This window comes from Nocardioides caricicola (assembly GCF_039541135.1).
Lineage (GTDB): Bacteria > Actinomycetota > Actinomycetes > Propionibacteriales > Nocardioidaceae > Nocardioides > Nocardioides caricicola.
Genome location: NZ_BAABFQ010000010.1, coordinates 111,916 through 166,918 on the forward strand (window position 1 = coordinate 111,916; position 55,003 = coordinate 166,918).

Sequence of the window (55,003 nt, forward strand, 5' to 3'; positions counted from 1 at the left end):
GCCTCGAGCGGGTCCGCGCGATCGTCGGCGCCGGCCAGGCGCTGACCGAGGCGGACGAGCAGCTGCTCGACACGCTCGCGCTCCAGCGCTCGATCGCCGACGAGCGCGCCGAGCTGTTCCGGCACACCACCGCCATCTCGGAGGAGCTGCAGCACAGCCTGGCCGCGAGCCCCCTGCCGGAGCTCGACCGGTTCGAGATCGAGGCGTACTACGCCCCCGGCGGCGCCGACCTGGAGCACGTGGGCGGCGACTGGTACGACGCGGTCGCCACCTGGGGTGGCGGGCTGGCGCTGGTCGTCGGGGACGTGATGGGGCGCGGGGTCAGCGCGGCGACCGCCATGATCCACGTGCGCGCCGGCATCCGTGGGCTGCTGACCGTCGAGCCGGACCCGGCCGCGCTGTTCGAGGCCGCCGACGAGCTGATCGCGCGCGATGCTCCGGAGCAGTTCGTGACGGCCGCCGCGGTCCTCATCGACCCCGACGGCCGCACACTCACCGTCTGCAACGCCGGCCACGTGCCTCTCGTGCTGGTGCGGCCCGACGGCACCGCGGAGCTCGTCGAGGTCGGCTCGTCGGGGCCGCTGGGCGTGCTGACCCGGCTGCACCGCGAGGCCGAGCACTTCACGCTCGAGCCCGGCACGGTGGTCGTCCTGGTCACCGACGGGGTCGTCGAGTCCCGCGACCACGACATCGACGAGGGCATCGAGCGCCTGCGCCGCCGCCTGGCCGAGCTCGCCGGACGGCCGCTTGCGGAGCTGGTCGCCGCGGCCGCCGCCCTGGCCGACGACCGGCACAGCGACGACGTCACGGTCGTCGCCACACGCCTTCGGTGAGCGCGGCGCACACCTCGTCGACAGCCGTGGGTGCGCCCGCGACGTACCACTCGACGCCGGCGGCGCGGACCCGCCGGGTTACTCCCCCGGCGCCGCAGATGATCGCGGCGCCCGGCAGCGCGTCCCAGGGCGGCACGGAGTGCTGGCAGATGACGTGCAGGCGCCCCTCGGCGACGGCGGTCGCGTCCATGGAGCCCGAGCCCAGCATCCGCATGGTGGCCGCGCGCCCGGCCATCCGGTCGAACGCCTCGCCGACCTCGTGGTCGAGGAACGGCGGGTGCAGGTAGGTCGCCAGGCAGGACTCCGCCAGCGGGCGGTCGGCGATCGGCTCGAGCGGGACGCCGTTCACCGTGCTCGCCAGGCCGGGTCCGCCCACGAAGGTGCGCCCGGACGCGGGGTGGTGGATCGCGCCGAGCAGGAGCTCGTCGCCGTCGGTCAGCGCGATCGCCGAGCACCACCAGTCCAGCCCGGCGAGGAAGTTGTAGGTGCCGTCGACCGGGTCGATCACCCAGATCCGACCGGTGCTGCCGCGATGGTCGGCGCCCTCCTCCCCGAGCACGCCGTCGTCGGGGCGCTCGGTCGCGAGCGTCTCGATGACCTGGCGCTCCGCGGCGTGGTCGGCCGCGGTGACCACGTCCGAGACCGACGTCTTCGTCTGTGCCTCCAGGCCCCCTGCGCGCATCCGGTCGGCGAGGGTCCCGGCCTCGCGGACCAGGCGTGCGGCGAGCTCGGCGTCGCTCACGACCAGGCCTCGGCGAGCAGCTGCCGGGTGTCGGACAGCAGCTGCGGGAGCGTCTTGGTGCCGGACAGCACCGTGATGAAGTTCGCGTCGCCCGACCAGCGGGGCACCACGTGCTGGTGCAGGTGCTGCGAGAGCGAGCCGCCGGCCACGCCGCCCAGGTTGATCCCGATGTTGAACGCGTGCGGCCCGCTGACCTGCCGGATCACGCGCACGGCCTGCTGCGTCATCGTCATCAGCTCCGCGGCCTCCTCGGTCGTGAGGTCCTCGATCTCGGCGACGTGCCGGAGCGGGAGCACCATCAGGTGGCCCGGGTTGTACGGGTGCAGGTTGAGCACCGCGAAGCACGTCTCGCCCCGGTGCACGACCAGGCTGTCCTCGGGCGCCAGGTGCTCCATCGTGCAGAACGGGCAGCCGTCGCCGACGGGCTGGGCCGGGGCGACGTACGCCATCCGGTGTGGTGTCCAGAGACGGTCGAACCCCTCGAAACCGTCGCGCTCCTGTCCCACGGGGTCGCTCATGGCATCACCCTAAAGTGAGGGCCATGACGCTGCGTCCGGCACGCCCCGAGGACATGGCCACCGTCGCCGAGATCTGGCACCGCGCGTGGCACGTCGCCCACCCCGGGCACGTCCCCGACGGCCTGACCGCGGGCCGCACGCTCGAGGCGTTCCGCGAGCGGACGCCCTCGCGCGTGGCCGACACGACGGTCGCCGAGGTGGACGGGCGCGTGGTCGGCTTCACGATGGTGGACGGCGACGAGCTCGAGCAGCTGTTCGTCGACCCCGACCTGCACGGCGGCGGGATCGCGGCGCCGCTGCTCGCCGCCGGCGAGCGCCGGATCGCTGCAGCCGGGCACGAGGTCGCCTGGCTCGCCGTCGTCGTCGGCAACGCCCGGGCGCGACGGTTCTACGAGAAGCAGGGCTGGTACGACGCCGGCGACCTGCCCTACGAGGTCACCGCGGGCGGCACGACGTACATCTCGCCGTGCCGCCGCTACGAGAAGCGGTTGACCTAGACCTGCTCGCGCGACGCCACGGCGTCGAGGACCCGCGTGATCGCCTCGTCGATCGGCACGCCGTTGTCCTGGCGGCCGTCGCGGTAGCGGAACGAGACGGCGTTCGCCGCCACGTCGTCCGCGCCGGCGATCATCATGAACGGGACCTTCTGCAGCTGCGCGTTGCGGATCTTCTTCTGCATGCGGTCGTCGGAGTCGTCGACCTCGACGCGGATCCCCTTGGTGCGCATCTGCTTGGCGACGTCGTGCAGGTAGTCCGAGAACGTGTCGGCGACCGGGATCGCCTGCACCTGGACCGGGGCGAGCCACGGAGGGAACGCGCCGGCGTAGTGCTCGACGAGCACGCCGAAGAACCGCTCCAGCGATCCGAACTTCGCGGAGTGGATCATCACCGGCTGCTGCCGCGAGCCGTCGGCGGCGGTGTAGTGCAGGTCGAAGCCCTTGGGCTGGTTGAAGTCGTACTGGATCGTCGACATCTGCCAGGTCCGGCCGATCGCGTCACGCGCCTGGACCGAGATCTTCGGGCCGTAGAACGCCGCGCCACCCGGGTCGGCGACCAGCTGGAGGCCCGACGCCACCGCGACGTCCTCGAGCACCTTGGTCGCGGTCGCCCAGTCCTCGTCGCTGCCGACGAACTTGTCGGGCTTGGAGTCGTCGCGGGTCGAGAGCTCGAGGTAGAAGTCGTCGATCCCGAAGTCGCGCAGCAGCCCGAGCACGAAGTCGAGCAGGTGCTTGATCTCCGCCGGGGCCTGCTCGGGGGTGACGTAGGAGTGGGAGTCGTCCTGGGTCAGGCCACGCACGCGGGTGAGGCCGTGGACGACCCCGGACTTCTCGTAGCGGTACACCGAGCCGAACTCGAAGAGCCGCAGCGGCAGCTCACGGTAGGACCGCCCGCGCGACCTGAAGATCAGGTTGTGCATCGGGCAGTTCATCGCCTTGAGGTAGTAGTTCGCGCCCTCGAACTCCATCGGCGGGAACATGGTGTCGGCGTAGTACGGCAGGTGCCCGGAGGTGTGGAACAGGCCCTCCTTGGTGATGTGGGGGGTGCCGACGTACTGGAAGCCCTCCTCGATGTGGCGCTGGCGGACGTAGTCCTCCATCTCGCGCTTGATCACACCGCCCTTGGGGTGGAAGACCGCCAGGCCGGAGCCGATCTCGTCGGGGAAGCTGAACAGGTCGAGCTCGCGGCCGAGCTTGCGGTGGTCGCGGCGCTCGGCCTCCTCGATCCGGTGCAGGTGCTCCTCGAGCGCCTCCTTCGACTCCCAGGCGGTGCCGTAGATGCGCTGGAGCTGCTTGTTCTTCTCGTCGCCGCGCCAGTACGCCGCCGCGGAGCGCATCAGCTTGAACGCCGGGATCCGCTTCGTGGTCGGCAGGTGCGGGCCGCGGCACAGGTCGCTCCAGGCGACCGCGCCGTCGCGGCGGACGTTGTCGTAGATCGTCAGCTCGCCGGCGCCGACCTCGACGCTCGCGCCCTCGGTGCTGTCGGCGCCCGAGCCGCCCTTGAGGCCGATCAGCTCGATCTTGTACGGCTCGTCCTTGAGCTCGTTGATCGCGTCGGCGTCGCTGGTGACCCGGCGCTCGAAGCGCTGGCCCTCCTTGATGATCTTCCGCATCGCGGTCTCGATCTTCGCGAGGTCCTCGGGCACGAACGGGGTCTCGACGTCGAAGTCGTAGTAGAAGCCGTTCTCGACCGGCGGGCCGATGCCGAGCTTGGCGTCCGGGAACAGCTGCTGCACGGCCTGCGCCATCACGTGCGCGGTCGAGTGCCGCAGGATGTCGCGACCGTCCGAGCTGTCGATCGCGACCCCCTCGACCACCTCACCGTCGGCCAGCACGTAGGACAGGTCCTTCAGCTCGCCGTTCACGCGCGCGGCGATCACCGCGGTGTCGTCGGCGAAGAGCTCCCAGGCCTTGGTGCCCGTCGTGACCGTCCGGTCCTCACGCGCGTCGGCGTGGGCGAGGACGATCTTCAAGTCGGACACGTTGGCTCCTTGGGTACGGCGTACGGACCCAGCGATCGTATCGGTGGGTCGCCGCGAGCCGCGCGGCGGTTTCTCCGGCGCTCCGCCGCCGAAGGTTGGAAGTCCTGGCCGATTCGGGACCATTGCCGCTGCCGCGGCGGGGTCCGCTGGACGAGGTTGGCCGCATGGGAGAAGCGGCGTGATCGCCGAGGCCGTCCTCGCCGACGGCACCGGCGCGCTCATCTGGCCCCTGAACCACGGGGACCGGGCAGCCCTGCGCGAGGGCTATGAACATCTCTCCGAGTCCGCGCGCTACCACCGGTTCCTCGCCTGGGTCCCGCATCTCAACGGCGCCCTGCTCGACCAGCTCGTCGACGGCGTCGACGGCGTCGACCACGTGGCGCTGGCACTGGTGGTCCTCGACGACGAGCACGACGGCGAGCCTGTGGGCGTCGCGCGGATGATCAGGTACGAGGACCAGCCGAACGCCGCCGACGTGGCTGTCACCGTCCTCGACGAGTGGCAGGGCCGCGGCGTCGCGACCGCCCTGCTGGACGAGCTGATGCGACAACGACCGGCCGGGGTCACCCGCGTGGTCACCACGGTCGCCTCCGACAACGCGGCCTCGCTGGCGATGCTGCGTCGGCTCGGCGAGATCACCGTGACTCCCGCCGGGATCAACCGGGTCGACGTCGTCGTCGACCTGCCCATCCCCGCCGCCACCGAAGTGGAGAACTCTGATGCCTGAGACCGCGCCTGACCCGCTCGTCCGACTTCCGGGTCAGGCGGTGTCGGTCCCCCGGATGTTCCTCGACCGGGTCGCTGCCACGCCGGATTCCGAGGCGTTCCGCTTCCCCGTCGGCCAGCACTGGAAGTCGATCAGCTGGCGCGAGACCAGCGATGTCGTGCGTGCCCTGGCCGCCGGCCTGCTCTCCCTCGGCATCCGCTCCGAGGAGCGGGTCGCGATCGTGAGCGGCACTCGTGTCGAGTGGCTGTACGCCGACCTCGCGGTCGCGTGCGCCGGCGCGGCGACCACCACGGTCTATCCGTCGACCCAGCCAGAGGACGTCGGCTTCATCCTGGCCGACAGCGGATCCCGGATCGCCTTCGTGGAGGACGACACCCAGGTGGAGAAGCTGCGCACCCAGCGCGGCGCGCTGCTCGCGCTCGACCGGGTGATCACCTTCGACGGGACCCCCGACGGCGACTGGGTGCTGGGGCTCGACGACCTACGAGACCTCGGGAACACGTATCTGGCCGACCACCCGGACGCAGTAGACCTGGCCGTGGACGCCGTACGGCCCGAAGACCTCGCCACGCTCATCTACACCTCGGGCACGACCGGTCGGCCCAAGGGAGTCGAGCTGCCGCACCGCTGCTGGACCTACATCGGCGTTGCCGCCGAAGCACTGGATCTCGTGCACCAGGACGACCTGCAGTACCTGTGGCTTCCGCTCTCGCACTCGTTCGGCAAGATGCTGCAGGCCGTTCAGCTCCAGGTCGGCTTCCCGACCGCGGTCGACGGCCGGATGGACCGGATCGTGCCCAACCTCGCCGAGATCCGGCCCACGTTCATGGCCGGGCCACCGCGGATCTTCGAGAAGGTGCACGCGAAGGTCGTGCAGAGCGTCGAGGAGGAGGGTGGCGTCAAGGGCGCGCTCTTCGGTTGGGCCTTCGGCGTCGGCAACCGGGTGGCGCAGGCGCGCGCGTCCGGCGACCCCGTGGGCCTCCTCACCCGGACGCAGCACCGCTTGGCCGACCGCCTCGTCCTGGCCAAGGTCCGGGACCGGCTCGGCGGCCGGATCCGGTTCCTGATCTCCGGGAGCGCGCCGCTCTCCCCCGACGTGGCCGAGTGGTTCCACGCTGCCGGGATGGTGGTCATCGAGGGCTACGGGTTGACGGAGACCAGCGCCGGCGCCTGCATCGTGCGCCTGGACGACCCGAAGTTCGGCACGGTGGGGCCCCCGGTGCCCGGGACCGAGGTCAGGATCGCCGAGGACGGTGAGATCCTGCTGCGCGGGCCCAGCGTGATGCGCGGCTACCACGACCGGCCCGGCTCCACGGCCGAGGTGCTCGACGCCGCGGGCTGGCTCGCCACCGGCGACGTGGGCGAGCTCGACGAGGAGGGCCGGCTCCGGATCACGGACCGCAAGAAGGATCTCGTCAAGACGTCCGGCGGCAAGTACATCGCTCCGCAGGCGATCGAGATGCTCTTCAAGGCGGTCTGCCCTCTGGCCAGCCAGATGGTCGTGCACGCCGAGGGCCGCAACTACGCGACCGCCCTGGTCACCCTGGACCCCGACGCGCTCGCCCAGTGGGCGGCCGCGAACGACGTGACCGAGACGGACTACGCCGCGCTGGTCGCGCTGCCGGCCGTCCGCGCCTACGTCCAGGCCTCGATCGACCGGATGAACGGTCGCCTGAACCGGTGGGAGACGATCAAGGACTTCCGGATCCTGGACCGCGACCTGATGATCGAGAACGGCGAGGTCACCCCCAGCCTGAAGGTTCGCCGCAAGGTCGTGGAGGCGAGGTACCGGCCGCTACTCGACTCGATGTACGACGTCACGACCTGACGAGGGCGTGCACCGACGCTCACATGTCGCGGTAGCGCTGCGCCTTCCCCAGCTGCTCCAGCAGGAACTCCCGGCTCACCGGGCGGTGCTGCTGCGGCGGCCAGGTGCCCGGCGGGTCGGCGCTGTAGAGCTGGGCGTACGCCGGGAGGTCGCGCTGGAAGCGCCAGCCCTCCGACAGCGGACCGGCGTCGTACGCGTCGTAGCCGATGTCGTCGAGGAACGCGGCGACCGCTGCCTTCGCGTCCGCGTCGTCACCGGCGAGCGCCAGGGTGCTGCGCTCGGGGTCGCCGGCGGGCCGGGGCAGCTCGCGCAGCGCGCCGTAGTTGATGTTGTTGAAGCCCTTCACGACCTTCGACTCCGGCAGGTGCGCCTGGACCAGCTCGGAGGTGGTGGTCGACTCGTCGTCGAGCTCGGCGATCTGGCCGTCTCGCTGCGGGTAGTAGTTGCCCGTGTCGATGACGACCTTGCCGCGCAGCGGCTCGACGGGCACGTCGACGTAGTTCTTGAGCGGGATGGTCACCACCACGAGGTCGCCGGCCGCGGCCGCCTCCTCGGGGGTGCCGGCTCGCGCGTGCTCCCCGAGCTCGGCGACCAGGTCGCTCAGCGTCTCCGGTCCGCGACTGTTGCTCAGCACCACGTCGTACCCCGCCTGCACCGCGAGGTGCGCGAGCGCGCTGCCGATGTTGCCTGCCCCGATGAGTCCGATCGTTGTCATGCCAGGTCGAACCAGGCGCGACCACGCAGAATTCCGTCCGCCTGGACGACAAGAGCCGCACGCTCTTGCGTGCGGCTCTCGCATCTCGGGTGGGCGATACTGGGTTCGAACCAGCGACCTCTTCGGTGCAAACGGCAGAGCCGCGCTGCCACCACCACGAACGACAAGAGCCGCACGCTGTCGCGTGCGGCTCTCGCATCTCGGGTGGGCGATACTGGGTTCGAACCAGTGACCTCTTCGGTGTGAACGAAGCGCGCTACCACTGCGCCAATCGCCCGGGAACTGCGGTCGCAGACTCTAGCCTACGGGCTCGGTGAGATCACATTCGAGGGGTCGCGTCACGGAACGCGCACTCGTCCGTCTCCCTGTCGTGAATCAGCAGCCGAAGGCCCACACCCTGTCCCAGGAGCTCATCCTCCAGTGCCTGGACGCGCGGGGACGCAGCGTGGACCTCCCCGCCTCGTTCGGGTACGACCCCGCCGACCCGTGGGCCGTGTGCATCACGTTCCGGGGACCGAAGGACGAGGTCTGCTGGCTGGTAGCACGCGACCTGCTGGTCCAGGGGCTGACCGACCCGGCCGGCGAAGGTGACATCCAGCTGTGGCCGAGCATCGACGAGGGCGGTCGGGCCGCGGTGGTCATGGAGCTGCACTCCCCCGACGGCCACCTGGTGACCCAGCTGAGCACCCACGACCTCTACCGGTTCCTGACCCGCACCCAGGCGCTGGTGCCGTCCGGGACCGAGATCATCGACCTGGACCTGCTCGTCGACGTGCTGACCCGCCAGTCAGAGCCCCAGTAGCTCCGGCTCCCGCCGGCGCCACACGTCCTGCACCTCGGCGGTGACCGGGCCCGGGACCGGCAGCTCGCGATCGTCCCAGCGCGATACCGGCTGCACGTCGCGGGTCGTCGAGGCCAGGAACACCTCGCTGGCCCGCTCGACGACCTCGATCGGCTCGTCGACCTCGCGACCGCCGTACCACTCGAGGATCAGGGCTCGGGTGACGCCGGCCAGGCAGCCGCTGGCCAGGGTGGGCGTCCGCAGCTCGCCGTCGACGACGTAGAAGACGTTCGAGCCCGTGCCCTCGCACAGGTGACCAGCGGTGTTCGCGAAGATCGCCTCCGTGGCGCCGCGCGACTTCGCCTCGGCCAGCGCGACGACGTTCTCGGCGTACGACGTGGTCTTGAGCCCGGCCAGCGCGCCGCGCTCGTTGCGCGGCCACGGCACCGTCGCCACCGGGGTCGACGCGGGCCAGGGCTGCATCGCGTCGGCGACCACGATCAGGGTCGGGCCGGCGTCCCCGCGGCCCGATCCGAGCGGGGCAGGCCCGCCGGTGACCGTGATCCGGATCCGGCCGAGCGGCAGCGGGTGGCCGTCGAGCACCGCAGCCAGGCCACGCCGTACCTCGCCCTCGTCGACGTCCGGGAGCCCGAGGCCCTTCGCGGACCGGTGGAGCCGGGCCAGGTGGAGGTCGAGAGCGAACGGGAGGCCGTCGACGACCTTGATCGCCTCGAACACCCCGTCCCCCACCGTCAGCCCGTGGTCGGTCACCGAGACCGCCGCCGCACTCGCATCGGACAGGAGCTCACCGTTCACCCACGCACGCATGCGGTCACTCTAGAAGTGCCTCCAGAAGCCCCGCGACGCGCCCGGAGGGGGGCGATTTTGCATGGTCTGGGGCATCGGCTACTGTTCTCACGCACGCCGACCGGGAGACCGGACGGAGTCGCAAGCGGACGTAGCTCAGTTGGTAGAGCGCAACCTTGCCAAGGTTGAGGTCGCGAGTTCGAGCCTCGTCGTCCGCTCTGAGAGGTCTCTCTCTGGTTTGGCCTCCAATGGTGGGTTGGCCGAGAGGCGAGGCAACGGACTGCAAATCCGTGTACACGGGTTCAAATCCCGTACCCACCTCTCCAACAAATCAAGACCCGGGCGATTGGCGCAGTGGTAGCGCGCTTCCTTGACACGGAAGAGGTCACTGGTTCAAACCCAGTATCGCCCACCAGCACCTCGCAGAAAGTCAGAGCCGCTCTCCCCCGAGAGCGGCTCTTTCGTTTGCCACCACGGTGGCAGCGCGGCTCAGCCGTTGCACGGAAGAGGTCACTGACTCAAACCCAGTACCCCCCCGCACCTCGCAGAAAGTCAGAGCCGCTCTCCCCCGAGAGCGGCTCTTTCGTTTGCCACCACGGTGGCAGCGCGGCTCAGCCGTTGCACGGAAGAGGTCACTGACTCAAACCCAGTACCGCCCGCACCTCACATCATTCAGAGGTGGTTCGCCGGGTGCGGATGCGCCGACTGGCTCAGGACAGGAGATTCCGTACCGTCGCCCGGCTGAAGCCGAGCTTGCGAAGGTGGTAGCGGGCGGGCATGTCCACACTGAACTCGTCGACGGTGTAGTAGCCCTCGGCTCCACGCTGCACGACGCCGACGTCGTCGCGGGCGCCGGCGACGCAGAGGTCTTGCTCGATGCACGAGGACCACGTAGGGAGTCCCAGGTCCCATTCGCCCACGCGCCAGGCTGCGCCGAACCAGATCATGAGCGGCGCTCCGGCCTCTTGCTGATCCGTGGGCCACTGACGGAGGCCGTGCCCGGGCTCGGGGATCCCGGGACCCACTCGACCCTGGGCAGGGTCGAGCCTTGCGGTCGCCGACTCTCCTCCGAAGGTCGCGACGTAGTCCAGGCTTCCGCCGGACCCGGCGGTGACGGTGATCGCGACCCCATCCGCACACACGCCGCCGTAGCGGATGTGCTCGGTGAACCGCAGCGTGTCTCCGGCCCGGTCCTCGAGGCTCCAGACGCCGCCGCAGAGGAGCTCCGGGTACCTGACGTTCGCGCGATACCCGCGGCCCTCGCGAATGATGGTGACCTTTGCCCGATAGCCAGGCGAACCCGCCTGCTCGACACTCCCGACCCACGTCCCGGCGAAACGATCGCTCCGCGCCTCCTCGGCACCTGCTCCACCCGCGAGGTACAACGTGAGTACCGACATCACCAGAGTCATCGCGGCTGCCAGGTGTCGCACTCGAGTGTGCTGAGTGCTCATGCATCCTCCGGGGGTCGCGTGGTCCGCCAGACACTAGGTGGGAGCCGAGGTAGCTGCTACCGAGACCGTGCGTTCGTCTAGACCGCAGGATCCGGCAGACGCACGATGCCTAACGCGCGCGCACCAAGAGCCGCACGCGTCGCGTGCGGCTCTTGTGGGTGGAGGTGGCGGCGGTGCGCCGTGCGCTCCGAGCCGGCGCACCGCCCGTCGGGGGCCTGCGGCTACCGCAGGGCTGGCCAGTGCTGCACGAACGAGGTCTTCGCCCAGGCCCGACCGGCACCCCAGGTGTCACCGGCGTAGGTGAGCGCCAGGACCACCATGGTGATCGCGCCGAGTACGTGCTCGTCGAGGACGGGGTTGTTCTCCGGTGGCAGGTAGACCGACCACATCAGCATGTAGAGCAGCGCGCCGGCAGCTCCGGCGATGCGCATCCCGATGCCGAACGTGAGGGCGGTGCCGATGCCGAGCAGACCGAGCATGAACAGCCAGTCCGCCCACCAGTCACCGGCGATCGAGTTGTAGAAGTCCTCGAACGGGCCCTTGGTGCCGTACGTCAGGAACCCCTCGGTCGGGCTACCGCCGTTGATCCAGGCGGCGTCGCCGAAGCGGTCCAGGTTGCCCTCCGCGTCGTAACCGGTGTGGTAGCCGAGCGCGAGGAGCTTGTCGAAGAAGGCCCATAGGAACGTGAGGCCGAAGGCGATCCGGAGCGCGGCGAGCGCTCGTGCTGCGGATACGGAGAGGCTCCGGGCGGCCGTGGTGGCCGGCGGGGTCGTGGTCGTCGCGTGCGTGCCGTGTGTGGTGCTCATGGTCGTCTCCTCCCGTTCGTGGCACGGTTGCTCGTCCACGTCCCAGTGGACTCCTCACAGCTCGCCACGAGCAGGGCCGGACCGCCCGATCGGCAGGGGTCGTTCGACCCGGGTCACTCCCACTTCTCGGCGTGCTGCCGGGTCGCGATGATCGCGGCCTGGGTGCGGCTCTCCACGCCGAGCTTCGCGAGCAGGGCGGAGACGTAGTTCTTGACCGTCTTCTCGGCGAGGCCGAGCCGGTGGGCGACCTGGCGGTTCGTGAGACCTTCGCCGATGAGGTCGAGCACCTGCTGCTCCTTCACCGTCAGGTGGTCTGCCGCCGGCTCCTCGGGCGGTCCCTGGCGCAGCCGATCCAGCACCTGCGCCGTCACCGCAGGGTCCAGCGTGGACTGGCCCGCCGCGACCCGGCGCACGGCGTCGAGGAAGTCCGCGCCCGTGACCTGCTTGAGCAGGTAGCCGGAGGCACCGGCCATGATCGCGGCGAAGAGCGCGTCGTCGTACGACGTGAGGATCAGGACGGCGATACCCGGGTCGTCCGAGCGGACCTGGCGGCAGACCTCGATGCCGGAGCCGTCCGGCAGCCGGCCGTCGAGGATCGCGACGTCCGGCCGGAGCAGCGGGATGCACTGCGCGGCCTCGTGCGCCAGCCCGGACTCCCCGACGACCTCGATGTCGCCGGCGGACTCGAGCAGCTCGCGGATGCCGCGTCGCACCAGCTCGTGGTCGTCGAGCAGATAGACCCTGATCGGCCTCTGCTCGTCTCCACCCTGCGCGACGGGTCCCGTCATGGGTACACCGTAGGACCGCTCGGCCCGCTCGGCCTCGGTCGTTGGCCCCGCAGGCATCGGGACCTTCGTCCCTCAGTCGCGGTCGACGACCAGCACCGGGCACTCGGCGTACCGGAGGACGGTCCTCGTCGTGGCGCCGAGGTGCGGCGCGAGGCCGCGCTCGTGCCTGCGGTTGAGCACCACGACCGCGGCTCGCCGGGTCGCCCCCGCGAGGGCGTCGACCGGGCGCCGCCACTGGACGTCGCGCGTCACCGGGACGGGCCCGCCGGCCACCTCGGCGAGCGCCTTGTCGAGCTCTCGCTCGGCCTCGCGGATCCACTGGGCGCGCGTGTCGTTGCCGAACGCGAGGTCCTGCCACGGCTCCGCGAGCCAGGTCGCGTGGAGGACCTCGAGGGGCAGGTGGGCGAGCTCGGCGTACGCGAGCGCCTCCCGCACCTGGCCGAGCGGGTCGGTCGAGGAGTCGACCCCGACGACGACCGGGCGCTCGAGCACGGGATGAGGCACCCAGCTCTGGGGTACGACGGCGACCGGCACGTGCGCGTGCGCCGCGACCCGGGTCGAGACCGACATGGTGAGCAGCCGTTCGACGGTCCCGACGTCGCGCCGTTCGAGCACGACGAGGTCACCGACCGCGGCCCGGTCGACGATGCTCGAGACCACCGGGCCGGACCGGATCTCCGTGGCGACCGGCACCTCGTCCTCGACGAGGTCACGCAGCCGCTCCGCCGCGGCGGTGAGCGCGCGCCGGCCGGACTCGGTCAGCGACGAGTCGAGTGCCTGCAGGTGCTCGAGACCGTCGCCACCGGTCACCCGGGTGCGTACGACGTGCAGGAGCTCGATGCCGGTCCCCCGGCGGGTCGCCTCCTCGGCAGCGAACGTGAGCGCGCCACCGTGGACGCCCTCCGGGCCGACGGCGACCAGGACGCGGTTCTCGGTGCCGGTCATGCTGACCACCCCCGCTCGGCGGTCGCGACGACGCGGACCGGGCTGTGGGCGGCGCGCAGCACGGCGCGGGCCGTCGTACCGAGGTGCGTGGCCGCCGGCACACCGCGGCCGCGGCGGCCGACGACCACCAGGTCGGCGTCCCGGGAGGCGGCGACGACGGCGTCGCTCGCCGGTTCGGGCACGACGCGGACGTCGACCTTGACGTCGGGGAACCGGGCCCGCCAGTCGCGCAGCACCGCCTCGATCCCGAGCGTCGCCGCCCGGCTGTCGGACTTCGTTGCGTGCAGCACGACCAACGTCGCCGCGCGCTGCGCGGCAAGCCCGAACGCGTCGGCGAGGAGCGTGGCGGCGCGGTCCGCGACCTTCACGGCCACCACCACGACGTGGTCGGCATCCGGTGGCCGGGGGCTCCAGTCCGCGGGCACCTCGACGACCGGCACGGCGGCACGAGCCGCGACTCCCGTCGCGGTGTCACCGCGCAGCAGCCGCTCGAGCAGCGGTCGCCCGTCCCGTCCGACGACCAGCACACGGGCGCCCTCCGCGCCGTGCGCCAGCTCCACCGGCCGCGTGCCGTGGTGCAGCCACCCCTCGACGGCCAGGTCGGGGTCGAGTGCGCGCACGGTCTCCGCCGCGTCCCGCAGGAACTGGTGACCGAGGTCGTCGAGCTCCTGGGGGGTCACCGGCACCAGCGCGGGTGTGGGCAGGTGGTCGGGGACCACGTGCACCAGCTTGAGGGCGGCCCCGGTGGACCGCGCCTCGGCGACGGCGTAGCGCAGCGCTCCGCGGTTGGCCTCGGAGCCGTCCACGCCGACGACCACGACGTTGCCCGGGGTGGCGGGCAGGATGGGCAGGCTGTTGGTCATCACTACCTCCTCGTCTCCATGCTCGGTCCGCGCAGGACCGGCGAGCAGGGGCCCCGGGCCCGCGCTCGGCGGGACCTTCGTCACCCGTCGTCGGGACCGTTCGGTCTGGGCCGAACGCACGTCACGGATGACGCTGGCCACATGAGCACGACCAACGTCGCCAACCTGCTGGCCTACGACTGCTGGCACCTGCTCGAAGGCGCCTACCTCGCCCGGGTGGCGTGGCAGGGCGCCGACGGGATCCGGCTGGTGCCGGTGAACTACGACGTCGCCGACGGCGCGGTGTGGTTCCGCATCGACCGCGACTCCGCCCTCGCCCGCGAGGCTCGGGACCAGTCGGTCGTCGTCGAGATCGACGACGTCGACGACGAGAGCGGGACCGCGTGGAGCGTGGTGGTCGTCGGGAAGGTCGAGATGTTCGACGCCGCCGACGCCCCCGACACGCTCGGCGAGCTGCGCGTGTGGGCCGACGGGCCGCACACCACCTATGTCCGGATCGAGCCGGTCGAGCTGACCGGTCGCCGGCTCTGGAAGCCCTGACCATCCCGATCCGAGGAGGCACCCCATGCTGGTCCGAGACCTGATGACCCCTGGTCCCGCCACCGTGCGCCCGAGCGCGCACCTCAAGGAGGCACTGACCACGCTCGCCCGGCTGGGCATCACCTCGCTCCCGGTCGTCGACGACCACGGGCGGGTGTGCGGCATCGTCAGTGAGGCCGACCTGATCCGGGAGGCGGTCGCCCGCGACCCCCGCGCTCCGGAGCACCCGGTGACCGTCGAGCCGCTCTTCCAGCCCCGGACCGTCGAGGACGTCTACACCCGCGTGGCCGCCTCGGTGCGCGTCGACGACGACGTCGCCGACGCCGTCGAGACCATGGTCGCGATCTCCGCGAAGAGCCTCCCGGTGCTCGACGAGCACGGCCGGCTCGTCGGCATCCTCAGCCGCAGCGACGTCGTCCGCGCCCTGGCTCGGGCCGACGAGGCGATCGCGGCCGACATCGACCAGCTGCTCGCGTCGCTCGGTCGCGCCGACTGGCTGGTCGAGGTCGACGAGGGCGTCGCGGAGATCAGCGGGCCTGACGGCCCCGCCGAGCGCTCACTCGCGTACGTCGCCGCCCGGACCGTCGCCGGCGTCGTCGAGGTGCGGGTCGACTGACACCCGGGCGGCCAGGGCTGCGACGTCCTCGGGACCGGTGCCGCAGCAGCCGCCGACCAGCCGCGCCCCGGCGGCGACCCAGCCCTCGACCAGGTCGAGGTCGACCGGGTCGCCGTACGCCCACGCCTTGGTCTCGGGATCCCAGCTGCCACCCCGGTTCGGGTAGGCGACCGCGGGCAGGCCGGTGGCGGCGACGGCCGCGGTCACCGCGCCGAGCACGTCGTCCTGCTCCGAGCAGTTGACCCCGGCGGCGACCACGGCCCGGCAGCCGGAGAGGACGGCGTAGGCGTCGGTGAGCGGCTGACCGGCGCACGTGGCGTCGCCGCGGACCGAGTAGCTGAACCAGGCGGGCACGCCGAGCTCGTCGAGCAGCGCGACGAGCACCTCGGCCTCGGCGGCGTCGGGGATCGTCTCCACTGCGAGCAGGTCGGGGCCGGCGGCGGCGAGCAGCTCCAGCCGGGGAGCGTGGAAGTCACGCAGCCGAGCGGCCGGTACGCCGTACTGCCCGCGGTACTCCGAACCGTCAGCCAGGAACGCGCCGTACGGCCCGACGGAGGCGGCCACCAGCAGGTCCGGGTCGTCGAACGAGTCGCGGACCTCGCGGGCGATCGTCACGCTGAGCGGGATCAACCGGGCGGCGTCGTCGCCGAGGCCCTCGACGCTCGCCTGGTAGCTCGCGGTCGTGGCGACCTGCGCCCCGGCCCGAAAGTAGGAGCGGTGGGCGGCGGCGATCCGCTGCGGCTCCTCCCCCAGCAGCCGCGCGGTCCACAGCGCCCCGGACAGGTCGGCGCCCTGCTGCTCGAGCACGGTCGAGAGCCCCCCGTCGAGGACGAGCGGACGGGTCAGGGCGGCGAGGTCGGGCACAGGGCCATCTTCTCCCGCACCCGGGACGAACGACCCTCGCCGTCCGCCCGAGGCCCGGAACACCCTGAGGCATGGCCTCCTACGTATGGGACTTCACCCACGGCACCAAGGACCAGAAGGACCTACTCGGCGGGAAGGGGGCCAACCTCGCCGAGATGACCAGGCTCGGGCTCCCGGTGCCACCCGGCTTCACCGTGACCACCGAGGCCTGCCGCGCCTTCCTCGCCGACGGCCGCGAGCCCGACGGGCTGGAGGAGGAGATCGACGAGCACCTCTGCGCGCTCGAGGCCCGGATCGGGCGCCGCCTCGGCGACGTGGCCGACCCGCTGCTGCTGTCGGTGCGCTCGGGGGCCAAGTTCTCGATGCCGGGGATGATGGAGACGGTCCTCGACATCGGCCTCAACGACCAGACGGTCGTCGGCCTGGCCACCCAGAGCGGCGACGAGCGGTTCGCGGCGGACTCCTACCGACGGCTGCTGCAGATGTTCGGCACCACCGTGCTCGGCATCGACGGCGCGGCGTTCTCCGACCGGATGGACGCCGCGGCCGACCTGGACGCCGACCGGCTGCGCGAGGTCGTCGCCGACTTCAAGGCGATCATCCGCGAACGGACCGGCAGCGAGTTCCCGCAGGATCCTCGCGAGCAGCTGCGGCAGGCGATCCGCGCGGTCTTCGCCTCGTGGAACACCCCGCGGGCGGTGCTCTACCGCCGCCACGAGCGGATCCCGGAGGACCTCGGCACCGCCGTCAACGTGCAGGTGATGGTCTTCGGCAACCGTGGCCCGACGTCCGGGTCGGGCGTCTGCTTCACTCGCGACCCCGCCACCGGGGAGCCCGGCGTGTACGGCGACTACCTGCAGAACGCGCAGGGTGAGGACGTCGTGGCGGGCATCCGCAACACCGTGTCGCTGGCCGACCTGGCCGACCTGGACCGCGCGTCGTACGACGAGCTGCTCCTGGCCATGTCGGTGCTCGAGCACCACTACGCCGACATGTGCGACATCGAGTTCACGATCGAGGACGGCACGCTCTGGATGCTGCAGACCCGCGTCGGCAAGCGCACCCCCGCCGCCGCGGTGCAGATCGCGGCCGACCTGGTGGCCGAGGAGCAGATCGACCCGGACGAGGCGCTGCGACGCGTGACCGGCACGCAGCTCGCCGCGCTGATGTTCCCCCAGTTCGCCCCGGACCTCACCCGCCGGGCGGTGGCGACCGGGCTGAACGCCTCGCCCGGCGCCGCCGTCGGCCGTGTGGTCCTCGACTCCGCTACGGCGGTGGAGTGGGCCGAGCGCGGGGAGGCGGTGATTCTGGTCCGCAAGGAGACGACGCCCGAGGACCTGGCCGGGATGATGGCGGCCCGGGGCATCCTGACCGCGCGCGGCGGGAAGACGTCCCACGCGGCCGTGGTCGCCCGCGGGATGGGTCGCACCTGCGTCTGCGGCGCCGAGTCGGTGACCATCGACCTCCCCGGCCGCCGGCTCCGGCTCGCGGACGGGTCGGAGGTCGCGGAGGGCGACGTCATCTCGATCGACGGCACCACCGGCGAGGTGTTCCTGGGCGAGGTGCCGGTCAGCGAGCCGGCCCTGGTCCGCCGCCTGGAGGGCGAGGTCGTCGACGACCGGCTCGCCGACGCGGCCCTCGGGCTGCTCGACCGGGCCGACCTCGTACGCCGGCTCGAGGTGCGCGCGAACGCCGACACCCCCGACGACGCCCGCCGGGCGCGCCGCCTGGGTGCCGGCGGCATCGGGCTGTGTCGGACCGAGCACATGTTCCTCGGGGAGCGGAGGGGGCTGGTCGAGCGGCTGATCGTGGCCGAGGACGACGCCGAACGCGAGATCGCGCTCGCCCGCCTCGAGCCCCTGCAGCGGCAGGACTTCGCCGAGATCCTGGAGGCCATGGACGGCCTGCCGGTGACCATCCGGCTCATCGACCCGCCCCTGCACGAGTTCCTGCCGGACCTCACCGACCTCGCGGTCCGGGTCGCGCTCGAGGACGAGCGGCACGAGGAGGACGAGCACGACCACGAGCTGCTCGCGGCCGTGCGCCGGCTGCACGAGCAGAACCCGATGCTCGGACTGCGGGGCGTCCGGCTGGGCATCGTCGTCCCGGGGCTGTTCGACATGCAGGCGACCGCGATCGCGGAGGCCACCGCGGACCGGATCGAGGCGGGCGGCGACCCGCGACCGGAGGTGATGGTCCCGCTGGTCGCCAGCGCCGGCGAGCTCGCGCTCGTGCGGACCCAGCTGGAGCAGGCCGTCGCCGCGGTCGCGACCCGCCGGGGCCTCGACCTCGCGATACCGATCGGCACGATGATCGAGCTGCCACGGGCGGCGGTCACGGCCGACCGCATCGCCGGCGTCGCCGACTTCTTCTCGTTCGGCACCAACGACCTGACCCAGACCACCTGGGGGTTCTCGCGCGACGACGTCGAGGCGGAGTTCTTCACGGCGTACCGCGACCGCGGGATCCTCCCGGTCTCGCCGTTCGAGTCGATCGACGTCGACGGCGTCGGGTCGCTGGTACAGCAGGCCGTCCGCCTCGGCCGGGGCGTCCGGCCGGACCTGCACCTCGGCGTGTGCGGCGAGCACGGCGGCGACCCGGACTCGATCCACTTCTTCGACCGGATCGGCCTCGACTACGTGTCCTGCTCGCCGTACCGGGTCCCGGTCGCGCGCTGGGAGGCCGCCCGGGCGCGGCTGGCCGTGCGATCGGTGTAGGAGAGACGAGGACAGGGAGGGCCCGAGGGCAGCGACGACCTCGGGCCACCTCCCCGTCAACGTTGCGCTTCCCCGGGTTTCCGTGGTCCCGGAGAAGAACCTCGCCGGGTTCTCAGGCGCCCGACGTGGTCTACAACGAGGGTAAGCACGCGACGGCCGGATCGGGTCGGCTTGCAAGAAACTGGAGGAAGCGCACTAAATCGGCACCGGGTTGGCGCCCGGCGGCCGCACCAGCGCCCCGGCCCCCGTGGACGGGGCGGACGCGGCCGCTCGGGCCGAGCCAGGATGCGCGCACCCGCACCCGCCCGGGCTCACCCCTTCGGATGAAGCCACCCTGCCGGCGGCCTACGCGCCGAGCTGGGCGGCCGCGGCGTCGTAGGCCGGGAGCGTGAACTCGAACAGCGATCCCCGGCCCGTGGGGTTGGCGCGGGCGACGATCGTGCCGTCGTGGCGGGTGATGATCCGGCGCACGATCGACAGCCCGAGCCCGCTGCCCTCGTAGTCGCGGTAGTGCGCGCGGTGGAACTCCTCGAAGACCCGCTCGCGCTCCGCGACCGGGATCCCGATGCCGTTGTCGACGACCTGGACGGTCACCAGGCGGGAGCCGGACCGGCGCCCGCGCACCGAGATCTCGGGCTCGACCCCGGGAGCGACGTACTTGAGCGCGTTGCCGATGAGGTTGTCGACGGCCTGCCGGATCAGCACCGGGTCGGCGAGGACCGGCGGGACGGGCTCGCAGACGACCCGGTCCTCGGCATGGCGGGCGGCGGCGATCTCCGCGACGAGCGCGCCGATGTCGACCGGGCAGAGGTCGAGGTCGCGCGAGCCGCTCGTGGCGTGGGCGAGCAGGTCGCGGATCAGCTCGCGCATCCGCCCCGACGACGACCGCACCCGCGCGACGAACTCGCGCGCGGTCTGCGGGTCCAGGTCACCGCCGTCGAGCTCGTCGGCGATCATCTCCGTCCACCCGTCGATCGCCGCCAGCGGGTTGCGCAGGTCGTGCGCGACGACACCGGCGAACGACGCGAGCTCCTGGCGGTGGGCGTGCTCCTCGGTCACGTCGCGGAAGATCATCAACGCCCGGCTCCGGTTCCGGATCTCGTCGCGCGGGAGCGGGATCCCGGAGATGCTCAGCACCCGCTCCGGCTGGCCGTCGATGCGGAGGACCACCTCGGCGCCGTGGACCGTCTCGCCGCGCAGCGCCCGCGCGGTCGGTCGCTGGGAGTCGTCGAGCTCCGCGCCGTCGATCGACCAGCTGCTCAGGGCGAACCGCGAGTCGGACGTCAGCGGACCGGTGCCGTCGCCCAGGAGCGCGCTCGCCGCGCCGTTCTGGATCAGCAGCTCCCCGGTCTGGTCGACCACGATCAGGCCCTCCGTGATCGACCCGATCACGGCGTCGCGGACGCTGGCCTCGTACAGCGCCTCCTCCTGGCTGCGGCGCAGCTCGGCCGACAGCGCCTGCCGCTCGTCGCGGCCGGTGGCGAGGATCATCCCGGTGACGGAGATCGCGGCGACGAAGAACTGGGCGACCAGGTAGCCGAGGTCCGTGCGCTCGACGGCCGCGAACGGACCGATCCCGTTCACGGTGAGACCCAGCGTCGCGAAGCCGACGAGGAGCGAGTGCAACGAGCTGAGCAGCGTCGAGAACCGCAGCGCGAACCAGACGGTCGCGGCCAGCAGCACGAACGCCAGCGGCTCGTCCACGAGGACGAACGCGAGCCCGTACATCACGACGGTGAACGCGGTCGCGGCCACCAGCTCGACCGGGCCCGCCTCGCCGAGCAGCCGCCGGCGAGGGCGCGGCGACGTCAGCCGCTGCCCGAGCAGCAGGCCGGCGGTGACCATCACGAGCGCGCTGCAGAGGTTGCGGCCGAACCAGAGGATCCCCTCGGCGGTCTGCTCCCCTCCCTCGATCGCGGCGACGCCGACCGCCGCGACCAGCGCGCCCAGGCCGAGCGCCACGACCAGCGCGGCACAGTACGGCGCGAGCACCCGCGGCCGGTCGAGTGGGCGGGTGCCACCGCAGCCCCAGAGCGACGGGCACCAGCGCCGCAGCAGCACGACCGCGAGCACCGACTGCCCGACGTTGGTGGCGGTGATGAGCGCGGCCACCCCGGGATCGGCGCCCGTGACGCTGTTGGCGACGTACGCCACCGTCGTCAGCAGTGCCGTGTCGAGCCCGGCGAGGCCCGGCTGCCGCAGCAGCAGCCAGAGGATCGCGATCCCGCCGGCCGGGCGCACCACCGAGTCGAAGCCGGCGCCGGGGGCCTCGCGGCTCAGGAGGGCGAACGCCAGGTACGCGACGGCGAATCCCACCGTCGCGACTGGATGCAGCCGCCCACCCGTCCGGTCTCCCGGCATCCCCAACTCCTTCAGGCCCCCGCCCGATGGGAAGCAGGCTAGTGCCCGAGCGCCCTGCAGCCCCGCAACCGGGCCGCTACGCGTCGTCGGTGGAAAGCTGCTCGTCGTGGGTGCCCGGGCGCGGCGCCCAGGGCAGCTCCTTGGCGGGGCGTACGACGATCAGCCGGTCGCCGCGCGCGAGCTGGGTGACCACCGGGTCGAAGTAGCGGTACACCTTCTCGTCGCGCACCACCGCGATCACCTGGTCGGGCAGCGTCTGCGGCTGCTTGCCGACCTCGGTCACCAGCAGGTCGCGCTCGGCCACCTCGAGACCCTCGCCGTACGTGAGGAGGTCCTCCATCACCGAGCCCAGGGTGGGCGACAGCGACGACAGGCCGAGCAGCCGGCCGACAGCATCGGAGGAGGTGATCACGGAGTTCGCGCCGGACTGACGCATCAGCGCGACGTTCTCCTGCTCGCGGACCGCGGCGACGATCCACACGTCGGGGTTGAGCTGGCGCACGGTCAGCGTCGCGAGCACGTTCGTGTCGTCGCGGTCGGTGGTGATGATGACCTGGCGCGCCTCGGCGACGCCGGCGCGCCGGAGCACGTCGCGGCGGGAGGCGTCGCCGCTGACGACCGCGAGGCCGTCGGCGTGGGCGTCCTGCAGCGCGACCGAACCCGGGTCGACCACCACGATCGCCTCGCGGTCCTCGCCGTTGTTGACCAAGGTGTCGACGGCCGCGCGCCCCTTGGTGCCGTAGCCGACGACGACGACGTGAGCGCCCATCTTCTTCCTCCACCGGGAGACCCGGATCATCTCGCGGCCCTGGGAGGCGAGCACCTCCAGGGTGGTCCCGATCAACAGCACCAGGAACGCGATGCGGAGCGGGGTGATGACGAATGCGTTGATCATCCTGGCGTGCGCCTCGACCGGGGCGATGTCGCCGTAGCCGGTCGTGCTCAGGGTGACCGTCGTGTAGTAGATCGAGTCGATCAGGTCGACGCCGTACCCCGGCGGGTCGTTGCCGTCGCGGTAGGCGCTCCGGTCGAGGTACACGATCAGGACGGTGCCGACGAGGATCGCGAGCGCGAGCAGCAGCCGGCGTCCGAGCTCCCACCACGGCGACCGGCCGGGATCGGGGAGAGCGACCTGACCGCGGACGTGACCCAACTTGGCGTCGCTGGATTCCTCGGGCACGGGGCGACCCTAGCCCCCCTCGGGACGCGACCCGATGCGACGCAGCCGTTGCACGAGCTCGAGTCGCGCGAGCACCGTCCGCTGCTGGGGGAAGACCGAGTCGAACGCGGCGTTCACGGCGGCTCCGATCAGCACCGCGATCGAGACCAGGTAGAGCCACAGCAGCACCGCGATCGGGGCCGCGAGCGGTCCGTAGATCGAGCGGGAGTCCGTCGACGTGACGGTGAGGAACCACCGGAGGGCGTAGGAGCCGACGATCCAGCAGAACAGGGAGAACGTGGCGCCCGGGAGGTTGAAGCTCCAGTTCGTCTTCACCGGCACCGACACGTGGTAGAGCGTCGCCAGGAAGCAGATGCAGATGACGACGACGATCGGCCAGTAGAACGCCATCAGGAGGTCGAGCCGCTCCGGCAGCCAGTCCTCGACGAGGCTGGGTCCGGCGACGACCAGCGGGATGGAGACCACGCCGCACACCATCGCGAGGACGTAGAGAGCGAACGACAGGGCCCGGGTCTTGACGATCCCGCGGTGCCCGCCGAGGCCGTGCATGATCGTGATGGTGTCGACGAACACGTTGAGCGCGCGCGAGCCGGACCAGAGCGCGAGGATGAAGCCGACCGAGACGATGTCGAACCGGCCGCCCGCGGGCCCGAGCACGTCGGAGATGGTCGGCGTGATGATCTGGTTGATGGCCTTGTCGGTCAGCGCCCGGCTGGACAGGTCGATCACGGCGCCGCGGACGTTCTCGACCTCGGCGGCCGAGAACTGGTCGGACACGTAGCCGATCCCGCCGGCCATCGCGAAGATCAGGGGCGGCACCGACAGGATCGCGAAGAACGCCGCCTCCGCGGCGAGGCCGGTGACGCGGTACCTCAGGCAGGACCCGACCGTGGTCACCACCAGCCGCCAGACCAGCGCGCGGGCGTTGCGGAGCCAGGCCGCGACCGGGGAGTCGGACTCGCGCGCCCTCTCCACCCCGTCCGCCCCGGCCATGGATCTACCGTAGGCGCATGCGTTCAGACATCCGGGTAGCCACGAACCAGGCGCCGCTCCTGGCAGGTCACAACATCGTCACGGGCGACCGGTCGCTCGTCGAGGCGGTGACCCGGCACGCGTCCGAGGAGGTCGTCGAGGACCTGGCCGCGATCGGCGCCGAGGCCGGAACCGCGGAGGCGCGCGAGCACGGCATGCTCGCCAACGAGAACCACCCCCGTCTCGTCAGCTACGACCGCTACGGCAACCGTGTCGACGAGGTGGAGTTCCACCCGTCCTGGCACTGGCTGATGGGCCGAGCGGTGGGGCACGGGCTCGCCGCGGCACCGTGGGAGCAGCAGGACGACGGCGCGGCCCACGCCCACGTGCGGCGCGCGGCCGGCTTCATGGCCTGGTCGCACACCGAGCCGGGTCACGGCTGCCCGATCTCCATGACGTACGCCGCGGTCCCGGCCCTGCGCGCCGACGACGCGCTGGCCAAGGAGTGGACGCCGCTGCTCGCGTCGACGACGTACGACCCGGGGCTGCGTGTCGCGTCGGGCAAGCTCGGCGCGCTCGCCGGCATGGGCATGACCGAGAAGCAGGGCGGCTCCGACGTCCGCGCCAACGTCACGCAGGCGCGGCCGACCGCGGTGGACGGCGAGTACACCCTGCACGGGCACAAGTGGTTCACGTCGGCGCCGATGAACGACGTGTTCCTGGTGCTGGCGCAGGCCGCCGGCGGGGTCACCTGCTTCGTGGTCCCGCGGGTCCTGCCCGACGGCAGCCGCAACCGGCTGGACGTCGTGCGCCTCAAGGACAAGCTCGGCAACCGGTCGAACGCGTCCTCGGAGCTCGAGCTCGACGGCACCCTGGCGCACCGGCTCGGCGACGAGGGCCGCGGCGTCCGCACGATCATCGAGATGGTCGCCGCGACGCGGCTGGACTGCGTGCTGGGCTCGACGTCGCTGATGCGCCGCGCCGTCAACGAGGCGACCTGGCACACCGCGCACCGCTCGGCCTTCGGGTCGGTGCTCGCCGACAAGCCGCTGATGCAGAACGTGCTGGCCGACCTCGCCGTCGAGGCCGAGGCGGCGACGGCGCTGGCGATCCGGCTCGCGGCGGCCGTCGACGGCCTCGCCGACCCGCACGAGGCGGCGCTGCGCCGGATCGCGCTGCCGCTGGCGAAGTTCTGGGTGTGCAAGCGCACGCCCGGCCACGTGGCCGAGGCGCTGGAGTGCCTCGGTGGCAACGGCTACGTCGAGGAGTCCGGGATGCCCCTGCTGTACCGGGAGGCGCCGCTGAACTCCGTGTGGGAGGGCTCGGGCAACGTCAACGCGCTCGACGTGCTGCGCGCGCTCGGCCGCGAGCCGGAGGTGCTCGACGCCTGGATCACCGAGGTGGGCCGCGCCCGCGGCGGCGACGTACGCCTCGACCGCGCGATCGAGGAGACCCTGGCGCTGATCGGCTCCCTGATGGGCGACCCCACCTCGCTCGAGGTCAACGCGCGGCGGCTGGCCGGCCGGATGGCCGCGTGCCTCCAGGGCTCGCTGCTCGTCCGCTTCGGCCCGCCCGAGGTGGCCGACGTGTTCTGTGCGTCGCGGCTCGGGACGTCGTACGACGGCGTGTACGGCGCCCTCGACGGCGGCGACCTGCGCGCGATCGTGGACCGCGCCACTCCCGTCGTCTGATCGGCCCTAGGGTCGCTCCATGACCAGCATCCGCGAGTGGGACGCCTCGTCGTACGACTCCCTGCCGCTCCCCCACGTCGCCTGGGGCCAGCGGGTCCTGGACCGGATGGGCCTCACCGGCGACGAGCTCGTGCTCGACGCCGGGTGTGGCACCGGTCGGGACGCGGCGGCGCTGCTCGAGCGGTGGCCGGGCGTGCGGATGGTCGGGATCGACGGCTCGCAGCAGATGCTCGACCAGGCCCGCGAGCGCCTCGGCGACCGCGCGACGCTGATCCGGGCCGACCTGCTGGAGCCGCTGCCGGTGCCCGAGCCCGTCGACGCGGTCATGAGCGTGGCGGCGTTCCACTGGATCCAGGACCACACCCTGCTCTTCACGCGGCTGCGCGCCTCGATGAGGACCGGGGCGACCCTCAGCACCGACTGCGGCGGCCGCGGCAACGTCGCGATCGTCAACGACGCTCTCGCACGGGTCACCGGCGACGAGCACGACGGCTGGGAGTTCGCCGGCGAGGACGACACCCGGGCGAAGCTGGAGGCGACCGGCTTCGAGGTGCGCTCGGTCCTCCTGCGACCCGACCCGTTCCGGATCGAGGATCCCGCCGTCCTCGAGCGCTACCTCGCGACCGTCATGCTCGGCTCCAAGCTCGACGCGATGCCCGAGGCCGACCGCGCCGGCTTCGTCACGGAGGTCCGGCTCGCGATGGCCGAGCCGGTCGTCGACTACGTGCGGCTGGAGATCGACGCCGTCGCGCGCTGAAACGACTCCGGCGACGGCGCTCGCGCCCTAGCCTGTCGACCCATGTCCCTCTCCCGGGCCCGCGTCGCGGGCATCGCCGTCGCCAGCCTCGCCCTCGTCGCCTCCGGCGCTGCCGCCGTCGCCGGCACCCGTGACGCCGAGTCCACCGTCACCGCCTGCGCCAAGGTGCGCACCGGCGCGCTGCGCCTCGAGACCGCGCAGAAGCCCTGCGTGACGACGGGTCCGGCCGCGAGGCGGGAACGCCGGGTGACGTGGGGCGAGACCGGTCCGCAGGGCCTGCCCGGCGCCGACGGCGCCGACGGCGCGGCTGGAGCTCCGGGTCCGGCAGGCGCCCCGGGCGCCCCGGGTGCACCGGGTGCACCGGGTTCGCCCGGACCCGCGGGACCGACCGGTCCGGCAGGAACCTCCGGGCTCCTCGCGACGAGCGGGGACGCACCGGTGACCCTCTTCGACGGCGACGCCGGGCCGTCGCAGCGAGTACGTGCGGCGATGCCGCTGTCGGGTCGGGGCGCGATCGCCGCGGCCTCGCTCCCGTTGGCCGACCCCGCCGAGCTCGCGACCGTCACGCAGGTCATGCCGTCGGCCATGACGATCACGTCGATGAACGCCACCTTCCACCTCACGTCAGCGCCCACCGCGCCCATGACGTTCACCATCGGCGTGTACACGGAGAACACCGTCGGCGGCCTGGCCCTGGGATCCTCGACCGTCTGCCAGATCGGCCTCACGACCGACGACCAGGCCGGAGACAGGCGGACCTGCCAGGCCGATCTCCGCGTCGAGCTCACCCGGGGCCAGCGCGCTGTCCTCCTGGTCACCGGCTACCGGCAGATCGAGGGCGACGCCACGGTCACTGGGGTCGTGTCGGTGGGTCTCGGCGTCTCCTGAGGACGGTCAGCGAGCTCCTGCCGGTTCAGGCTCGTGGACCGGGTCGTCGAGCATCGTCTGCTCGTCGAACGGCAGCTCGCCGGCGAGCACCTTGTCCAGCCGCTCGCGGTCGACGCCGTCGGTCCAGGTGCCGATGAGGACCGTGGCGACGGAGTTGCCGGCGAAGTTGGTGAGGGCGCGCGCCTCGGACATGAACCGGTCGATGCCGACGATGAGGCCGACGCCGTCGACCAGCTCGGGCCGGTGCGACTGCAGGCCGCCGGCCAGGGTGGCCAGTCCGGCACCGGTGACGCCGGCCGCGCCCTTGGACGCGATGACCATGAAGACCAGCAGCGAGATCTGCGAGCCGATCGACAGCGGGTCGCCCATCGCCTCGGCGATGAACAGCGTGGCCATGGTCAGGTAGATCGCGGTGCCGTCGAGGTTGAAGGAGTAGCCGGTCGGTACGACGATCCCGACGGTTGTCTTGTCCACGCCGGCGTGCTCCATCTTGGCGATCAGCCGCGGCAGCGCGGACTCGGAGGACGACGTCGCGAGGATCAGCAGGAACTCGCGGGCGAGGTAGCGGAACAGCGCGAAGATGTTGATGCCGGCGAAGACGCGCAGCACCGTGCCCAGCACGACGAACACGAACAGCACGCACGTGATGTAGAAGCCCAGCATCAGCACGAGGAGGCTCTTCAGCGCGTCGACGCCCGTCTCCCCCACGACAGCCGAGATCGCGCCGAACGCGCCGATCGGCGCGGCCCACATGATCATCGCGAGCACGCGGAAGACGAGCCGCTGCGCGTACTCGACCACGGTGAGGATCGGCTTGCCGGTGGAGCCCATCTGCTGCAGTGCGAAGCCGATGAGCAGCGCCACCAGCAGGGTCTGGAGCACGTCGCCGGACGTCAGCGACGAGAACAGCGAGTCCGGGATGATCCCGAGCAGGAACTCCGTGGTGCTGGCGTGGCCTTCCTCGGCCTGCGCCGCGCCGGCCGAGGCGAGGTCGTCGCTCAGCTCGAGACCCGAGCCCGGCTTCAGGATGTTGCCGACCACCAGGCCGATCGTCAGGGCGAACGTCGACATCACCAGGAAGTAGACGAGCGCGCCGAGGCCGACCTTGCCGACCTTGGCGGCACTGGCCACGGACCCGACGCCGAGCACGATCGTGCAGAAGATCACCGGCTGGATCATCATCGTGATCAGCCCGACGAAGCCGTCACCCAGCGGTTTCAGCTCCACGGCGAAGTCGGGGAACAGCAGCCCGACCACGATGCCGAGGCCGACCGCGACGATCACCGCGATGTAGAGCCAGTGGGTGCGGTTCTTCGGAGGCGGTGCGGCGTTGTCGCGTCGGCTTTCGGCCGTGGCAGTCATGAGGTCTCCCGAGACGAGGACGATGTGCTCTAGGCGATGTGCTCTAGGCGACGCGTACCCGGCACCGCGCACGGCAAACGGCGGCGCGCTGCTGGTGGTCTAGCTCCGCGCCGATTCGGCGACACTCCCGGTCCCGTGCCCCTAGCGTCGGAGCTCCACGTCCACCGGGAGCTGCCACGATGAGAAGTCAGACTCGAGCCCGTGTCCTCGGATCCACCGTCGCCGTCGTCGCGCTCACGGCGACGGTGGTGACCGGCTACGCCGCCAGCACCGATCGGCCGACCTCGACCGTCACCGCCTGCGTGAGCGTGAAGACCGGCGCAATGCGGCTGGAGCGACCGGGCGCGCCGTGCGTCACCGAGGGCCCGCGGGCTGAGCGGGAGCGCCGGGTGTCGTGGAACAAGCGCGGCGCCCGCGGCGTGGACGGCGTGGACGGCGCGAGCATCCTGACCGGCGAAGGGCCGCCGGCCGACGACGTGGGCGTGGCCGGCGACCTGTACTTCGACACGCAGGCCCGCGAGATCTACGGCCCGAAGGCCGAGGCGTGGCCCGAGGACGGCGTGAGCCTGCAGGGCGAGGCGGGCGCCGGAGCCGCGGGGCCGCCCGGACCCGCAGGACCCGCAGGACCCGCCGGCCCCGCCGGGTCGGTCGGACCGGCGGGCCCAGCAGGGTCGGCGGGACCGGCCGGGTCCCCGGGTGCTGACGGCACCGACGGGGCCGACGGCGCGGACGGGGCGGACGGGGCCGACGGGTCGGGCGTCACTGCGATGACCTCGGGAAGCGGTGGTCTGGCCACGCTCACCACGCCGCCCGGCGGTGGCACGGGAGCCGGCGTGGCGTTGCCGATCTCCGGCTCCGGCTTCGTCGGCAGCATCGACATGTCCAGCCCACTCAGCGCGAGCTCGCCCACCGGCCCGGCGGCGATGGCGCAGATCATCCCCACGAACCAGACCCTGTCGTCCTTCTCGGCGCGCGGGGTGCTGCTCAGCAACGTCGGCTTCTTCGGCACCGGGGCCGGCCTGTCGATCCAGGCCCAGCTCTACACCGCGCCGGCCTCCGGTGCCGCGCCGTTCACACCGGTACCGGGCGCCGGGTGCACGCTCTCACCGCCGTTCAACACGATCGCCGTCGCCGGCAGCGTCGGCCAGTGCCGGGTGACGGGTCTGAACGCCGCGCTCACGGCCGGCGACCTGGCGGTGATCGTGTTCAGCGCGACCTCCACCGCGAGCGTGGTGCCTCCGTCGACCACCGTGACGGCACTGTCGGAGCTGCTGAGCGCCGGGCTGACCCTGTCCTGAGATCGTCCTGGCCTCGGCCCTCGGGCCGGGTCAGGCCAGGTCGAGACCCGGGTAGAGCGGGTGCTTGTCGAGCATCTCGGCGGAGGCGTCCTTGACCTTGTCGGCCACGCCGTCGGCGAGGGTGTACGACGCCTTCGACGGCTCGCCCGCCTTCGTGGTGCCCGGCTGCGTGTTCTGCAGGACGTGCACGATCAGCTCGGCGACCCGGTCGAACTCGTCGTGGCCGAAGCCGCGGGTGGTGAGCGCCGGGGTGCCGAGGCGGATGCCGGAGGTGTACCAGGCGCCGTTGGGGTCGCGCGGGACGGAGTTGCGGTTGGTGACCACGCCGGCGTCGAGCAGCGCGGACTCGGCCTGGCGGCCGGTGAGGCCGAACGACGAGACGTCGAGCAGCACCAGGTGGTTGTCGGTGCCGCCGGTGACCAGCTGCGCGCCGCGCGACAGGAAGCCGTCGGCGAGCGACTTCGCGTTGTCGGCGATGCTCTGCGCGTAGGTCTGGAACGAGGGCTGGCGGGCCTCCGCGAACGCCACCGCCTTCGCGGCCATCACGTGCGACAGCGGGCCGCCGAGCACCATCGGGCAGCCCCGGTCGACGCTGGGGGCGTACTCCTCGGTCGCCAGGATGAAGCCGCCGCGCGGGCCGCGCAGGGACTTGTGCGACGTGCTGGTGACGACGTGCGCGTGCGGGACCGGGTCCTCGTCGCCGGTGAACACCTTGCCGGCCACCAGGCCCGCGAAGTGGGCCATGTCGACCATGAGGGTGGCGCCCACCTCGTCGGCGATCTCGCGCATCTTCGCGAAGTTCACGCGGCGGGGGTACGCCGAGTAGCCCGCCACGATTACCAGCGGCTTGAACTCGCGCGCCTTGGCGCGGAGCGCGTCGTAGTCGAGCAGCCCGGTCTCCGGGTCGGTGCCGTACTGCTGCTGGTGGAACATCTTGCCGCTGATGTTCGGGCGGAAGCCGTGGGTGAGGTGGCCGCCGGCGTCGAGGCTCATGCCCAGCAGCCGCTGGTTGCCGAGCTCGTGGCGCAGCTTCTCCCACTCCTCCTCGGAGAGGTCGTTCATGTTCTTGACGCCGGCCTTCTCGATCCACGGCCCCTCGACGCGGTGGGCGAGGATCGCCCAGTACGCCGTCAGGTTGGCGTCGATCCCGGAGTGCGGCTGGACGTAGGCGTACTCGGCGCCGAACAGCTCGCGCGCGTGCTCGGCGGCCAGCGCCTCGACGGTGTCGACGTTCTGGCAGCCGGCGTAGAAGCGGTGCCCGACCGTGCCCTCGGCGTACTTGTCGCTGAACCAGGTGCCCATGGTGAGCAGCACGGCCGGCGAGGCGTAGTTCTCGCTCGCGATCAGCTTGAGCGATCCGCGCTGGTCGGCCAGCTCCTGGCGGGTGGCGTCCGCGATCCGCGGCTCGACCGAGGCGATCACCTCGAGAGCCTGCTGGTAGGCGCTGCTGGTCAGGGAGTCGATGCGCTGGTCGCTCATGGCGCCCAGCCTATGACCGTGAGCGCCGCAGTGACGCACCGGGAATGTGACGTGGGCCGCAGGTGTTCCACGGTTGAGCGCGGCATCCCGGTCGCGTGTCTCAGATATTGAATGGCGGTCTCGCATCATGAGATTTCGCCTTGTGGGAACACCGTCCGACCCGTGAGACTCCTTGACATGATCAGCGCTGCAACGACGACGTACCTCGTGGCCCGACGCCACGTGGACTTCGGTCGTACCCGCAGCATGATGTGTTGGCATTCCTGACCAGCAGCCCTGCTCCTGGCCGATGACCTCCCGGCAACGTCGCCGGTCGAGCGTCGCGAGCCCCGCCGTCTCGTCAAGGAATCGACTGACATGTCCGACCCTCGCTTCACCGCCAAGCGTGCCGAGCGCACCGAGATCCCCCGCCCCAAGCGCGGCGAGGGCCAGTGGGCGCTGGGGTACACCGAGCCGCTGAACAAGAACGAGCAGTCCAAGAAGGACGACAGCCCGCTCAACGTCCGCGACCGGATCCTCTACACCTACTCCAAGCGCGGCTTCGACTCGATCGACCCCGCCGACCTGCGCGGCCGGTTCCGCTGGATGGGCCTCTACACGCAGCGCAAGCCCGGCATCGACGGCGGCAAGACCGCGATCCTCGACGAGGAGGAGCTGGACGACCGCTACTTCATGCTGCGGGTCCGCTCCGACGGCAAGCTCCTCTCCCCCGCGACCGTCCGCACGCTCGGCCAGATCGGCGTCGACTTCGCGCGCGACACCGCCGACGTGACCGACCGCGAGAACATCCAGTACCACTGGATCCGCATCGAGGACGTCCCCGCGATCTGGGAGCGGCTCGACGCCTCCGGGCTGCACAGCCTCGAGGCGTGCGGCGACTCGCCGCGGCCGTTCCTCGGCTCGCCGGTCGCCGGCGTCGCGGTCGACGAGATCATCGACGGCACCTCGGCGCTCGCCGAGATCGAGCGCCGCTACATCGGCAACCCGGACTTCGCGAACTTCCCCCGCAAGTTCAAGACCGCGCTCACCGGCCACCCGTCGCACGACGTGGCGCCGGAGATCAACGACATCGCGTTCGTCGGCACGGTGCACCCCGAGCACGGTCCGGGCTTCGACCTCTGGGTCGGCGGCGGCCTGTCCACCAACCCGATGCTCGCGCAGAAGATGGGCGTCTGGATCCCGCTCGACGAGGTGCCCGACGCCTGGGAGGCCGTCGCCTCGATCTTCCGCGACTACGGCTACCGCCGGCTCCGCTCGCGGGCTCGCCTGAAGTTCCTCGTCGCCGACTGGGGCATCGAGAAGTTCCGCGAGGTCATGGAGAACGAGTACCTCGACCGCCGGCTCGTCTCGAACCCGTCGCCGGAGTCGCCCGTCGGCCACCGCGACCACATCGGCGTGCACGACCAGAAGGACGGCAAGAAGTACGTCGGCATCGCGCCGACCGCCGGCCGGGTCTCGGGCACGCTGCTGGTGCAGCTCGCCGACCTGCTGGACAAGCACGGCGTCGCGGGCGCCCGGCTCACGCCGTACCAGAAGATCGTGCTGATCGGGGTCGAGCCGGACGCCGTCGACGCGCTCCTCGACGACCTGGACGAGATCGGCCTCTCGGGGCGCCCGTCGAACTGGCGGCGCAACACCATGGCCTGCACCGGCATCGAGTTCTGCAAGCTCGCGATCGTCGACACCAAGCACCGCGCCCGCGACCTGGTCGCCGAGCTCGAGAAGCGCTTCCCGGGCCTCGACACCCCGATCACGGTCAACGTGAACGGGTGCCCGAACGCCTGCGCGCGCACCCAGGTCGCCGACATCGGCCTCAAGGGCCAGCTCGTGATGCAGGACGGCCAGCAGGTGGAGGGCTTCCAGGTGCACCTCGGCGGCGCGACCGGCCTGCAGGCGAACTTCGGCCGCAAGCTGCGCGCCCACAAGGTCACCAGCGCCGGGCTGGACGACTACGTGTCCGCCCTCGTGACCAACTACCTGGCCGACCGCGAGGAAGGCGAGTCGTTCACCACCTGGGTGCTGCGAGCCGACGAGGAGCTGGTGCGCGGCGACAAGACCGTGGAGCCCGCTCTCGAGGGTGCGCTGTCATGAGCGAACGCGCGGTCCCCTTCCACTGCCCGTACTGCGGCGACGAGGACCTGCGCCCGCACGAGGGAGCCCACGGCTCCTGGGAGTGCCGTTCCTGCATGCGTGCCTTCAGCCTGAAGCTGATCGGGCTGCTCCGACCCTCTGCCAACGAAGGGAGAGGACCGTCATGACCGCCGCCACCACCCGCTCCGCCCGTGACTACCGCGGCACCGAGACCGAGGGCCGCTCCCCCGAGGAGCTGCGCGAGCTCGTGTCCCACTGGGGCGCCGAGCTCGAGCTGGCTCCCGCCGAGCACATCATCGAGTGGGCCGTCGCGACGTTCGGCGAGCGCTTCTGCGTGACGTCGTCCATGGGCGACGCCGTGCTCGCCGACCTGGCGTCGAAGGTCGCGCCCGGCCTCGACGTGGTCTTCCTGGACACCGGCTACCACTTCGTCGAGACCATCGGCACCCGCGACGCCGTCGAGGCGACGATGCCGGTCAACTTGATCACGATCACGCCCGTGCAGTCGGTCGCCGAGCAGGACGCGGCGTACGGCAAGGACCTGTACAAGACCGACCCGGACCTGTGCTGCAAGCTGCGCAAGGTCCAGCCGCTGGCGGACTCGCTCGACAACTACGACGCCTGGGCGACCGGCCTGCGCCGCGCGGAGACCCACAACCGGGTCATCGCGCCGGTCATCGGCTGGGACGCCAAGAAGGGCAAGGTCAAGGTCTCCCCGCTGGCCCGCTGGAGCGACGAGCAGGTCGAGCGCTACATCGCCGAGAACGGCGTGCTGGTCAACCCGCTCGTGTACGACGGCTACCCGTCGATCGGCTGCTGGCCGTGCACGCGCCGGGTCGCCCCGGGCGAGGACCCGCGCAGCGGGCGCTGGGCCGGCACCAACAAGACCGAGTGCGGGATCCACTCATGATCGCGCGCTACGAGCAGACCGGCAGCGTGGCCGACTCTGCAGCCCGCACCGGGCACACCCCCGAAGGAACACGCACCGCGAAGGAGGCAGTGTGATGGCTGCTCCCGCACTGGTGGCCCTGGCTCACGGAAGCCGTGACCCGAGGTCCTCCGCGACCATCAAGGCGCTCGTCGACGAGGTCCGGGCGATGCGTCCCGACCTGCGCGTCGAGGCGGCATTCCTGGAGCTGTCGAAGCCGTCGTTCACGACGGTCGTCGACAAGCTGGTCAAGGCCGGGTTCGACGAGATCGTGGTCGTGCCGCTGCTGCTGACCGACGCCTACCACGCGAAGGTCGACGTGCCCGAGGCCGTCGCGGACGCGCAGACGCGGCACCCGGGACTCAAGGTCCGGGCGACGTCGATCCTGGGCCTCGAGCCGCAGTTCCTCGAGATCCTCGACGTCCGGATGCGCGAGGCGCTGAAGGCCGCGCGGGTGCGCGAGCTCGACGCGCTGGTGCTGGCCGCAGCCGGCTCGAGCGACCCGCTCGCCAACCAGTCGGTCGCCCGGCTGGCCCGGGTCTGGTCGGCTCGGCACAAGCTGCCCGTCACCGCGGCGTTCGCGTCGTCCTCCCCGCCGGCCACCGGCGAGGCGGTGCGCGCGTTCCGCGCGGAGGGCCGGCGCAACATCGCGGTCGCGTCGCTGTTCCTGGCGCCCGGGTTCCTCCCGGACCGGGCCGCGGAGCTGGCCGTCGAGGCCGGCGCCATCGCGGTCTCCGACCCGCTGGGTGCGCACCCGGAGCTGGCCCGCACGGTCCTGGCGCGGTACGCCGTCGGCGCCGTGGAGCTCGTCCCCGTCTAGAGAACCTGGGTCTAGAACCTGGGTCTGATACCTGGGTCTGATACCTGGGGCCAGCCGCTCGGCACCTGAGGTGGAGGCGCGGGGGGTGTCGCCGTTCCTAGCGTGGACGGCATGACGATCCTCCTGTCCGACGCCCGGGTCCGGGCCCTGCCCGTGGTCGAGTGCGGGGAGCCGCTGGTGCGGCTCCCCGCCCCGCTCTCCCCCGCTGGCGCGCTGGTGCGCGCCGGCCTCGGCGACCGGCTCCTGGCCGCCGACGCCCAGCTGCCGCCGGGGATCGCGCTGCGCGTCGTCGAGGGACACCGGCCGGTCGAGCAGCAGCACGCGATCATCGCGTCGTACTCCGCCGAGCTGTGCGCCCGGCACCCCGGGATCGGCGCCGCCGAGCTGGAGCGGTTGACCAGCCGGTTCGTGTCCCCGGTCGACGTCGCACCGCACGTGGCGGGCGCCGCCGTCGACCTCACCCTGGTCGACGCCTGCGGCGAGGAGCTCGACCTCGGCACCCCGATCGACGCGACCCCCGAGGACAGCGACGGCCGCTGCTTCTTCGCGGCCGACGGCATCGGGGCGGACGCCCGAGCCCACCGCACGCTGCTCGCGGAGGTCCTCGAGGCGCAGGGGCTGGTGAACTACCCGACCGAGTGGTGGCACTGGAGCTTCGGCGACCGGTACTGGGCGCTGGTCACCGGCGCCCAGCACGCCGTCTACGGCCCGCTCGACGTCGCGGTCGCAGCATGACCGCCGTCGTCGCCACCCGGCCCCGCACCGGGTCCGGTCCCCGCCTCGAGGTCGACCTCGGCGCGGTCGCGGACAACACCCGGCTGCTCGCGCGCCGGGCCGCGGGCGAGCTGATGGCGGTCGTGAAGGCCGACGGCTTCGGGCACGGCGCGCTCGACGTGGCCCGGACGGCGCTCGCCCACGGCGCCACCCGGCTCGGGGTCACCTCGCTGGACGAGGCGTGGCCGCTGCTCGAGCTCGGCGCCCCGGTGCTGTCCTGGCTCAACGCCGTCGACGCCGACTTCGCCATGGCCACCGCGCGCGGCGTCGAGGTCGCCGTGCCGTCGATGCAGCACCTCGCCGCGGTCGCCGCGGCGCCGGGCCGCACCCGGGTGCACCTGCACGTCGACGCCGGCATGGCCCGCGACGGTGCGGACCCGTCGAGCTGGTCGCTGCTGTGCCGTACGGCCCGGCGGGCCGAGCAGCGCGGCGAGGTCGAGGTCGTCGGCGTCATGGGCCACCTGGGCTGCGCCGGGACGCCCGGAGACGAGTGCAACGCCCTCGGCCGCACCCGCTTCGTCTGGGCGCTCGAGCAGGCGCGCGCCGCAGGTCTGCGGCCCCGCGACCGCCACCTCGCGAGCACGGCCGCGACCCTGACCGACCCGCGGACCCACCACACGATGAGCCGGGTCGGTGCCGGCCTGGTCGGCATCGACCCGTCCGGGTCGACTGCGTTGCGGGGCGCGATGACGCTGACCGCGCCGGTCGTGTCGGTCCGGCGGGTGCGGGCCGGGACCCCGGTCGGGTACGGCCACGCCCACCGGACCACGAGCGCGACCCACCTCGGGCTGGTGCCCCTGGGGTACGCCGACGGGCTGCCCCGCGCCGCCTCGGGTCGCGCCGAGGTGCTGGTGCGCGGCCTCCGGCGCCCGGTCGTCGGCCTGGTCTCGATGGACCAGCTGGTCGTCGACCTGGGGCAGCGCGGCGTCGACCTCGGCGAGACCGTGACCGTCTTCGGGCCCGGCGACGCCGGCGAGCCGACCGTCGCGGACTGGGCGGCCGCAGCCGGCACCATCGAGCACGAGGTCGTCACCGGGATCGGCGCCCGCGTCGAGCGCCGGGTGCTCGGTGCCACCCACCTGAGGAGCCTGTCGTGAGGACCCGCGTGGCCGTGATCGGCGGCGGACAGAACTGCGAGCACGACGTGTCGCTCGCCTCGGCAGCCTCCGTCGTGGCCGGGCTCGACCCGGCGACGTACGACGTCGTGCCGCTCACGATCGGCCGGGACGGCACCTGGCGCGACCGCGGGATGCGCCCGATCGGGCTCAGCGGCGCGGCGGAGGTGCTGCGCGGCTGCGACGTGGTGTTCCCGGTCGTGCACGGCCCGCGCGGCGAGGACGGCGCGCTGGCGGCGCTCTGCGAGCTCGCGGGGCTGCCGTACGTCGGCTCCGGCATCCGGCCGGGCGCGCTCGCCATGGACAAGTGGGCGACCAAGCTGGTCGCCCAGGCGGTCGGGATCGCCACCGCGCCAGGGGGCCTGGTGACCGCGGCGACCGCCGCGCACCTGCGCTGGAGCCGGCCCGTCGTCGTGAAGCCCGTCGCCGCCGGGTCCAGCCTCGGCGTCAGCCTGGTGACCGCACCGGAGGCGCTGCGGCCGGCCCTGGACGCGGCGCTCGCGCTCGACGACCGCGTGCTCGTCGAGGACGTCGTCGCGGGTCGCGAGATCGACGTCGCCGTGCTGCGCCGTGCCGACGGCCGCGTGGTCGCGGCCCCGGCCCTCGAGATCGTGGCGCAGGGGCTGTTCGACTACGACGCCAAGTACGGCGGGCACGCGGACTTCCGCGTCCCGGCGGTGCTCGACGACGTGGACGCCAAGGCGCTCGAGGACGCCGCGCTGTCGGCGTACGACGCTCTCGGCTGTGCGGGCGTCGTGCGCGTCGACTTCTTCCTGACCGAGGCCGGTCCGGTGCTCAACGAGGTCAACACCACACCCGGCATGACCCAGCACTCGCAGGTACCACGGATGTTCGCGGCCGCGGGCCTGTCGTACGCCGACCTCCTGGACGAGCTCGTGCGGGGAGCGCATCGCTGAATGTGGAACGCTGACCCCATGAGCGACTGGCGGCGATTCATCCCGGACGCCGTCGCCGCCGGCTTCGTGCTGCTCGTCGGACTCCTCGAGATCCAGCGCAACTGGTACGTCGACCTCGCGCCCGACTCGCTCGTCATCGTCGTCGCCCTGGCTGCCGCAGTCGGGCTCTGCCGGGCCCTGCCCGCGGCCGCGCTCGCGCTCGCCTGGCTGATCGCGGCGGTCCAGGTCTCCAGCGACACCTACGTGCTGACCGTCGAGCTCGCCCTCGCGGTCGTGGCCTTCGGCTGCGCCCGGTGGGGGTCGACGCTGGTCGTCTGGCTGAGCGGGCTCTCGATCCCGCTCGGCGCGGTCATCGCCGTCCGCTGGCTCGACTCGGACCTGGTGCTGCGCCTGACCGAGCGAGCCGGGTTGGACACGCTGGCCGACGCGGCGTACCGCGGCGGCGACTGGCGGCTCACCATCGGCGTGATGCTGCTGGCGATCCTCATGGCGCCGTGGCTGCTCGGGCTGGCGCTGCGGTTCTCGACACGCGCCGACCAGTCGCGCGCGTCGCAGCAGGTCGCCGAGGCCGAGCGCGACCAGGCCGAGCAGATCGCCCGGCTGCGCGCCGAGCAGGCCCAGCTCGCGCGCGACGTCCACGACGTCGTCGGCCACTCCCTGGCGGTGATCCTGGCGCAGGCCGAGTCGGCGCAGTACCTCGACGACGTGGACACCCAGGGGCTCAAGCGCACGATGGCGAACATCGCCACCGCGGCGCGCACCTCCCTCGACGACGTCCGCCAGGTGCTCGCCTCGACGTCCGGCGCGCCCGCCGCGCCGGCCCGGCACGCCGACCTGGACAGCCTGATCGAGGGGGTCCGCGCCAGCGGACACGAGGTCGTCAGCAGCGAGGTCGGGGTGCCACACCCGCTGCCACCGGAGATCGAGGTGGTGGCGTTCCGGGTGCTGCAGGAGATGCTCACCAACGCGATCAAGCACGGCCGCCGCGACCAGCCGGTCCGTGTCGAGCGGCACTGGGAGGGCGACCTGCGCATCGAGGTCGCGAACACCGTCGATCATGCGACGGAGGAGACCCAGCCGATCCAGGCAGTGCCCGGCGGCCAGGGCCTCGACGGCATGCGCGGCCGGCTGGAGGCGGTCGGCGGCCGGCTCGACGTACGCCGCCGCATCGAGCCGCCGACCTTCACCGCGACGGCGTGGGTGCCGCTGAGGAGCAAGCCGTGACAGATCTCGGACCGGCCACGGAGCAGATCTCGGTGCTCCTCGTCGACGACCAGGACCTCTTCCGCGAGGGCGTCCGCGTCATCGTCGACGCCCAGGACGGCATGGGCGTCGTCGGCACCGCGGCCGACGGCCTCCAGGGGGTCGAGCTGGTCGACGAGCTCGAGCCGGACGTCGTGCTCATGGACATCCGGATGCCGGAGATGGACGGCGTCGAGGCGACCCGGCAGATCTTCCTGCCCGACCGGGCCGCGCGGCGCTCGAAGCCGGTGCGCGTCATCGTGCTCACGACGTTCAACCTCGACGACCGGGCGGCGACCGCGATCCGGTACGGCGCCAGCGGGTTCCTCCTCAAGAGCACGACGCCCGTGATGCTGCGCGACGCCATCCGCACGGTGCACGCCGGGAACGCCGTGCTCGCCCCCAGCGACCTGTCGACGCTCCTGGAGGGGCAGTTCCGCGACCGTGCCCCGGCGCCGGCGGCGTTCCTCGGCCTCACCGACAAGGAGCGCGAGGTGTTCGGCGCGGTCGCGCAGGGGCTGTCCAACACCGAGATCGGCGCGCAGATCTTCGCCAGCGAGTCGACCGTGAAGACCCACGTCGGGGCGATCCTGCGCAAGCTCGGGCTGCGCGACCGGGTGCAGATCGTGGTCTTCGCCCACGAGCACGGGCTGGTCTAGGAGACCAGCTTCTCCACCAGGTGCTGGAGCTGGCGGGCCGGGTCCGTGGTGACGCCGCCGTGCACGGGACCGGGCTGGATCACGGTGCTGCGCGGCGCCTTGAGGAAGCCGAAACGCTGGGTCAGCGGGGCCTGCGCCGCCGCGCCGCCGCGCTCGTCGCCGGCGCACACGCCCTCGACGAACTCCAACGCCTCGCAGACCTGGTCGAGGTCGAGCCGCGGGTCGAACGCCCGCAGCCGCTCGCGGTCGACGTGCCAGGCGACGTCGAGGTAGTCGGTGGCCTGGCAGTAGACGACGACCCCGACGTTCACGAACTCCTCGCGGTCCACGCGCGGCACGCACCGGAGCACGACGTACTGGTAGGCGAGCTTGCTCACGACGCCGCGACCCCCGTCGGATCCTCCGGCAGCCACTGCCGCGTCTCGAGCCGGGCCGTGAGGAACCGGACGTAGGCGGCACGCACGGCGTCCGGGGTCTCCGCGCCCGGCACCGGCTCGAGCCACTCGTCGGGGACGAGCGCCAGGATCTCGGCGAACACCTGCTCGCCGAGGATCGCGACGACCTCGGCCTCCACGGCAGCGAGGCCGGCCGTGTGCGCGGCGAAGACATGGTCCTCGGGGCTCCACGGCTGGCGAGCGAACCGGGCAGGGTCGGTCACCCCGCCGCCCCAGGCGTGGTGGAAGTACAGCGCCGCGCCGTGGTCGATCACCCACAGGTCCCCGTGCCAGACGAGAAGGTTCGGGTTGCGCCAGGAGCGGTCGACGTTCGCCGTGAACGCGTCCAGCCAGAGCACCCTCGCCGCGACCTCGGACCCCGCCGAGGTGTGGCTGTCGAAGCCGAACGCGCCGGGCAGGAAGTCGATGCCGAGGTTGAGGCCGGGGCTGCGGTTCAGCAGGTCCTGGACCTCCTCGTCGGCCTCGTAGCGCGCGATGTCCGGGTCGAGGTCGAGCGCCACGAGCTGCGGCGTGCGCAGCCCGATGCGGCGGGCGATCTCCCCGACGACCACCTCGGCGACCAGCACCCGGAGACCCTGGCCGGCGCCGCGGAACTTGCAGACGTAGGTGCCGAGGTCGTCGCCCTCGACGATGCCGGGCAGGCTGCCGCCCTCACGCAACGGGGTCACGTAGCGGGTCACCGCGACGGTCGGGATCACCGGTTCACCCTAGTGGGCTCGTGAATCACCCGTCCCACCGGTTTCCCGGGCACCGGTGTCGGGTAGTCGAGGCCTGGGCACTCGGGGCCCACCCCACTCGGACACGTCAAGACAGGAAGTCTGCCCATGCGCCTTCGTCGCATCCTCGCCGCCGTCGTGGTCACCACCCTCGCCGCGCCGGCCGCCCTCCTCACGTCGCCGACCACCGCGTCGGCCGCGACCGCCACCCAGATCGTCGGTGGCACCGACGGCAAGGGCTGGATCTACCGGTCCAGCAGCTACGCCAGCCAACCGGGCGCTCCGGTCTTCGGCGACACCTTCTCCCTGTCGATCAACGTCGTCGCCGGCAGCAGCCAGGTCTACGACGGCACGCTCACCGTCCAGCGCCAGCTGCCCGGCAAGGACTGGAAGACCATCAAGACCTCGAGCTCGGCGTACCTCTACGACAGCATCAAGGCGGTCGGCAACGCGAACTACCGGGTGCTCTACAGCGGGAGTGGGGACTACGCACCGTCCTCGGCCGGCGTGAGCTCCCAGGTGCAGCGCAAGCTCGACTACTCCAACGTCGGCGGCCGCACGGTCGTGCTCGCCGGCAAGGTGAGCCCGAAGTACAAGGGCAAGATCGCGATCTTCAAGCAGCAGGGCAAGAAGTGGAAGAAGTTCAAGACCATCAAGAGCAACCGGAAGGGCAAGTTCCGCACGCCGCTGCCGGCGCCGCGGTCGGGCCGCTACTACTTCAAGATCGAGATCCCCGCGAGCCGCGCCTTCGCGAAGACGCAGAGCGGGAAGTTCTACACCTACTCGGTCCGAGCATCGGCCCGAGGCTCGATCTGAGCATCCTCTGACAGGAGCCTGGCCCGCTCGCCGGCGACGTCGAAGTCGGCAGCGGGCCAGGTCAGCTCGAGGCCGCGCAGCGCGGCCATCAGCAGCTGGCCGACGGCCAGGTTGCGGTACCACTTCTTGTCACTGGGGACGACGTACCACGGCGCGTGGTCGGTGTTGGTCCGCTGGAGCGCGAGCTCGTACGCCGTGCGGTAGTCGTCCCACCTCGCCCGCACGTCGAGATCCCCGGGGTTGTACTTCCAGTGCTTGCTCGGGTCGTCGAGGCGAGCCAGCAGGCGCTCCTTCTGCTCCTCGCGCGAGATGTGCAGCAGGCACTTGACCACGACCGTGCCGCCCTCGACCAGCTCGCGCTCGAAGTCGTTGATCCGCGCGTATCGGCTCGCGACCTCGTCCGGCGAGGCGAGACCCTCGACCCGGGCGACCAGCACGTCCTCGTAGTGGGAGCGGTCGAAGACCCCGAGGTAGCCCGGCTCCGGCAGCGCGCGGCGGACCCGCCAGAGGAAGTCGTGCTCGAGCTCCTCGGGCGTGGGCTTCTTGAACGAGGTGATCCGCACGCCCTGCGGGTCGACCAGGCCGACCGTGTGCCGCACCACGCCGCCCTTGCCCGAGGTGTCGAGTCCTTGGAGGACCAGCAGCACCCGCCGGCGCGACGTCTCGGCCCGGCCGCCGGCGTACAGGCGCTCCTGCAGGTCGGCGAGCTCGGGCCCGTGCTCCTCCATGGCGAGCTGGCCGGCCTTCTTGCCCCGGGTCCAGCCCGGCGTGGTGTCGGTCGGGATCGCCGTGAGGTCGACCGGGCCGGGGGCGAGCTGCAGCGGGTGCGGGGTCACCGCGCGATCATCCCAGCACCCGGGCCACGTCCAGGCTGCACCCGACCACGGTCTCGACGCTGCCGTCCTCCTGCGGCTCGTCGAACCAGAGCCCCTCGGTGAACCCGGCCTTGGCGAGCATCCGCAGCGAGGCCGCGTTGCGGTGGTCGGGTGCGGCGAAGTACGTCGTGGCCGCCGGCAGCCGGCGTCGCGTGCGGACCATCCACGCCCACAGCACCTGGGCGCCGAACCCCCGGCCGCTCCACTCCTCGCACAGCGCGTAGTCGACGCCGATGGCGTCCGGGTCGGGGCCGAGCACCGCATAGTCCGGGTAGTCGCCGATCCGGTAGTCCTGGACGAACCCCACCGACCGGCCGTTGATCTCGGCGACCCACATCCGGGTCGGGCTCATCCCGTCGATGCGGGGGCCGTACGTCGCCTCGATCCGCTCCGCGGTCGGCTCGCCGTCCGACGCCCACCAGCGCCGCAGGTGCTCGCTCTGGCGCCACCGGGTCAGGTCGGGCAGGTCGCCGCGGCCCATCGCGCGGACGGTCACCCGGTTGTCGTGGTCGATGAGGAACTGCTTCACCTCACCGGAGAGGTCGACCGGCACCGGGTCGGCGTGCAGGCTCGCCGCGGTCCGGCGGGCGGCCGCCGCCCACGCCTCGCCGTCGCGCACCACGCCGCTGAGGTCGTGGCCGCGGTCGTGGACGACGACCCGGGGACCGGTCATCCGGCCGTCGCGGACCCGGCCCGGTCGCGCCGGACCAGCGGCGGCGCGGCCGACCACGGGAAGTCGATCCAGGCCTCGGTGTGCCGCCAGACGTAGTCGGCGTGGACCGTGGTCCAGGGCTTCTCGTAGATCACCGCGACCCGCGCCTCGGCGACGTGGTCGGCGCAGAAGTCGCGCACGATCTCCAGCGTCTTGCCGGTGTCGGCGACGTCGTCGGCGATCAGCACGCGCAGTCCGGCGAGGTCGACCGCGTCCGGCGTCGGCGGCAGCATCATCGGGACGTCGAGCCGCTCGTCCACGCCGGTGTAGAACTCGACGTTCACCGCGGACAGGTTCTTCACGTCCAGCGCGTAGCCGAGCCCCATGCCCAGCCCGAGGCCACCGCGGGCGATCGAGAGGATCAGGTCCGGCTCGTAGCCGGAGTCCACCACCTGCTGGGCCAGCTCGCGCACCGCAGTGCCGAAGCTCTCGTAGGTCAGGATCTCGCGCTCGTCAGCAGCCACAGGAGCATTCTTGCGGCCCGGGTGGGTCAGTCGTCCAGTGGATCGCGGTCAGCGGCGGCCAACTCGTCCTTCACGACCGCGAACGCTAGACCAGAGCCGTAGCCCTTGCGCGCCAGCATGCCCACCAGCCGCCGGGTCGCGGTGACGTCGTCGACCCTCGCCAGCGAGCGCAGCTTCTTGCGGACCAGCGCCCGCGCGGCCTCCTCCTCGTCGGCAGGGTCGACCTCGTCGAGCACACCGCGCGCCACCTCGTCGTCGATGCCCTTGCGGCGCAGCTCCTGGGCCAGCGCTCGCCGCGCCAGCCCCTTGCCCGGCTGGCGGGACTGCACCCAGGCCCGGGCGAACGCCTCGTCGTCGACCAGCCCGACCTCCTCGAACCGGTCGAGCAGCCGGGTGGCGACGTCGTCGGGCACCAGCTTCTTGGCGAGCTTGTCGCTGAGCTCCTTGCGGCTGCGGGCCTGGCCGGTCAGCTGGTCGAGCAGGATCTTGCGGGCGACCGACTCCGGGTCCGCCTGCGGCACCTGGGTGGCGGTGTCCTCGGGGGGCGGTGCCTTCCGGCCACGCCGCCTGGAGGGCCTCGAGACGGGACTGTGTCCCTCCTCGACCGCCGGGCCTGGGGTGGCGCGCCTCGTCCACGCGTCCACCCCGGCCGAGACGTCACCGAGCCAGTCGGGCGGCGGCCGGTCCTCGTCGAGACTCATCGGGCCTCCTCGGGTGGTGTCGAGTCAGGCGCCGGGGCGCCTTCCACAACCACCGGCTCTCAGAACGAGTCGACGCCGATCGGCTCGTCGGAGAGCTCGTCGTCGTCGAGGGTGGCGCCGACCCCGAGCTTCTCGAGGATCTTCTTCTCCAGCTCGTTGGCGAGATCGGGGTTGTCGCGCAGGAAGTTCCGCGCGTTCTCCTTGCCCTGGCCGAGCTGGTCGCCCTCGTAGGTGTACCAAGCGCCGGCCTTGCGGACCAGGCCGGCCTCGACGCCGACGTCGATCAGGCTGCCCTCGCGGCTGATGCCCTTGCCGTACATGATGTCGAACTCGGCCTGCTTGAACGGCGGGGCGACCTTGTTCTTGACGACCTTGACGCGGGTGCGGTTGCCGACCATGTCGGTGCCGTCCTTGAGCGTCTCGATCCGGCGCACGTCGAGGCGCACCGAGGCGTAGAACTTCAGCGCCTTGCCACCGGTGGTGGTCTCGGGCGAGCCGAACATCACGCCGATCTTCTCGCGCAGCTGGTTGATGAAGATCGCGGTGGTCTTGGAGTTGTTGAGCGCACCGGTCATCTTGCGCAGCGCCTGGCTCATGAGTCGCGCCTGGAGACCCACGTGGCTGTCGCCCATCTCGCCCTCGATCTCGGCGCGCGGCACGAGCGCGGCCACCGAGTCGATGACGATCAGCGACAGCGCGCCCGAGCGGATCAGCATGTCCGCGATCTCGAGCGCCTGCTCACCGGAGTCCGGCTGGGAGACCAGCAGGGAGTCGGTGTCGACACCGAGGGCCTTGGCGTACTCCGGGTCGAGCGCGTGCTCGGCGTCGATGAACGCCACGACGCCGCCGGCGCGCTGGGCGTTGGCCACCGCGTGCAGGGCGACCGTGGTCTTACCTGACGACTCCGGGCCGTAGATCTCCACCACGCGACCGCGCGGCAGGCCGCCGAGGCCGAGGGCGACGTCGAGGGCGATCGACCCGGTGGGGATCACCTCGAGCGGGGCGCGGACCTCGTCACCGAGGCGCATGACCGAGCCCTTGCCGAACTGCTTCTCGATGTTGGCGAGGGCGGCGTCCAGGGCCTTCTCGCGGTCTCCTCCAGCCATCTGCGGCTTCCTTTGCTGTCGTCGGGTGTCAGGCACATCGGCGACGTTAGAGCGAGCCACCGACAACGCCTGATCAGCACCGTCGACGCCTGTGGACAACCTCGCTCCACGTCATGCCTGTGGAGAGAATCTAGCCCACAATCGAACAGATGTTCGGGAAGGCGTCAGGGTGTGTCGCCGGGGATGGCGTACGTCAGCTCGACCCCCTCGGCCCACGTCGAGCAGGTGCACCCGGCCGGGTCCGCCAGGCCCGCGACGGCCGCGGTCAGCAACCCGGTGAGCCGTTCGAGGTTCGCGCGGAACAGCGCGAACACCTCCTCCTGGCCGACGCCCGCGCCGGACTCCGCGCCGGCGTCCATGTCGGTGACCAGGGCGATCGCGGAGTAGCACATCCGCATCTCCCGGGCGAGCGCCGCCTCGGGGGCACCGGTCATGTTGATGAGGGTGCCGCCCTGGTCGGCGTACCACCGCGACTCGGCGCGCGTGGAGAACCGCGGCCCCTCGATCACGACCATCGCTCCCCCGGCCTTCACGCCCGGGTCGGCGGCCAGGACGGCGCCGGAGACGCGGGGACAGTACGGGTCGGCGAACGGCAGGTGCACCGCGCCGGTCTCGACGTACGACGGGATCCGGCGGAACGTGCGGTCGACCAGCTGGTCCGGCACCACGACGTCGCCCGGGGCGACCGACTCGCTCAGCCCACCGACCGCGCAGGGCGCGAGCACCTGCCGGACGCCGAGCGAGCGCAGCGCCCAGAGGTTCGCGCGGTACGGGATCGCGTGGGGCGGGTGCTCGTGGTGGGGCCCGTGCCGGGGCAGGAACGCCACCCGCCGGCCGGCGACCTCGCCGACCGACACCGGCGCCGAGGGGGCACCGTACGGCGTCTCCACGACGTGCTCCTCGGGCTCCTCGATGAACGTGTAGAAGCCCGAGCCGCCGATGACGGCGACGTCCGCGATGCTCATGTGCTCACCCTGCCGCACGGGTGGTGGCGCGGGCGCCGAACCCGGCGATCGCGACCAGGGCGACGAGCCCGGTCGCGCAGACGGCGAGCTCCGGGTAGCCCCACACGCCGACGACCACGCCGGCCAGGCCGCCGGCCCCGGCAGCGGTCAGGCCCATCACCAGGTCGGCGGCGCCCTGCACGTCCGTGCGCGACTCGAGCGGGGCGTGCTGGGCGATGAGCGTCGAGGCCGCGACGGTCGCGAACGACCAGCCCACGCCGAGCAGGAACAGCCCGGCGAAGATCTCCCACGAACTGCCTTCGGGCGCGAGCGCGCAGAGCACCATCGCCGCGAGCAGGATCAGCGCCCCCTCGACGAGCACCGCGGCCCGGCTGGTGCGGTCGGCCAGGATGCCGACGAGCGGCGAGAACGCGAACATGCCCAGCACGTGCAGGCTGATCACGAAGCCGATCACGCGGAGCTCGGCGTGCCCGTGCTCCATGTGCAGCGGCGTCATCACCATGATCCCGACCATCGCGGCGTGCGCGCAGGCCATGCCGAGCACGGCGAAGGCGATCACCGGTCGCTCCCGCGCCGCCGCGACCGCGCGGGCCCAGGCGGTCCCGTGCGGCGGCTCCGGTACGACGCCGGCCGCCTCGCGGGCGAGCAGCAGCGGGTCGGGGCGCAGCAGCACGCCGATCACGACCGCGGCCGCGACCATGCCGATGCTGCCGAGCGCGAACGGCCCGGTGAGCTCGGGGATGCCGAGGGCGTCGGCGAACGCACCCGCGGGCCCGGTCAGGTTGGGGCCGAGCACGGCGCCGATGGTCGTCGCCCACACGACCGTCGAGAGCGCGCGGCCCTTGTGCTCGTCCTCGGCGAGGTCGGTGGCGGCGTACCGCGCGCTGCTGTTGGCGGCGGTGGTGGCACCGAGCAGCACCGCACCGAGCAGCAGCAGGGCCATGGACTCCCACACGCCGGCCAGCACGGCGAGGACCGACCCGGAGGCTCCGAGCAGGTAGCCGGCCATCAGGCCGATGCGCCGGCCGCGGGCGTTCATCACCCGCGCCAGCAGGTACGCCGCGACCGCGGCGCCGAGCACCTGGAACGTCTGCGCGAGCCCCGCCAGGCTCTCCGACCCGGAGATGTCACGCGCCAGCAGCGAGGCGGTCGCGATCCCGATCGTGATGCCGACGGCGCCGACCGCCTGGGCGACGACGAGGGTGCGGACCGTCCGGCGCTGGACCTCCGCCAGGCTCACTGCTTGGTCAGCGGAAGGCCGAGTGCTCGCCATACGGACGCCCACACCTCCTTCGGCGGGACCCCTGCGGCCAGCGCTTCGTCGACCGTGCGGCCGCCGAGGTCGGTCAGCACGAACATGCTGGCCCAGGACCGGGCGTACGACGGACCGAGCGCGTCGTCCATCCGGGCCCAGAACTCCGTGTGCCTCATCCGCGACGCCTTGCGCGCACCTCGAGCCACGGCTGGTCGGACTGGAAGCCGACGTACTGCCGCACCGTCTCGACCTCCCACCCGGCGCCGTCGACGACCGCGCGCAGCGGCTCGGCCCTCCAGAACGTGAAGCGTCGCGGCCCGGCGACGTGGCCGTGCGTGGACCACGCCGCACCGTCGCCCTCCTTGACGCTGAACCGCAGCAGCCCGCCGACCGCGGTGGCGTCCGCGAGCCGGCGCAGCACCACGGGCAGGTCGGTGCGCTCGACGTGCAGGAGGCAGGCGTTGGCCCAGACGCCGTCGTACGGCACACCCGGGCGCTCGGGGTCGTCCAGGTCGTCGGTGAGCGGGTCGAGCACGTCGGCGACCTTGCCGTCGGCGCGCATCAGCTCGACGAAGCCCGGGGACACGTCGGTGCGGCGCACGCTCAGGCCACAGGTCTCGAGGTGCCGGGCGTCGCGTCCGCCGGCGCTGCCGACCTCCAGCACACGTCCGCCGGAGCCGACCGCGGCGGCGAACTCGCTGATCATCGCGTCGATGACCTCGTTCTCGGTGCCGTCGCGGAACGCCGCGGCCGACGCGTCGTAGGCGAGGACGGTCGCGCGCGCGACCGCGGCGCGGACGTCCCACGCGTGGTGGACGAGGTCGTGCAGGTGGTAGCGGCCGATGGAGTCGACGGTGAACTCGCTGCCGTTGCTGCGGAACCCGCGCCGCTCCCAGGCGTCGTCGGGCACCGACTCGTAGCGCGCGGCGGCCGACTCGGCGGCCGCGAGCAGCTCCGCGGACACGGTCGCGGGGTCCTGCTCGGCGTACCGCTCCTCGACCGCGGTCGCGTCCTGGTCCCAGTTCGCGAACGTCGGGTCGTCCTCGCCGAGCATCAGCCCGACCCGGACGTCGAAGATCCGGTTGACGTCGCGCACGTGGCAGGCGTACTCCAGCGTCGACCAGGTCGCCGGGTCCGGCCGGACCGCGGCGTCGTCGAGCGTCAGCACGGCCTGCCAGGTCTGCGCGTTGGCGCGCACGACGTCGGCGATGCCCGCACGCGTCACGGCCGCCGCCTCGAACCCGCACTCCGGGCAGGGCTCGTTCAGGACCCAGGTCCAGTCCTTGTCGTCCGGCACGATCGCGGTCTCGCTCATGGGCGCCATCCTGTCAGCCGAGGCTGAGCCGTCGCGCGCGAGTTCTCGCCACCCTGCATCGAGATGGCGCCATGCTTCACACCCCCGCCAGCCGGCGTACGGCGGCCAAGCCCTCGGGCGTGCCCGGCCAGTGCCGCGCCAGGGCGTCGGGCCCGAGCCGGCGGGCGAGGTAGCGCAGCGCGAACGCGATCACGACCACCTCGTCGGCCAGCCCGATCACCGGGATGAAGTCCGGCACGACGTCGATCGGGAGCACGACGTAGGCGAGCAGCAGCCACAGCCCGACGCGGATCCGGCGGGGTACGCCGGGGTCGGCCGCGACCCGGCGCAGCAGCCGCACGACGTCCGGCACGAGGCGCACCGCATCGCGCAGCGACACCCGGTGGCCGGTGCGACGCGCGCCGACCACCAGCGCGACGAGGAGCAGCAGCCACAGGGCGAGCAGCCCGACGACGATCCCGAGGACGAGGTCCCTCATGTCAGCGCAGGTCGGTCAGGAACGCGGCGACGTCGTCGATGCTCAGCGTCAGCTCACGGATCCGCACCGGCACGCCGAGGACCCGCCCGGTGGTCGCCGGCTCCACGCGGATCCGGACCAGGGGGCCGGGCGTGGTGTTCACGAGCCACCGGCCGCGCCAGCCGTGCGCCCCGATGCTGTGCCGGCGCCACGGGACCGAGTCGACGGCCTGGATCGCGCCGCGCGGCACGGCGACGCGGAACGACCAGCCGAGCGTGACGACCAGGACCTGGCGCGACACCTCCACCCGGGGTCGGACGAACAACAGCAGCAGGAGCACGCGAAGCACCGGGTGCGGCCGCGGCATGCGGTGGCTGCTCACGGCAGCAGCAGCTTGTCGAGGCGACGGCGCGCGATGAGCAGGCCGACCACGCCCATGGCGACGAGGTAGACCACCGACACCAGCGAGTCCCACGAGACCGTCCCGGTCGTGAGCTCGCGGCACAGCACCACTCCGCGGTAGAGCGGCGTCACCTCCACGACCCACTGCGCCGCCGTCGGCAGCGCGTCGATCGGGAAGAACGTGGCCGAGAACAGGAACAGCGGCATCAGCGCGAGCGTCACCCACTCGAAGTCCTGCCAGCTGCGCATGTACGTCGTCAGCGCCATGCCGAGCGCGCCGAAGCCGAGCCCGATCAGCAGCGAGGCGGGGACGGCGAGCACCGCCCACCACGAGGAGACCAGACCCATCGCGACCATCACGACCAGGAACCCGGCGGAGTAGATGCCGCCGCGCAGCAGCGACCAGGTGAGCTCCCCGCGGGCGATGTCCATCGTGGTCAGCGGCGTGGCCAGCATCTGGTCGAACAACTTGTTGTACTTCAGCTTGAAGAAGAAGTTGAACGTGCTGTCGAGCACCGAGCCGTTCATGGCCGACGCGGCCAGCATGCCCGGCGCGACGAACTCGGCGTACGGGATCTGCTCGCCGTTGAACTCGAACCCGGTCACCAGGGCGCCGACGCCCACGCCGATCGAGAACAGGTAGAACACCGGCTCCAGGAAGCCGGAGGCGAAGATGTACCAGGCCCGGCGGTAGGCGAGGTAGTTGCGGTAGACGAGCAGCCCGGTGGCCTCGCCGGCGGCGAGCGGGCGGGCGACCGCGCGGGTGGCGGTGGTGGCGACGACGCTCATCAGCTCGACATCCGCTTCGTGAGGCGGCGGACGGCCCAGAACCAGCCGGCGGCCGCGAGGACGGCGAGGTAGACGACGTGCACGAGCGCGGTGGTCCAGTCGACGGTGTCGAGGGTGAGCATCCGGGTCAGGTCGACCCCGTGCCACAGCGGCGTCACCTTGGCGAAGACCTCCATCGGGCGGTCGAGGTTCTCGATCGGGAAGAACGCGCCGGAGAACAGGAACAGCGGGATCATCCCGAGCCGGAACACCAGCGCGAACGGCGCCTCGTCCTTGAGCCCGGCCGAGAACGCGTAGATCGGGGTGGCGAACGCGAGCGCCACGAGGAACTGCACGAGGAACGCGAGCACCGCGCCCCACACGGTCGTGAACACGTCGAACGGCGCCATCACCAGTGTGAACACGCCGCACGTCAGCCCGACGCGGAACAGCACGAAGCCGAGGTGGCCGAGGATCACCTCGCGCACGCTGAGCGGCGTCGCGGTCATCCCGAAGTACGTCTTCTGCCACTTCACCATGCCCATGACCGGGTAGGTCACCTCGCCGAACACCGTCTGCATCGCCTGCGCGGCGAGCAGGCCGGGTGCGATGAAGACGAGGTACGACGAGGCGCCCTCGAGCTGGGACGGGTCGTCGGTGACGTAGTCGCCGAGCAGCACGCCCATCGCGAGCACGTAGAAGAGCGGCGTCACGAAGGACGAGATCGCGGAGCCCTTCCAGGTGCGGCGGTAGACGGTCGCCCAGTAGTCGACCAGCCGGGTGGCGCCGGCGAACGTGTTGGCGGGGGCGGTGCTCATCAGTCCACCAGCGTCCGGCCGGTCAGCCGGAGGAAGACGTCCTCCAGCGTGGAGCGGCGTACGAGCGTCGCGGCGGGCTGGAGCCCGCGCTCGTGCACCTTGGCGATGGTCTCCTCGCCGTCGGAGGTGTAGAGCAGGAGGCGGTCCGGCAGCACCTCGACGCGGTCGGCGAGGTCCTCGACCTTGCTGGCGTGCTGCTCGTTCTCCCCCACCCCGAAGCGCAGCTCGGCGACCTCGCGGGTGGAGTGCTCGGCGATCAGCGCGGCCGGCGACCCCTCGGCGACGATCACGCCCTTGTCCATGACCACGAGCCGGTCGGTGAGCTGCTCGGCCTCGTCCATGTAGTGGGTGGTGAGCACCAGCGTCACGCCCTGCTGCTTGAGCCGGAACAGCCGGTCCCACACGACGTGGCGCGCCTGCGGGTCGAGGCCGGTGGTCGGCTCGTCGAGCAGCAGCACCTCGGGCCGGTTGATCAGGCTGCGCGCGATCGTGAGCCGGCGCTTCATGCCGCCGGAGAGGTCCTCGACGCTCGCGTTGGCCTTCTCGGTGAGCTGGACGAACTCCAGCAGCTCGTCGACCCGCTCCTTGACCTCCTTGCGCGGCAGCCCGAAGTAGCGGCCGTAGACGAAGAGGTTGTCGCGCACCGTGATCTCGGTGTCGAGGGTGTCCTCCTGCGGGCAGACGCCGATCCGGGCGCGGATCTGCGGCCCGTCGGTGGCCGGGTCCATGCCGAGGATGCGCAGCGTCCCCTCGGTCACCGGCGACACGGCCGCGACCATCCGCATCGTGCTCGACTTGCCGGCGCCGTTGGGGCCGAGGAAGCCGAACGCCTCACCACGTCGTACGTCGACGTCGATCCCCCGCACCGCCTCGAAGCTCCCGAAGGACTTGCGCAGCCCGGAGGCGAAGATCATCGAGTCTGGGTCCACAGCAACGTCCACGAGGTGGAACCCTATGCCGGAGCGCCGACAGGCTCATCTGGTTTGCTCCTCGCATGTCGCGCACCTCCGCCCGGTCCGGGTCGCCGTACGAGTCCACCATCGGCTTCAGCCGCGCTGTCCGCGTCGGCGGCACGGTCGCCGTCAGCGGGACCGCGCCGGTGTGGCCGGACGGCAGCTGCGACCCCGATCCGGCCGTCCAGGCGCGGCGCTGCTGGGAGATCATGCTCGCCGCGCTCGAGGAGCTCGGCGGCAGCGTCTCGGACGTGATCCGCACCCGGCAGTACCTCGTCGACCCCGCCGACGCCGACGCCGTGGGCCGCGTCCACGGCGAGGTCTTCCAGGGCGTCCAGCCGGCCAGCACCATGCTCGTCGTCAAGGCGCTCCTCGACCCGCGCTGGAAGGTCGAGATGGAGCTCGACGCCGTCCTCCCGGACTGAACGACGTCGAAGGTGGAGACTGGAGTGGTGCGCCGCCGTACCTCGCTCCTCGTGCTCGCTGCCGCCCTGGTGGCGTCGGCGCCGCTCGCGCCCGTTCCGGCGACCGCGCAGTCGGACACGGTCCAGCTGCGACTGCGGGCGGCGGTCCGGCAGCTCGACGTCGCGGCCGAGCGGCCCGACGGGTACGACCGCGACGAGTTCAAGCACTGGGTCGACGCGGACGACGACTGCCAGGACACCCGCGACGAGGTGCTGGCGGCGGAGTCGCGGGTCGCGGTGACGGCCTGCGACGTCACCGAGGGCGAGTGGTTCTCGTACTACGACCACCTCACGTGGACCCGGTCGTCGGACGTCGACATCGACCACATGGTCCCGCTCAAGGAGGCCTGGGACTCCGGCGCCCACGCATGGGACGACGCCACCCGCGAGCGCTACGCCAACGACCTCGGTGACCGCCGCTCCCTGGTCGCGGTGACCGACAACGAGAACCAGTCGAAGTCCGACCGCGACCCCGCCGAGTGGCTGCCGGACTTCGAGGTCTGCCGGTACGTCGCGGAGTGGACGGCGGTGAAGACCCGCTGGGACCTCACCGTCGACCGGACCGAGAAGACGACGCTGCGGCAGCTGGCGCGGGACTGCCCCAACCGGCGGCTGACCGTGCAGACCGTCACGTCGTCGCGATGACCTCGGCGACGACCCGGCCGAGCTCCGCCCCGGCGTCCTCCTGGAGGAAGTGACCCGCGCCGGCGATCGTCACGTGCGACCGCCCACGCGCGCCGGGAACCCGCTCCTGGAACACCGCGTCCCAGCCGCGCGTCGCCGGGTCACCGTCGGAGTAGGCGGTCACGAACGGGCGGTCGAACTCCTCGAGCGCGCGCATCGTCCGGCGCCCGATCCGCGCCCCGGGATCGTTGCGGGTCAGTGGCAGCAGCGCGGTCATCTGCCGCAGCCCGGAGGTGTGCTCGACCGAGGGGTACGGCGCGTCGTACGCCGCCAGCACCTCCGCGGACACGGGGGCAACGGTGGCCGCGCCGACGAAGTCGCTGGCCCTCAGCTCGGGTGCGCGCTGGGTGTGGAGCAGGTAGTCGAGCAGCGCCTCCTCGACGACCACGCGCGAGTCGCCCGACCCGTGCACCGCCCACGTCAGCCGGTCGGCGAGCGCCGGGTCCGCGGTGTGCAGGATCGTGTTCGCGGCGACCACCCGGGCGAACCGCTCCGGCTCGGCGGCCAGCACGCTGAACCCGATCGGCCCGCCCCAGTCCTGGGCCACCAGCGTCACGTCGCGCAGGTCGAGGCCGGTCACCAGGCTCCGGGTCCACGCGACGTGCCGGGCGAAGGTGTAGTCGGTCGGCCGCGCCGGCTTGTCGGAGCGCCCGAACCCGATGTTGTCGGGCGCGACCACGCGGACACCCGCGGCCACCAGCACCGGCACGACCTTCCGGTAGAGGTAGGACCAGGTCGGCTGGCCGTGCAGCAGCAGCGCCACCGGCCCGTCAGCGGGACCCTCGTCGAGGTAGTGCATCCGCAGTGGTGGCACCCCGTCGGCGACCACCTCGGCGTAGTGCGGCGCGAAGGGGAAGTCCGGCAGCCCGTCGAAGCGGTCGTCGGGTGTCCTCAGTACGTCGCTCACGCGCGACAGTGTCGCGCACGCACACCTCTCGGCTCAGCCGAACGCCTCCCGCGTCGCCACGTCCGCGGGCAGGAACGTCTCGAGGTGCACGCCCTCCAGCGCGGCGTCGGTCGCGGTGTCGAGCTGCGCCGAGGTGCTGAAGAACCGGAGCGTCCCGGCCGGGGACTCGAGCTCGAGGGTGAGGACCGGCCCGCTGCTCGTCAGCGGGCCGGGCGGCCCGCCCAGGTAAGACTCGATCTCGGCGACGAGCTCCCGGTGGCGCCGGTCGTGGGTGTGCTCGGCCCGATGGGACGCCTGCTGGTGCAGGTGCGCGGCCCACGTGTGCAGGTTGCGGATGCGCGGCGCCAACCCGCCGGGGTGGAGGGTCAGCCGGAGCACGTTCAACGGCGGCTCCAGCAGTGCCGGATCGCAGCCGACCAGCATCAGGTCGACCGCGGCGTTCGCGTCGATGACGTCCCAGAACGTGTCGAGGAGCAGCGCCGGGTACGGCAGGTGGGCATCGAGGAGGTGCCGCAGACCGTCCATCACCACGGCGACGGAGCCGTCGTCGAGCTGGTGGTCGCGGTACGCCGGCGCATACCCCGCAGCGAGCAGCAGCCGGTTGCGCTCGCGG

Annotated in this window: 57 protein-coding genes and 4 tRNA genes (2 of these 61 running past the window's edge); 26 read left to right on the forward strand and 35 right to left on the reverse strand. The window is 72.1% G+C overall.

Going from position 1 to position 55,003, the window contains the following annotated elements; all coding sequences use genetic code 11:
* A protein-coding gene (locus tag ABD875_RS21420; protein WP_345182140.1) for a SpoIIE family protein phosphatase crosses the window boundary here: on the forward strand, window positions 1-833 show its 3' portion. It extends 853 nt beyond the left edge of the window; only the last 833 of its 1,686 coding nucleotides appear in the window; its start codon lies off the left edge, out of view; its stop codon occupies window positions 831-833.
* Here ABD875_RS21420 and ABD875_RS21425 read toward each other — a convergent pair.
* Window positions 805-1,575, reverse strand: coding sequence for an inositol monophosphatase family protein (locus ABD875_RS21425; RefSeq protein WP_345182142.1), 771 nt, complete (start codon window positions 1,573-1,575; stop codon window positions 805-807). The genes ABD875_RS21420 and ABD875_RS21425 overlap by 29 nt on opposite strands.
* Entirely contained in the window at window positions 1,572-2,093 is a 522-nt protein-coding gene (locus ABD875_RS21430) for an HIT family protein (RefSeq protein WP_345182144.1), read from the reverse strand. Before ABD875_RS21430 ends, ABD875_RS21425 begins: the two co-directional genes overlap by 4 nt.
* Before the next feature lie 23 nt (window positions 2,094-2,116).
* Here ABD875_RS21430 and ABD875_RS21435 point away from each other — a divergent pair, with 23 nt between their 5' ends.
* Window positions 2,117-2,590 (forward strand): GNAT family N-acetyltransferase, encoded by a 474-nt coding sequence (locus ABD875_RS21435; RefSeq protein ID WP_345182146.1) that lies wholly within the window; start codon window positions 2,117-2,119, stop codon window positions 2,588-2,590.
* On the opposite strand, the gene thrS is transcribed toward ABD875_RS21435, so the two are convergent.
* A complete protein-coding gene (thrS, locus tag ABD875_RS21440; protein WP_345182148.1) occupies window positions 2,587-4,572 on the reverse strand; it encodes a threonine--tRNA ligase in 1,986 nt (661 codons plus the stop codon). The genes ABD875_RS21435 and thrS overlap by 4 nt on opposite strands.
* A gap of 178 nt (window positions 4,573-4,750) precedes the next feature.
* Here thrS and ABD875_RS21445 point away from each other — a divergent pair, with 178 nt between their 5' ends.
* On the forward strand, window positions 4,751-5,299 hold the full coding sequence (locus tag ABD875_RS21445) for a GNAT family N-acetyltransferase (protein ID WP_345182150.1): 549 nt from the start codon (window positions 4,751-4,753) through the stop codon (window positions 5,297-5,299).
* Window positions 5,292-7,127, forward strand: a complete 1,836-nt coding sequence (locus tag ABD875_RS21450) for an AMP-dependent synthetase/ligase (RefSeq protein WP_345182152.1) — start codon at window positions 5,292-5,294, stop codon at window positions 7,125-7,127. The genes ABD875_RS21445 and ABD875_RS21450 overlap by 8 nt, the downstream gene beginning before the upstream one ends.
* 19 nt (window positions 7,128-7,146) lie before the next feature.
* On the opposite strand, the gene ABD875_RS21455 is transcribed toward ABD875_RS21450, so the two are convergent.
* Complete coding sequence (locus tag ABD875_RS21455) at window positions 7,147-7,842, reverse strand: NADPH-dependent F420 reductase (protein WP_345182154.1); 696 nt, start codon at window positions 7,840-7,842, stop codon at window positions 7,147-7,149.
* A 205-nt stretch (window positions 7,843-8,047) separates the two neighbouring features.
* Window positions 8,048-8,119, reverse strand: a tRNA-Val gene (locus tag ABD875_RS21460).
* 93 nt (window positions 8,120-8,212) lie between these two features.
* Here ABD875_RS21460 and ABD875_RS21465 point away from each other — a divergent pair.
* Window positions 8,213-8,644, forward strand: coding sequence for an SsgA family sporulation/cell division regulator (locus ABD875_RS21465; RefSeq protein ID WP_345182156.1), 432 nt, complete (start codon window positions 8,213-8,215; stop codon window positions 8,642-8,644).
* Here ABD875_RS21465 and ABD875_RS21470 read toward each other — a convergent pair.
* Window positions 8,630-9,451, reverse strand: coding sequence for an aminotransferase class IV (locus tag ABD875_RS21470; RefSeq protein ID WP_345182158.1), 822 nt, complete (start codon window positions 9,449-9,451; stop codon window positions 8,630-8,632). The genes ABD875_RS21465 and ABD875_RS21470 overlap by 15 nt on opposite strands.
* 124 nt (window positions 9,452-9,575) lie before the next feature.
* On the opposite strand from ABD875_RS21470, the gene ABD875_RS21475 reads away from it, so the two are divergent.
* The 3 genes from ABD875_RS21475 to ABD875_RS21485 all read left to right on the forward strand — a co-directional run bounded on the left by ABD875_RS21475 (window position 9,576) and on the right by ABD875_RS21485 (window position 9,845).
* Window positions 9,576-9,648 (forward strand) — tRNA-Gly (locus ABD875_RS21475).
* 32 nt (window positions 9,649-9,680) lie between these two features.
* Window positions 9,681-9,751, forward strand: a tRNA-Cys gene (locus ABD875_RS21480).
* A gap of 19 nt (window positions 9,752-9,770) precedes the next feature.
* Window positions 9,771-9,845 (forward strand) — tRNA-Val (locus tag ABD875_RS21485).
* A gap of 295 nt (window positions 9,846-10,140) precedes the next feature.
* Here ABD875_RS21485 and ABD875_RS21490 read toward each other — a convergent pair.
* From ABD875_RS21490 to ABD875_RS21510, 5 genes are all read right to left on the reverse strand, one after another.
* Entirely contained in the window at window positions 10,141-10,884 is a 744-nt protein-coding gene (locus ABD875_RS21490) for a hypothetical protein (RefSeq protein ID WP_345182160.1), read from the reverse strand.
* 221 nt (window positions 10,885-11,105) lie between these two features.
* Window positions 11,106-11,690: a hypothetical protein gene (locus ABD875_RS21495; RefSeq protein ID WP_345182162.1), complete on the reverse strand. Its 585-nt coding sequence runs from the start codon at window positions 11,688-11,690 to the stop codon at window positions 11,106-11,108.
* 113 nt (window positions 11,691-11,803) lie between these two features.
* A complete protein-coding gene (locus tag ABD875_RS21500; protein ID WP_345182164.1) occupies window positions 11,804-12,478 on the reverse strand; it encodes a response regulator in 675 nt (224 codons plus the stop codon).
* A 72-nt stretch (window positions 12,479-12,550) separates the two neighbouring features.
* Window positions 12,551-13,423 (reverse strand): universal stress protein, encoded by an 873-nt coding sequence (locus ABD875_RS21505; protein ID WP_345182166.1) that lies wholly within the window; start codon window positions 13,421-13,423, stop codon window positions 12,551-12,553.
* Window positions 13,420-14,286: a universal stress protein gene (locus ABD875_RS21510; protein ID WP_345182168.1), complete on the reverse strand. Its 867-nt coding sequence runs from the start codon at window positions 14,284-14,286 to the stop codon at window positions 13,420-13,422. Before ABD875_RS21510 ends, ABD875_RS21505 begins: the two co-directional genes overlap by 4 nt.
* A gap of 141 nt (window positions 14,287-14,427) precedes the next feature.
* Here ABD875_RS21510 and ABD875_RS21515 point away from each other — a divergent pair, with 141 nt between their 5' ends.
* Window positions 14,428-14,826 (forward strand): pyridoxamine 5'-phosphate oxidase family protein, encoded by a 399-nt coding sequence (locus tag ABD875_RS21515; RefSeq protein ID WP_345182170.1) that lies wholly within the window; start codon window positions 14,428-14,430, stop codon window positions 14,824-14,826.
* A 25-nt stretch (window positions 14,827-14,851) separates the two neighbouring features.
* Window positions 14,852-15,442 (forward strand): CBS domain-containing protein, encoded by a 591-nt coding sequence (locus ABD875_RS21520; RefSeq protein WP_345182172.1) that lies wholly within the window; start codon window positions 14,852-14,854, stop codon window positions 15,440-15,442.
* On the opposite strand, the gene mmuM is transcribed toward ABD875_RS21520, so the two are convergent.
* Complete coding sequence (gene mmuM, locus ABD875_RS21525; protein WP_345182174.1) at window positions 15,383-16,306, reverse strand: homocysteine S-methyltransferase; 924 nt, start codon at window positions 16,304-16,306, stop codon at window positions 15,383-15,385. The genes ABD875_RS21520 and mmuM overlap by 60 nt on opposite strands.
* Before the next feature lie 71 nt (window positions 16,307-16,377).
* Here mmuM and ppdK point away from each other — a divergent pair, with 71 nt between their 5' ends.
* Entirely contained in the window at window positions 16,378-19,023 is a 2,646-nt protein-coding gene (gene ppdK / locus ABD875_RS21530; RefSeq protein ID WP_345182176.1) for a pyruvate, phosphate dikinase, read from the forward strand.
* 345 nt (window positions 19,024-19,368) lie between these two features.
* Here the strand turns inward: ppdK and ABD875_RS21535 are convergent, their stop codons facing one another.
* The 3 genes from ABD875_RS21535 to ABD875_RS21545 form a co-directional block, all read right to left on the reverse strand.
* Entirely contained in the window at window positions 19,369-21,339 is a 1,971-nt protein-coding gene (locus tag ABD875_RS21535) for an ATP-binding protein (protein WP_345182178.1), read from the reverse strand.
* Between the two features lie 121 nt (window positions 21,340-21,460).
* Window positions 21,461-22,564, reverse strand: a complete 1,104-nt coding sequence (locus ABD875_RS21540) for a potassium channel family protein (RefSeq protein WP_345182181.1) — start codon at window positions 22,562-22,564, stop codon at window positions 21,461-21,463.
* A gap of 9 nt (window positions 22,565-22,573) precedes the next feature.
* Window positions 22,574-23,557, reverse strand: coding sequence for a YihY/virulence factor BrkB family protein (locus ABD875_RS21545; RefSeq protein ID WP_345182183.1), 984 nt, complete (start codon window positions 23,555-23,557; stop codon window positions 22,574-22,576).
* A 17-nt stretch (window positions 23,558-23,574) separates the two neighbouring features.
* Here ABD875_RS21545 and ABD875_RS21550 point away from each other — a divergent pair, with 17 nt between their 5' ends.
* The 3 genes from ABD875_RS21550 to ABD875_RS21560 are packed head-to-tail and all read left to right on the forward strand — an operon-like array spanning window position 23,575 to window position 26,872.
* Complete coding sequence (locus ABD875_RS21550) at window positions 23,575-25,227, forward strand: acyl-CoA dehydrogenase family protein (protein WP_345182185.1); 1,653 nt, start codon at window positions 23,575-23,577, stop codon at window positions 25,225-25,227.
* A 19-nt stretch (window positions 25,228-25,246) separates the two neighbouring features.
* Window positions 25,247-25,984 (forward strand): class I SAM-dependent methyltransferase, encoded by a 738-nt coding sequence (locus tag ABD875_RS21555; protein WP_345182187.1) that lies wholly within the window; start codon window positions 25,247-25,249, stop codon window positions 25,982-25,984.
* Between the two features lie 42 nt (window positions 25,985-26,026).
* Window positions 26,027-26,872 (forward strand): hypothetical protein, encoded by an 846-nt coding sequence (locus ABD875_RS21560; RefSeq protein ID WP_345182189.1) that lies wholly within the window; start codon window positions 26,027-26,029, stop codon window positions 26,870-26,872.
* A 6-nt stretch (window positions 26,873-26,878) separates the two neighbouring features.
* Here the strand turns inward: ABD875_RS21560 and ABD875_RS21565 are convergent, their stop codons facing one another.
* Entirely contained in the window at window positions 26,879-28,234 is a 1,356-nt protein-coding gene (locus tag ABD875_RS21565; RefSeq protein WP_345182191.1) for a cation:dicarboxylate symporter family transporter, read from the reverse strand.
* 179 nt (window positions 28,235-28,413) lie between these two features.
* On the opposite strand from ABD875_RS21565, the gene ABD875_RS21570 reads away from it, so the two are divergent.
* Window positions 28,414-29,532 (forward strand): hypothetical protein, encoded by a 1,119-nt coding sequence (locus ABD875_RS21570; RefSeq protein ID WP_345182192.1) that lies wholly within the window; start codon window positions 28,414-28,416, stop codon window positions 29,530-29,532.
* A 30-nt stretch (window positions 29,533-29,562) separates the two neighbouring features.
* Here the strand turns inward: ABD875_RS21570 and ABD875_RS21575 are convergent, their stop codons facing one another.
* Entirely contained in the window at window positions 29,563-31,011 is a 1,449-nt protein-coding gene (locus tag ABD875_RS21575; RefSeq protein WP_345182193.1) for a glycine hydroxymethyltransferase, read from the reverse strand.
* A gap of 357 nt (window positions 31,012-31,368) precedes the next feature.
* Between ABD875_RS21575 and ABD875_RS21580 the strand changes: the two genes are divergently transcribed.
* The 8 genes from ABD875_RS21580 (at window position 31,369) to ABD875_RS21615 (ending at window position 39,557) form a co-directional block, all read left to right on the forward strand.
* Entirely contained in the window at window positions 31,369-33,102 is a 1,734-nt protein-coding gene (locus tag ABD875_RS21580; RefSeq protein WP_345182196.1) for a nitrite/sulfite reductase, read from the forward strand.
* 163 nt (window positions 33,103-33,265) lie between these two features.
* Window positions 33,266-34,012: a phosphoadenylyl-sulfate reductase gene (locus ABD875_RS21585; RefSeq protein WP_345182198.1), complete on the forward strand. Its 747-nt coding sequence runs from the start codon at window positions 33,266-33,268 to the stop codon at window positions 34,010-34,012.
* A gap of 94 nt (window positions 34,013-34,106) precedes the next feature.
* The gene (locus tag ABD875_RS21590) at window positions 34,107-34,850 is read left to right on the forward strand and encodes a sirohydrochlorin chelatase (protein WP_345182200.1); all 744 of its coding nucleotides are present in this window, start codon (window positions 34,107-34,109) and stop codon (window positions 34,848-34,850) included.
* Window positions 34,851-34,961: 111 nt separating this feature from the next.
* A complete protein-coding gene (locus ABD875_RS21595; RefSeq protein WP_345182203.1) occupies window positions 34,962-35,585 on the forward strand; it encodes a M15 family metallopeptidase in 624 nt (207 codons plus the stop codon).
* Complete coding sequence (alr, locus tag ABD875_RS21600; RefSeq protein WP_345182205.1) at window positions 35,582-36,721, forward strand: alanine racemase; 1,140 nt, start codon at window positions 35,582-35,584, stop codon at window positions 36,719-36,721. Before ABD875_RS21595 ends, alr begins: the two co-directional genes overlap by 4 nt.
* A complete protein-coding gene (locus ABD875_RS21605; RefSeq protein WP_345182207.1) occupies window positions 36,718-37,656 on the forward strand; it encodes a D-alanine--D-alanine ligase family protein in 939 nt (312 codons plus the stop codon). The genes alr and ABD875_RS21605 overlap by 4 nt, the downstream gene beginning before the upstream one ends.
* A gap of 18 nt (window positions 37,657-37,674) precedes the next feature.
* The gene (locus ABD875_RS21610; protein ID WP_345182209.1) at window positions 37,675-38,880 is read left to right on the forward strand and encodes a sensor histidine kinase; all 1,206 of its coding nucleotides are present in this window, start codon (window positions 37,675-37,677) and stop codon (window positions 38,878-38,880) included.
* Entirely contained in the window at window positions 38,877-39,557 is a 681-nt protein-coding gene (locus ABD875_RS21615; protein ID WP_345182211.1) for a response regulator, read from the forward strand. Before ABD875_RS21610 ends, ABD875_RS21615 begins: the two co-directional genes overlap by 4 nt.
* On the opposite strand, the gene ABD875_RS21620 is transcribed toward ABD875_RS21615, so the two are convergent.
* Both ABD875_RS21620 and ABD875_RS21625 read right to left on the reverse strand, forming a co-directional pair.
* On the reverse strand, window positions 39,554-39,934 hold the full coding sequence (locus ABD875_RS21620; RefSeq protein ID WP_345182213.1) for a DUF3037 domain-containing protein: 381 nt from the start codon (window positions 39,932-39,934) through the stop codon (window positions 39,554-39,556). The two genes, ABD875_RS21615 and ABD875_RS21620, sit on opposite strands and share 4 nt — an antisense overlap.
* Window positions 39,931-40,710, reverse strand: a complete 780-nt coding sequence (locus ABD875_RS21625) for a HipA family kinase (protein ID WP_345182215.1) — start codon at window positions 40,708-40,710, stop codon at window positions 39,931-39,933. Before ABD875_RS21625 ends, ABD875_RS21620 begins: the two co-directional genes overlap by 4 nt.
* Window positions 40,711-40,836: 126 nt before the next feature.
* Here ABD875_RS21625 and ABD875_RS21630 point away from each other — a divergent pair, with 126 nt between their 5' ends.
* Window positions 40,837-41,544, forward strand: a complete 708-nt coding sequence (locus ABD875_RS21630; RefSeq protein ID WP_345182216.1) for a hypothetical protein — start codon at window positions 40,837-40,839, stop codon at window positions 41,542-41,544.
* Here ABD875_RS21630 and ABD875_RS21635 read toward each other — a convergent pair.
* From ABD875_RS21635 to ABD875_RS21700, 14 genes are all read right to left on the reverse strand, one after another.
* Entirely contained in the window at window positions 41,508-42,380 is an 873-nt protein-coding gene (locus ABD875_RS21635; RefSeq protein WP_345182218.1) for a PPK2 family polyphosphate kinase, read from the reverse strand. The genes ABD875_RS21630 and ABD875_RS21635 overlap by 37 nt on opposite strands.
* Before the next feature lie 7 nt (window positions 42,381-42,387).
* Window positions 42,388-43,092 (reverse strand): GNAT family N-acetyltransferase, encoded by a 705-nt coding sequence (locus ABD875_RS21640; RefSeq protein WP_345182221.1) that lies wholly within the window; start codon window positions 43,090-43,092, stop codon window positions 42,388-42,390.
* On the reverse strand, window positions 43,089-43,595 hold the full coding sequence (locus tag ABD875_RS21645) for a phosphoribosyltransferase (RefSeq protein ID WP_345182223.1): 507 nt from the start codon (window positions 43,593-43,595) through the stop codon (window positions 43,089-43,091). The genes ABD875_RS21640 and ABD875_RS21645 overlap by 4 nt, the downstream gene beginning before the upstream one ends.
* A gap of 26 nt (window positions 43,596-43,621) precedes the next feature.
* The gene (locus ABD875_RS21650) at window positions 43,622-44,296 is read right to left on the reverse strand and encodes a regulatory protein RecX (RefSeq protein WP_345182224.1); all 675 of its coding nucleotides are present in this window, start codon (window positions 44,294-44,296) and stop codon (window positions 43,622-43,624) included.
* A 59-nt stretch (window positions 44,297-44,355) separates the two neighbouring features.
* Window positions 44,356-45,402: a recombinase RecA gene (gene recA / locus ABD875_RS21655; protein ID WP_345182225.1), complete on the reverse strand. Its 1,047-nt coding sequence runs from the start codon at window positions 45,400-45,402 to the stop codon at window positions 44,356-44,358.
* Window positions 45,403-45,566: 164 nt separating this feature from the next.
* Window positions 45,567-46,367, reverse strand: a complete 801-nt coding sequence (locus ABD875_RS21660) for an S-methyl-5'-thioadenosine phosphorylase (RefSeq protein WP_345182228.1) — start codon at window positions 46,365-46,367, stop codon at window positions 45,567-45,569.
* A gap of 4 nt (window positions 46,368-46,371) precedes the next feature.
* Complete coding sequence (locus ABD875_RS21665; RefSeq protein ID WP_345182230.1) at window positions 46,372-47,607, reverse strand: MFS transporter; 1,236 nt, start codon at window positions 47,605-47,607, stop codon at window positions 46,372-46,374.
* The gene (locus ABD875_RS21670) at window positions 47,604-47,798 is read right to left on the reverse strand and encodes a DUF3046 domain-containing protein (protein ID WP_345182233.1); all 195 of its coding nucleotides are present in this window, start codon (window positions 47,796-47,798) and stop codon (window positions 47,604-47,606) included. Before ABD875_RS21670 ends, ABD875_RS21665 begins: the two co-directional genes overlap by 4 nt.
* Window positions 47,795-48,937, reverse strand: coding sequence for a methyltransferase domain-containing protein (locus ABD875_RS21675; protein WP_345182235.1), 1,143 nt, complete (start codon window positions 48,935-48,937; stop codon window positions 47,795-47,797). Before ABD875_RS21675 ends, ABD875_RS21670 begins: the two co-directional genes overlap by 4 nt.
* A 76-nt stretch (window positions 48,938-49,013) precedes the next feature.
* Window positions 49,014-49,415: a YkvA family protein gene (locus ABD875_RS21680; protein ID WP_345182237.1), complete on the reverse strand. Its 402-nt coding sequence runs from the start codon at window positions 49,413-49,415 to the stop codon at window positions 49,014-49,016.
* 1 nt (window position 49,416) lies between these two features.
* Window positions 49,417-49,776, reverse strand: coding sequence for a hypothetical protein (locus tag ABD875_RS21685; protein ID WP_345182239.1), 360 nt, complete (start codon window positions 49,774-49,776; stop codon window positions 49,417-49,419).
* Window positions 49,773-50,585, reverse strand: coding sequence for an ABC transporter permease (locus ABD875_RS21690; RefSeq protein ID WP_345182241.1), 813 nt, complete (start codon window positions 50,583-50,585; stop codon window positions 49,773-49,775). Before ABD875_RS21690 ends, ABD875_RS21685 begins: the two co-directional genes overlap by 4 nt.
* Window positions 50,585-51,382 carry an ABC transporter permease gene (locus ABD875_RS21695; RefSeq protein WP_345182243.1) on the reverse strand — a complete coding sequence of 266 codons (798 nt, stop codon included), beginning with the start codon at window positions 51,380-51,382 and terminating at the stop codon, window positions 50,585-50,587. Before ABD875_RS21695 ends, ABD875_RS21690 begins: the two co-directional genes overlap by 1 nt.
* Window positions 51,382-52,323, reverse strand: coding sequence for an ABC transporter ATP-binding protein (locus ABD875_RS21700; RefSeq protein ID WP_425576210.1), 942 nt, complete (start codon window positions 52,321-52,323; stop codon window positions 51,382-51,384). Before ABD875_RS21700 ends, ABD875_RS21695 begins: the two co-directional genes overlap by 1 nt.
* Window positions 52,324-52,376: 53 nt before the next feature.
* Here ABD875_RS21700 and ABD875_RS21705 point away from each other — a divergent pair, with 53 nt between their 5' ends.
* On the forward strand, window positions 52,377-52,760 hold the full coding sequence (locus tag ABD875_RS21705) for a RidA family protein (protein ID WP_345182245.1): 384 nt from the start codon (window positions 52,377-52,379) through the stop codon (window positions 52,758-52,760).
* A 12-nt stretch (window positions 52,761-52,772) separates the two neighbouring features.
* Window positions 52,773-53,444: an HNH endonuclease family protein gene (locus ABD875_RS21710; protein ID WP_345182248.1), complete on the forward strand. Its 672-nt coding sequence runs from the start codon at window positions 52,773-52,775 to the stop codon at window positions 53,442-53,444.
* Here the strand turns inward: ABD875_RS21710 and ABD875_RS21715 are convergent.
* Together ABD875_RS21715 and ABD875_RS21720 are read right to left on the reverse strand one after the other, a co-directional pair.
* Entirely contained in the window at window positions 53,428-54,390 is a 963-nt protein-coding gene (locus ABD875_RS21715; RefSeq protein WP_345182250.1) for a haloalkane dehalogenase, read from the reverse strand. The genes ABD875_RS21710 and ABD875_RS21715 overlap by 17 nt on opposite strands.
* A 33-nt stretch (window positions 54,391-54,423) precedes the next feature.
* Window positions 54,424-55,003, reverse strand: partial view of a helix-turn-helix domain-containing protein gene (locus ABD875_RS21720; protein WP_345182252.1) — the 3' portion only. It continues 218 nt past the right edge of the window; only the last 580 of its 798 coding nucleotides appear in the window; the start codon falls outside the window, past its right edge; it ends in the stop codon at window positions 54,424-54,426.

Bases quoted from the DNA above. Each gene is read 5' to 3' on its own strand.
- ABD875_RS21430 (WP_345182144.1), bottom strand. From the start codon at position 2,093: ATGAGCGACCCCGTGGGACAGGAGCGCGACGGTTTCGAGGGGTTCGAC.
- ABD875_RS21435 (WP_345182146.1), top strand. From the start codon at position 2,117: ATGACGCTGCGTCCGGCACGCCCCGAGGACATGGCCACCGTCGCCGAG.
- ABD875_RS21450 (WP_345182152.1), top strand. From the start codon at position 5,292: ATGCCTGAGACCGCGCCTGACCCGCTCGTCCGACTTCCGGGTCAGGCG.
- ABD875_RS21455 (WP_345182154.1), bottom strand. From the start codon at position 7,842: ATGACAACGATCGGACTCATCGGGGCAGGCAACATCGGCAGCGCGCTC.
- ABD875_RS21470 (WP_345182158.1), bottom strand. From the start codon at position 9,451: ATGCGTGCGTGGGTGAACGGTGAGCTCCTGTCCGATGCGAGTGCGGCG.
- ABD875_RS21490 (WP_345182160.1), bottom strand. From the start codon at position 10,884: ATGAGCACTCAGCACACTCGAGTGCGACACCTGGCAGCCGCGATGACT.
- ABD875_RS21495 (WP_345182162.1), bottom strand. From the start codon at position 11,690: ATGAGCACCACACACGGCACGCACGCGACGACCACGACCCCGCCGGCC.
- ABD875_RS21500 (WP_345182164.1), bottom strand. From the start codon at position 12,478: ATGACGGGACCCGTCGCGCAGGGTGGAGACGAGCAGAGGCCGATCAGG.
- ABD875_RS21505 (WP_345182166.1), bottom strand. From the start codon at position 13,423: ATGACCGGCACCGAGAACCGCGTCCTGGTCGCCGTCGGCCCGGAGGGC.
- ABD875_RS21510 (WP_345182168.1), bottom strand. From the start codon at position 14,286: ATGACCAACAGCCTGCCCATCCTGCCCGCCACCCCGGGCAACGTCGTG.
- ABD875_RS21515 (WP_345182170.1), top strand. From the start codon at position 14,428: ATGAGCACGACCAACGTCGCCAACCTGCTGGCCTACGACTGCTGGCAC.
- ABD875_RS21520 (WP_345182172.1), top strand. From the start codon at position 14,852: ATGCTGGTCCGAGACCTGATGACCCCTGGTCCCGCCACCGTGCGCCCG.
- ppdK (WP_345182176.1), top strand. From the start codon at position 16,378: ATGGCCTCCTACGTATGGGACTTCACCCACGGCACCAAGGACCAGAAG.
- ABD875_RS21545 (WP_345182183.1), bottom strand. From the start codon at position 23,557: ATGGCCGGGGCGGACGGGGTGGAGAGGGCGCGCGAGTCCGACTCCCCG.
- ABD875_RS21550 (WP_345182185.1), top strand. From the start codon at position 23,575: ATGCGTTCAGACATCCGGGTAGCCACGAACCAGGCGCCGCTCCTGGCA.
- ABD875_RS21555 (WP_345182187.1), top strand. From the start codon at position 25,247: ATGACCAGCATCCGCGAGTGGGACGCCTCGTCGTACGACTCCCTGCCG.
- ABD875_RS21560 (WP_345182189.1), top strand. From the start codon at position 26,027: ATGTCCCTCTCCCGGGCCCGCGTCGCGGGCATCGCCGTCGCCAGCCTC.
- ABD875_RS21565 (WP_345182191.1), bottom strand. From the start codon at position 28,234: ATGACTGCCACGGCCGAAAGCCGACGCGACAACGCCGCACCGCCTCCG.
- ABD875_RS21570 (WP_345182192.1), top strand. From the start codon at position 28,414: ATGAGAAGTCAGACTCGAGCCCGTGTCCTCGGATCCACCGTCGCCGTC.
- ABD875_RS21575 (WP_345182193.1), bottom strand. From the start codon at position 31,011: ATGAGCGACCAGCGCATCGACTCCCTGACCAGCAGCGCCTACCAGCAG.
- ABD875_RS21580 (WP_345182196.1), top strand. From the start codon at position 31,369: ATGTCCGACCCTCGCTTCACCGCCAAGCGTGCCGAGCGCACCGAGATC.
- ABD875_RS21585 (WP_345182198.1), top strand. From the start codon at position 33,266: ATGACCGCCGCCACCACCCGCTCCGCCCGTGACTACCGCGGCACCGAG.
- ABD875_RS21590 (WP_345182200.1), top strand. From the start codon at position 34,107: ATGGCTGCTCCCGCACTGGTGGCCCTGGCTCACGGAAGCCGTGACCCG.
- ABD875_RS21595 (WP_345182203.1), top strand. From the start codon at position 34,962: ATGACGATCCTCCTGTCCGACGCCCGGGTCCGGGCCCTGCCCGTGGTC.
- alr (WP_345182205.1), top strand. From the start codon at position 35,582: ATGACCGCCGTCGTCGCCACCCGGCCCCGCACCGGGTCCGGTCCCCGC.
- ABD875_RS21610 (WP_345182209.1), top strand. From the start codon at position 37,675: ATGAGCGACTGGCGGCGATTCATCCCGGACGCCGTCGCCGCCGGCTTC.
- ABD875_RS21630 (WP_345182216.1), top strand. From the start codon at position 40,837: ATGCGCCTTCGTCGCATCCTCGCCGCCGTCGTGGTCACCACCCTCGCC.
- ABD875_RS21640 (WP_345182221.1), bottom strand. From the start codon at position 43,092: ATGACCGGTCCCCGGGTCGTCGTCCACGACCGCGGCCACGACCTCAGC.
- ABD875_RS21650 (WP_345182224.1), bottom strand. From the start codon at position 44,296: ATGAGTCTCGACGAGGACCGGCCGCCGCCCGACTGGCTCGGTGACGTC.
- recA (WP_345182225.1), bottom strand. From the start codon at position 45,402: ATGGCTGGAGGAGACCGCGAGAAGGCCCTGGACGCCGCCCTCGCCAAC.
- ABD875_RS21660 (WP_345182228.1), bottom strand. From the start codon at position 46,367: ATGAGCATCGCGGACGTCGCCGTCATCGGCGGCTCGGGCTTCTACACG.
- ABD875_RS21670 (WP_345182233.1), bottom strand. From the start codon at position 47,798: ATGAGGCACACGGAGTTCTGGGCCCGGATGGACGACGCGCTCGGTCCG.
- ABD875_RS21675 (WP_345182235.1), bottom strand. From the start codon at position 48,937: ATGAGCGAGACCGCGATCGTGCCGGACGACAAGGACTGGACCTGGGTC.
- ABD875_RS21680 (WP_345182237.1), bottom strand. From the start codon at position 49,415: ATGAGGGACCTCGTCCTCGGGATCGTCGTCGGGCTGCTCGCCCTGTGG.
- ABD875_RS21690 (WP_345182241.1), bottom strand. From the start codon at position 50,585: ATGAGCGTCGTCGCCACCACCGCCACCCGCGCGGTCGCCCGCCCGCTC.
- ABD875_RS21695 (WP_345182243.1), bottom strand. From the start codon at position 51,382: ATGAGCACCGCCCCCGCCAACACGTTCGCCGGCGCCACCCGGCTGGTC.
- ABD875_RS21705 (WP_345182245.1), top strand. From the start codon at position 52,377: ATGTCGCGCACCTCCGCCCGGTCCGGGTCGCCGTACGAGTCCACCATC.